The 40737-nt window shown below is 44.5% G+C and carries 38 protein-coding genes; 10 read left to right on the forward strand and 28 right to left on the reverse strand.

The annotated features are described in order from the left end of the window. From ilvC to K8S13_RS09580, 16 genes are all read right to left on the reverse strand, one after another. Positions 1 to 1324: ketol-acid reductoisomerase (gene ilvC, locus K8S13_RS09505; RefSeq protein WP_291462207.1), on the reverse strand; the 1324-nt coding region annotated here is incomplete at its 3' end. Between the two features lie 295 nt (positions 1325 to 1619). After that, the gene (locus tag K8S13_RS09510) at positions 1620 to 2333 is read right to left on the reverse strand and encodes an HAD-IA family hydrolase (RefSeq protein WP_291462208.1); all 714 of its coding nucleotides are present in this window, start codon (positions 2331 to 2333) and stop codon (positions 1620 to 1622) included. 71 nt (positions 2334 to 2404) lie between these two features. Then, complete coding sequence (locus K8S13_RS09515) at positions 2405 to 4471, reverse strand: sigma-54-dependent Fis family transcriptional regulator (RefSeq protein WP_291462209.1); 2067 nt, start codon at positions 4469 to 4471, stop codon at positions 2405 to 2407. Positions 4472 to 4706: 235 nt separating this feature from the next. After that, a complete protein-coding gene (locus K8S13_RS09520) occupies positions 4707 to 5462 on the reverse strand; it encodes a hypothetical protein (protein ID WP_291462210.1) in 756 nt (251 codons plus the stop codon). Then, on the reverse strand, positions 5459 to 6508 hold the full coding sequence (locus K8S13_RS09525) for a lipoate--protein ligase (protein ID WP_291462211.1): 1050 nt from the start codon (positions 6506 to 6508) through the stop codon (positions 5459 to 5461). The genes K8S13_RS09520 and K8S13_RS09525 overlap by 4 nt, the downstream gene beginning before the upstream one ends. Positions 6509 to 6530: 22 nt before the next feature. Next, complete coding sequence (locus tag K8S13_RS09530; RefSeq protein WP_291462212.1) at positions 6531 to 7739, reverse strand: (Fe-S)-binding protein; 1209 nt, start codon at positions 7737 to 7739, stop codon at positions 6531 to 6533. A gap of 2 nt (positions 7740 to 7741) precedes the next feature. Next, positions 7742 to 8164, reverse strand: a complete 423-nt coding sequence (gene gcvH / locus K8S13_RS09535) for a glycine cleavage system protein GcvH (RefSeq protein WP_291462213.1) — start codon at positions 8162 to 8164, stop codon at positions 7742 to 7744. 36 nt (positions 8165 to 8200) lie between these two features. Then, positions 8201 to 9520, reverse strand: a complete 1320-nt coding sequence (locus tag K8S13_RS09540) for a respiratory nitrate reductase subunit gamma (protein ID WP_291462214.1) — start codon at positions 9518 to 9520, stop codon at positions 8201 to 8203. After that, entirely contained in the window at positions 9520 to 9822 is a 303-nt protein-coding gene (locus K8S13_RS09545; protein WP_291462215.1) for a DUF6506 family protein, read from the reverse strand. Before K8S13_RS09545 ends, K8S13_RS09540 begins: the two co-directional genes overlap by 1 nt. A gap of 45 nt (positions 9823 to 9867) precedes the next feature. Continuing rightward, a complete protein-coding gene (locus K8S13_RS09550; RefSeq protein WP_291462216.1) occupies positions 9868 to 10935 on the reverse strand; it encodes an NAD(+)/NADH kinase in 1068 nt (355 codons plus the stop codon). 35 nt (positions 10936 to 10970) lie between these two features. Next, on the reverse strand, positions 10971 to 11945 hold the full coding sequence (locus tag K8S13_RS09555) for an alpha-ketoacid dehydrogenase subunit beta (protein ID WP_291462217.1): 975 nt from the start codon (positions 11943 to 11945) through the stop codon (positions 10971 to 10973). Between the two features lie 92 nt (positions 11946 to 12037). Further along, the gene (locus K8S13_RS09560) at positions 12038 to 12997 is read right to left on the reverse strand and encodes a thiamine pyrophosphate-dependent dehydrogenase E1 component subunit alpha (RefSeq protein ID WP_291462218.1); all 960 of its coding nucleotides are present in this window, start codon (positions 12995 to 12997) and stop codon (positions 12038 to 12040) included. Positions 12998 to 13121: 124 nt separating this feature from the next. Beyond that, positions 13122 to 13481: a Lin0512 family protein gene (locus K8S13_RS09565; RefSeq protein ID WP_291462219.1), complete on the reverse strand. Its 360-nt coding sequence runs from the start codon at positions 13479 to 13481 to the stop codon at positions 13122 to 13124. Continuing rightward, positions 13481 to 15019, reverse strand: coding sequence for a lipoyl synthase (gene lipA, locus K8S13_RS09570; RefSeq protein ID WP_291462220.1), 1539 nt, complete (start codon positions 15017 to 15019; stop codon positions 13481 to 13483). The genes K8S13_RS09565 and lipA overlap by 1 nt, the downstream gene beginning before the upstream one ends. A gap of 22 nt (positions 15020 to 15041) precedes the next feature. Then, positions 15042 to 16412: a dihydrolipoyl dehydrogenase gene (lpdA, locus tag K8S13_RS09575; RefSeq protein ID WP_291462221.1), complete on the reverse strand. Its 1371-nt coding sequence runs from the start codon at positions 16410 to 16412 to the stop codon at positions 15042 to 15044. Positions 16413 to 16452: 40 nt separating this feature from the next. After that, entirely contained in the window at positions 16453 to 17784 is a 1332-nt protein-coding gene (locus tag K8S13_RS09580) for a dihydrolipoamide acetyltransferase family protein (protein ID WP_291462222.1), read from the reverse strand. Between the two features lie 506 nt (positions 17785 to 18290). Here K8S13_RS09580 and ilvY point away from each other — a divergent pair. From ilvY to K8S13_RS09595, 3 genes are read left to right on the forward strand one after another with little or no spacing between them, the layout of a single operon-like run. Continuing rightward, positions 18291 to 19166, forward strand: a complete 876-nt coding sequence (gene ilvY, locus K8S13_RS09585) for an HTH-type transcriptional activator IlvY (RefSeq protein WP_291462223.1) — start codon at positions 18291 to 18293, stop codon at positions 19164 to 19166. Further along, entirely contained in the window at positions 19163 to 21703 is a 2541-nt protein-coding gene (hrpB, locus tag K8S13_RS09590) for an ATP-dependent helicase HrpB (RefSeq protein WP_291462224.1), read from the forward strand. Before ilvY ends, hrpB begins: the two co-directional genes overlap by 4 nt. A 3-nt stretch (positions 21704 to 21706) precedes the next feature. Further along, complete coding sequence (locus tag K8S13_RS09595) at positions 21707 to 22243, forward strand: NUDIX hydrolase (RefSeq protein ID WP_291462225.1); 537 nt, start codon at positions 21707 to 21709, stop codon at positions 22241 to 22243. Here the strand turns inward: K8S13_RS09595 and K8S13_RS09600 are convergent, their stop codons facing one another. Then, a complete protein-coding gene (locus K8S13_RS09600; protein ID WP_291462226.1) occupies positions 22244 to 22468 on the reverse strand; it encodes a DUF350 domain-containing protein in 225 nt (74 codons plus the stop codon). After that, positions 22468 to 23055, reverse strand: coding sequence for a transglycosylase SLT domain-containing protein (locus tag K8S13_RS09605; protein WP_291462227.1), 588 nt, complete (start codon positions 23053 to 23055; stop codon positions 22468 to 22470). The genes K8S13_RS09600 and K8S13_RS09605 overlap by 1 nt, the downstream gene beginning before the upstream one ends. 230 nt (positions 23056 to 23285) lie before the next feature. On the opposite strand from K8S13_RS09605, the gene K8S13_RS09610 reads away from it, so the two are divergent. The 5 genes from K8S13_RS09610 to K8S13_RS09630 all read left to right on the forward strand — a co-directional run bounded on the left by K8S13_RS09610 (position 23286) and on the right by K8S13_RS09630 (position 28186). Next, the gene (locus tag K8S13_RS09610; protein WP_291462228.1) at positions 23286 to 23822 is read left to right on the forward strand and encodes a multiheme c-type cytochrome; all 537 of its coding nucleotides are present in this window, start codon (positions 23286 to 23288) and stop codon (positions 23820 to 23822) included. Next, a complete protein-coding gene (locus K8S13_RS09615; protein ID WP_291462229.1) occupies positions 23819 to 24619 on the forward strand; it encodes a 4Fe-4S dicluster domain-containing protein in 801 nt (266 codons plus the stop codon). The genes K8S13_RS09610 and K8S13_RS09615 overlap by 4 nt, the downstream gene beginning before the upstream one ends. Beyond that, entirely contained in the window at positions 24619 to 25809 is a 1191-nt protein-coding gene (nrfD, locus tag K8S13_RS09620; protein WP_291462230.1) for an NrfD/PsrC family molybdoenzyme membrane anchor subunit, read from the forward strand. Before K8S13_RS09615 ends, nrfD begins: the two co-directional genes overlap by 1 nt. A gap of 116 nt (positions 25810 to 25925) precedes the next feature. Next, positions 25926 to 27515: a multiheme c-type cytochrome gene (locus K8S13_RS09625; protein WP_291462231.1), complete on the forward strand. Its 1590-nt coding sequence runs from the start codon at positions 25926 to 25928 to the stop codon at positions 27513 to 27515. Positions 27516 to 27598: 83 nt separating this feature from the next. Next, entirely contained in the window at positions 27599 to 28186 is a 588-nt protein-coding gene (locus K8S13_RS09630) for a hypothetical protein (RefSeq protein ID WP_291462232.1), read from the forward strand. Positions 28187 to 28219: 33 nt separating this feature from the next. Here K8S13_RS09630 and K8S13_RS09635 read toward each other — a convergent pair whose 3' ends face one another. From K8S13_RS09635 to K8S13_RS09670, 8 genes are all read right to left on the reverse strand, one after another. Beyond that, on the reverse strand, positions 28220 to 29377 hold the full coding sequence (locus tag K8S13_RS09635; RefSeq protein WP_291462233.1) for a M20 family metallopeptidase: 1158 nt from the start codon (positions 29375 to 29377) through the stop codon (positions 28220 to 28222). 28 nt (positions 29378 to 29405) lie between these two features. Next, on the reverse strand, positions 29406 to 31277 hold the full coding sequence (locus K8S13_RS09640; protein WP_291462234.1) for an SLC13 family permease: 1872 nt from the start codon (positions 31275 to 31277) through the stop codon (positions 29406 to 29408). A 126-nt stretch (positions 31278 to 31403) separates the two neighbouring features. After that, positions 31404 to 32576, reverse strand: coding sequence for a M20 aminoacylase family protein (locus K8S13_RS09645; protein WP_291462235.1), 1173 nt, complete (start codon positions 32574 to 32576; stop codon positions 31404 to 31406). A 62-nt stretch (positions 32577 to 32638) separates the two neighbouring features. Continuing rightward, positions 32639 to 33742, reverse strand: a complete 1104-nt coding sequence (locus K8S13_RS09650) for a mandelate racemase/muconate lactonizing enzyme family protein (RefSeq protein WP_291462236.1) — start codon at positions 33740 to 33742, stop codon at positions 32639 to 32641. Between the two features lie 133 nt (positions 33743 to 33875). Continuing rightward, complete coding sequence (locus tag K8S13_RS09655) at positions 33876 to 34634, reverse strand: amino acid ABC transporter ATP-binding protein (RefSeq protein ID WP_291462237.1); 759 nt, start codon at positions 34632 to 34634, stop codon at positions 33876 to 33878. 36 nt (positions 34635 to 34670) lie between these two features. Then, positions 34671 to 35351, reverse strand: coding sequence for an ABC transporter permease subunit (locus K8S13_RS09660; RefSeq protein WP_291462238.1), 681 nt, complete (start codon positions 35349 to 35351; stop codon positions 34671 to 34673). 4 nt (positions 35352 to 35355) lie between these two features. Beyond that, the gene (locus tag K8S13_RS09665; protein WP_291462239.1) at positions 35356 to 36069 is read right to left on the reverse strand and encodes an ABC transporter permease subunit; all 714 of its coding nucleotides are present in this window, start codon (positions 36067 to 36069) and stop codon (positions 35356 to 35358) included. A 135-nt stretch (positions 36070 to 36204) separates the two neighbouring features. Next, a complete protein-coding gene (locus K8S13_RS09670) occupies positions 36205 to 37002 on the reverse strand; it encodes a transporter substrate-binding domain-containing protein (RefSeq protein WP_291462240.1) in 798 nt (265 codons plus the stop codon). A gap of 181 nt (positions 37003 to 37183) precedes the next feature. Between K8S13_RS09670 and K8S13_RS09675 the strand changes: the two genes are divergently transcribed. Both K8S13_RS09675 and glyA read left to right on the forward strand, forming a co-directional pair. Continuing rightward, a complete protein-coding gene (locus tag K8S13_RS09675) occupies positions 37184 to 38095 on the forward strand; it encodes a LysR family transcriptional regulator (RefSeq protein ID WP_291462241.1) in 912 nt (303 codons plus the stop codon). Between the two features lie 82 nt (positions 38096 to 38177). Then, positions 38178 to 39416 carry a serine hydroxymethyltransferase gene (gene glyA, locus K8S13_RS09680; RefSeq protein WP_291462242.1) on the forward strand — a complete coding sequence of 413 codons (1239 nt, stop codon included), beginning with the start codon at positions 38178 to 38180 and terminating at the stop codon, positions 39414 to 39416. A 32-nt stretch (positions 39417 to 39448) separates the two neighbouring features. Here glyA and pyrE read toward each other — a convergent pair whose 3' ends face one another. After that, the gene (pyrE, locus tag K8S13_RS09685) at positions 39449 to 40117 is read right to left on the reverse strand and encodes an orotate phosphoribosyltransferase (protein ID WP_291462243.1); all 669 of its coding nucleotides are present in this window, start codon (positions 40115 to 40117) and stop codon (positions 39449 to 39451) included. A gap of 59 nt (positions 40118 to 40176) precedes the next feature. After that, the coding region (locus K8S13_RS09690; RefSeq protein WP_291462244.1) for a dihydroorotate dehydrogenase electron transfer subunit at positions 40177 to 40737 on the reverse strand (561 nt) is incomplete at its 5' end.

Genomic DNA, 40737 nt, shown 5'->3' on the forward strand with positions numbered 1-40737 from the left:
AAGCATCGAGCTTTTTCATGAAACCTGTGAGCAGTGGAATGGCTTTGTGGTTAAAAAGATAACATCCGTATTCGGCTGTATCCGAGATAACCACATTCATTTCATACAGTTTTTTCCTCGCAACAAGATTGGCGATCAGGGGAAGTTCATGAAGTGATTCATAGTAAGCAGATTCTTCACCAATGCCGGTTGAGACCATGGTATCAAAGGCAAGTTCCACCCCTGCTTTTACAAAGGCAACCATGAGAATTCCATTGTCAAAATATTTTTGTTCCGGGATGTCCTGATCGGTTGAGGTCGATTGTTCAAAAGCGGTTTGGGCGGTTTCCTCTCTCCACTTGAGCAGGTCGGCATCATCATTTGCCCAGTCTTCCATCATGGTCTCTGAGAATTTTCCCGACATAATGTCATCCATGTGCTGGTGAAACATAGGTTCAAGAATAATTTTTAATTCTTCACAAAGTTCATGGGCAAGAATTTTTGCCGGGTTATCAAGCCGGTCCATCATATGGGTGACACCGCCATGTTTTAATGCTTCAGTAATTGTTTCCCATCCATATTGAACCAGTTTTGAAGCATATTGAGAGTCAACGCCTTGTTCAATCATTTTGTCATAACACAGGAGTGATCCTGTCTGGAGAACACCGCAGAGAATAGTCTGTTCTCCCATAAGATCAGATTTTACTTCAGCCACAAAAGAGGAATGAAGCACCCCTGCACGGTTTCCACCAGTGCCTGCGGCATAGGCTTTAGCAAGTTTCATTCCCTCTCCTCTTGGATCATTTTCCTTGTGAACGGCAATGAGTGTCGGCACTCCGAATCCCCGCTTGTATTCTTCCCGGACTTCTGTACCAGGAGATTTCGGTGCCACCATGATGACGGTAATATCCTTTCTGATCTGCATGCCTTCTTCCACAATATTGAATCCATGGGAGTAAGAAAGACACGCATCCTGTTTCATCAGCGGCATGACGGATTCAATCACATTGCTGTGCTGTTTGTCCGGGGTCAGGTTGATTAAAAGATCTGCTTTGGGGATCAATCCTTCATAGGTTCCCACATAAAATCCGTTTTCCGTGGCATTTTTCCAGGATTGTCGTTTTTCTTCAATGGCAGCATCCCTTAAGGTATAGGAGACATCCAAGCCGCTGTCACGCAAATTTAATCCCTGGTTAAATCCCTGGGCACCGCACCCGATAATAACAATTTTTTTGCCTTTTAAGGCCTCAACGCCGTTGAATTCAGATGAATCCACAAAACGGCACTGGGACAGCTCTTCCAGTTGTCTTCTCAGCGACAGGGTATTAAAATAATTCTGGCCCATGATATTCTCCTCAGTAATAAGGTTTAAGTATTTTATAAATTTAATATATTGTATTAATGAACTATATTTATTGTTGCGTCAAATGAATCATTTGCAATATAATATTTCAAATATTGAAACAAAACCTGTTGTTTTAATGTTGCAGGTCTTTATGTGAACGTAGAGATAGGCCTTTTGAGATGGTTAAAGTTATAGATTAGCGAATGGAACAATGCTACTTTTTATTTGGTATAAGAAAATAAATCCAAATCCACACTTGAACTTTCATGATAATAAGTATGCAAAAAATGATTTTCTATTTTGTAGTAAAAAATGAAAAAAGAGCACCCGGCTGTTTCCAGGAATGAAGCACTGGCCCATGCCAATTGGTTATCAATGATTTTGGATCATATAACATTCCGGTCATACCGATAGATTCCGGTGCTTTAACATCTCCATTGATGGAGTCGCCAATCATAAGGGCATTTTTCGGCAGCACGTTTGTTCTTTGACAAGAAATATCATATATCTTTGTATTTGGTTTTTCAAAGCCCGCCTCATACGAAATAGTCAGGGTATCAAAAAGTGAGTGCAGGTTGAACGCCTTTAATAGTGCTGGTAGCCGACTGTCCCAATTTGAAACAAGCCCCAGATGAATGCCCATTTTTTTTAATGTATTTATCGTGTCGGTAAATCCATTGGCAAGTGTATAAAATTCTGCTTCGCCAAAGCGTGTGTATATATGATGAAAGAGTTTTTCAAAATCATCTGCCGGTATATTCTCAGGCAATACATTACGAACAAATTGTTTCCAGTCTTTGATAAGCATGTCATTGGTACATTGGAAATTTCGGGCGCTTTTTATGTGGATATGTTTTTCCCATGCCGCTGGTATCCGCTCATTGATAGTTTTAGATGAAAAAATATATCCTTTTTCTTTTGCAAGCCGGGCATAATTTTTCCCCACAGATTCACAAGGCGAAATAAACGTATGCCCTGCATCAAAAAAAACCGCTGTTATTTTTTTCATAAATTACATACTTCATACTTTATTTCTTATGACAAAAACCAACTATCTTATATTGTAAGTGCATGGCGTTATTATTTAATGCCATACTTTTTCATTTTGTCATAAAGAGTGTTACGTCCGATACCCAAAGCTTTAGCAGCCCTAGTAATGTTGCCGTTATAAAATAAAAGCGCCTTTATAATATTATCCTTTTCCAGGGTACGTAAGGTCAGGATTTTATCTTCATCAAACCGCGGCTTTTCAAACTGTTTTTTCCTCAAATGGGCGGGAAGATATTTTACAGCAAGTGTGTCACCTGTCATAAAATTTATTGCACTCTCTAACGCATTGACCAATTCCCGCACGTTTCCGGGCCAATGGTAATTCTCAAGCCGATTTAAAGCATCAGGTTCTATCTGTTTGATTTTTCGACCCAATTTCCGGGATATTTTATCAACCCAGTACCGCGTTAACAGTCCGATATCTCCTTCTCTAATTTTTAAAGACGGGAGTGTAATGCTGATGACGTTCAGCCTGTAGTAAAGATCTTCTCTAAAGCGTCCTCTGGTTACCTCTTCGAAAAGGCTCTTATTGGTAGCGGCAATAATGCGGACATTAAGTGGTATGGGTTTTTTACCCCCCACAGGTATGATCACCTTTTCTTCCAGTACCCGTAACAGATTTATTTGCATTTTCAATGGCATTTCACCGATTTCGTCCAGGAACAGGGTTCCACCATTAGCCGCTTCAAACTTGCCCATACAACCGCCCCGCCTGGCACCGGTGAAGGCCCCGTCAGCATAACCAAAAAGTTCGCTCTGTATCAATTCTTTGGGGATGGCCCCGCAATTGACGGGCACAAACGGGCCACTGCGGCAGTCACCGGCACCATGGATCGCCTTGGCAAAAAGCTCTTTACCCGTACCGCTTTCACCCAGGACAAGAACTGTGGACGGTCCCGGAGCAACCTTTTTGGCTTTTTCTATGGCCTGACAAATGACTTTGCTTTTGCCAATAATATCCGCAAACCGAAATTGGGCAATCGTATCCTCTGGTTTGTGATTTAAAAAATAGGACCGATTTGTGCCCGATAGGGTTAAAACAAAACCCTGATCAGCCTTTTTTTCCGGAAAAACCGGATTAGCCGTTGCTATACAGGCTTTTTGTCTACCAGGTATTTTGAGCCTTACTTCTTCTTTGACCATGCCGGCCGACCTGGTTTTAAAAAAGTTCTGTAGCCGGCCATTATGATCAACAGATGCAGTTAAAGTTTGCCCCACCACTTCTTTGGGATGGAGACGGAAGGTTTTGGCCGCCACCTTATTGATGCCTGTAATTATACCTTGAGCATTTACTGCAATAATCCCGTCGGAAACAGAATTCAGCACGGCTTCCAGATATTTATTCGTATCGTATATCTGGGTGTATGATTCGTCCAGAAGGATGCGGTCTTCAATGGCATGGGCTGCAGAGACAACCAATCCCAGTTGATGGGAAATCGACAGTTCCCGAGGACCTGATATGTCTAGAAATCCGATAATTTTTCCATTCTGTTTTCTGATAGGCGCAGCAGAGCAGGTCCATAGGTGGTGACTTTCACAATAATGTTCCGGTCCTGTAATCTGGACGGGATGCTTTAGGGCAAGCGCGGTTCCGATGGCATTTGTACCGACAAATTCTTCTCCCCAATTAGCACCGGGTCCGAATTTTAATTTATCCGCCTGCCTCAACTCTTTTAACGCTCCCGCGGTTCTAAGGATATATCCTTCCATATCTATTAAAACAATTACAAATCCTGACCCTCGAACATAATGCTGGAGTGTATCCATGATCGGTTTAGCCAGTACAATAATTTTTTCAGATCTGCCCTTCACTTCTCGTGGGGAAAGAAATTTTTCACATACGCCTTGAAAGGTGTCAACTTCCGCTTTCCGGCTTCGGAGCCAGGATTGCTCGATTTTTTTATTGAAGCCAGGATCATTAACCTGTCCGGATTTCAAAAAAGCAATCCAAGTCTTCTTTTCCGTTTTGGAAAGCACTTGCCAGGTGTTGCCATACCACTTGGGACTGAAAATGGACTTGATGATTGCATCCGAACCTGTTTTCAGGCCATTTTCCACAAAGCAGAACTGATTATGTTTGCGTATCAGACTATACATCTTTTTCTCCTTTGCCTTCCAGCCACCCTGCAATTTACATCATTAGGATCGGACTGATTGCAATATTTTGAAGAAATTCCATGTTCAGATACCAGCACACTATTCAATATATTTATCTTTATTTAGAATACTTTACAAGTATTTTCAACGCCTCATTTTCATTAATTCACCTTATGTAGGCATATTTCTTTAAAAAATCAAAATGCTTCAATGGTGTTCCATGGTGACTAATCCTTTATTTAATTAATAGCATTGAATTACTAAGCCCATCGTCATAGGATTCTACCATCAAATAACGGTTCGGCTCCAGACCAGTGCAAATGACTGCCCCAGGACAGGGGGCTACAAGTTTTTTTGGATGGCGAGCGCCCACGATATCAAATAACTCGACACAGCAGGAACAAAGATGAGCACTGCAATCAATGGAATAAGGAATTTGAGCACCGTTGTCATCCTCAGTATATAACAGGGGTCGCATAAAATTGCTATGATTGGCCGTCTGCGATAGAAAGAGGGTGTTGAATTCATCCAAATTTGATCCGAGTCGTTTTGCCCACTTCAAATAGATTCGTTTTTCTGGTGAAGAAATTTGGGACCATTCTTCAGGAAGCCTTTTCTTGAAAGCTGAATCTGCTACAAGTGCCATTTTTTCTTGTTTACTTGCCAGACGTGGAGGATAAAAATTGCTTTCAGTGATAACCGCTTGCAACCGAATTTCAGAATCAAGGAGCTGAAAATTGCTCACCAGGAGAAACATATTTTTTTTCTCCGACTGTCGATACCAGCTGCCCTGACGGTTGCAGGTACCGTTCCATGCAGCGGGTGGAACTCCAGCTACCGGCAAACCGGGCTTTAGGGCGAGTCCGGGAAGCCGAGGCACCAGTGCCACCTCCCGCTCAGTCTTGGACAACATATTACAGGTATCATGAAACTGACTTTCAGTTAACCAATATACATATTTTTTGTAGCCTGAAACCACTTTTGATATCATTTTTTAATAATCGTCATCCAGTCTTCTATTGTAACTCCAGGAATTTGATTCATAGAGTCATCATAAACCGCCATAATGATTTTCCGGATATCTTCCAAAGCAGCCCCTTCAAGATGTTTTTCCATATCCTGGACAAGTGTGTGCGGAAAACAAAAAAAATCGCCTGTTATATTTATATTGGTCAGTTTACCTTCCCTGATTTGAAAATTGGTTTTGATCAAGCCCCCGGCAGCTTTGTGCATACGCTGCACCATTTCAAGACCTGCACGCACTTTCACAACACGACCGGTCAGCTGTTTGGCTTTACGGTAAAGCCATCTGTCATTAAGCATGGTTGTCTTCAATTCTTGAATCTTATCAATAAGTACCGCATCCATCCGTCCGGTTGTAAACGGGCCCAGAATTTTTTCAAATTCTTTGCTCATCAGATCATTAAGCGTTGTTTCATCCCAGCGGTTCAGGCTCTCTTGCCCCAATTCTCTGCCGATGGTGCTCAGGTTTTCCTCTATACTCTTTTTAACTTTATCACGAAATTTTTCATCTGGAATTTTTAAAACTCTGGACATGGTTTCATAATCAAAATCCAGTATCAGATTCCCCACAAATACGATGCTGTCCCCTATTTCGCCGGCACCGGTTCCTGAAATTTTGCGCTGCCTAACCACTAGGTCATTGACTGGCTTGAAGGTAGCTGGAACTCCGATCCTGTGGTGAACGTTTATAATGGGCTGTAAAAATTTACGGTAAAAAGCATCAATTTGCTTTGGCGCATGAGGAGAATTTCTATGGAGAATCAGCTGAAAAAACAACTGGTTGCCGTCAAGAAAAACGGCTCCCCCCCCCACCTCGCGCCGAAATACCGGAATATGGTTCTGTCGGCAATACTCCAGATCAACCTCCTGGGTCACATCCTGGTGAAACCCAATGCAGACATAAGGACTGGCAGGTGACAGTAGACACAGGGCTTCCTTTCCGCATAAGGCCAACGCATGGTAAATCAACTGGGATTCTTTCCAGGACACTTTGCCAAGATTGTACAATTTCATTTTAACTCCTTTTAAAATTTACTTAACCGCTATCGGGGCAACCTCTACCGGCAAGCGCCTTTTGTACCAATTGGGTAATATCCATAACGTCAATGCCCACCTTATTTCTTCTGGCATAAGTTGTCATATTGCGCACACATTGCTGGCAGGCCGTAACAACTGCCTGAGCCCCGGTTTTCAGTGCCTCGTCGATTTTAGCCTCTGCAATATCCGACGAAAGTCCCGCGTCGATCATCTCCAGATTGCCTCCGCCACCGCAACATAGACAGTTCTCACGGTTGTGGGCCAGCTCCACAAGTTTAACTCCCGGGATGGAGCGGATAACCTGTCGGGGAGCTTCGTATTCTCCGCTTCCGCGGCCTAAATCACAGGGGTCATGATAGGTCACTGTCAGGGATAGATCATTAAACAAAAGTTGCCCTGATACTATCAATTCGTTTACAAATTGAGTAACGTGGTAAAGCTTAAATTCTTTAGGGTAATACTCATGCCACATCTGATAACAGGAGGGACAGGAAAAGATCACCTTTTGGGCTCCTTTTGCCCGCACCGCCTCAAGATTGTGCTTAATTAAATCCTCAGCCTGATCTCTGAGTCCGGCGCCTAACAGGGGAAACCCGCAGCACCATTCATTTTCTCCCAGCAGGGTGAAATCCACCCTGGCTGCATCAAGAATTTCCACCAGTGCCATGGGAATGGCCTGAGCCATGGGAAAATAGGCTGAAACACAGCCGGTAAAGTAAACCACATCTGCCTGATCTTTGATATAACCATGTTCCGGGACATTGGGCATATCCTCCACCCATTCGGCACGCTCCTCGTTGTCCTCATCAAAAACGTTATGACTTTCAGCCAGATTTTCAGCGATCATATCCACTTTCTGCGGATAGGCATGGCAGTGAACCAGATCCTGGCGCAGGGACAACCATAGATCTTTCAGCAGGATACCCGACGGACATACCTGCTGGCACCTGCCGCAAAGGGTGCAGCGAAATACCGTATCACTGAACTGCTTTAACTGCTCTTTAGTCGGTACTTGTCTGCCGAAAAATCTTCGCAAAAGTCCTGTACGAGACCGCATAATCCTGCGCAGCTCACCAAGGCGATACACACCTGACAACCGCCCATCCTCTGCTGCCAAAACCGCAGGGCACACATCAGTGCACAGGCTGCAGCCGGTGCAGGCATCCATCTGAAGAATTTCCATGATGCTGTAATCTGTCTGAGCCATTTTCAGTCTTCTTTATATTTTTCGATATCGGCTAAAAGCCATTTTTCAATTGCTTCGGCACCATGGATCAAATTCTCCACCTCACTCATATCGGCTGGTTTTATCTTATACATCCAACCCGTTTCATAACAATCCTGATTAATAAGCGCAGGATCGGCTTCGAGGGCTTTATTCCCTTCAATCAACTCACCATTGATCGGCGCATAGACCTTACCCAGCCATTTGCCGGATTCCACCTGGGCAAATTTTTTACCGGCTTTGAGTTTTTTTCCTGCAAAGGGAATTTTTACAAAGACAACATCACCAGCCATCTTTTGAGCAAAATCATCCATACCCATGATCAGTATGTCTCCTTCTATACGCACCCAGTAGTGATTTTTCTCATAGTACAAATCTTCGGGCATTTGATAACCTTGAATTTCCATATTGGTCTCCTTTCATAATGGCAAGCGGTTTAAATTTCATTTTTGAAAATAGTCTTTTTCCCGGGAGCGGGCATTGATGATCAGGACTATGGGGGCTGTGATAATATGAGCCATGCGCGTAAAAGGGATCAGGGCCATAAAAATGCCTGTCAGGGTTGCATGAGCATACCATATATAGCCGTATATATCTGTTAACCCGGTCATGCCTTTAAACAGCATGCTGATGCCGTAGCCCAGAAATGCCCATCCCGCCCCGTCGGGCCATCCGGTCATGGCAATACGCAGCCCTTCCAGAATAAATCCCACCAGAACAATAAGACTTATCATTACCGGCAACCCCCATCCCGGTTCGGGCAGCGAAGCAATTGTTCCGCCCGGATCATTTCTCTTGCGGCCAATGGCAGCTACCAAACCTATAAAGATCATCAGACCGGTTATATCAAAAAATAAGGCTCGCATGGTATGATTCTTATCCATCATGGCTATGGTTACGGATCCATCAGGCAGAAATATCGAAAGTATGAGTGCTACCAGGCCAAAACCGAAACGGGAAAAAAACGGGAAAAAAATTAGAGAATGGATGATCCAGCGAGCCGGAGACTGTAGGAAAAGTCGTTTCAGTAAAAACACCTCTACAAAAATTGTTTTCAGCAGTCGGAAAAATTTATTGGAAAAAAGGGCACTGGATCTGAATCGGGTTTTAACTTTGATTTTTTCGCCTTTGCAAAGTTCTTTCTTATCTATTGATCCCGAAAACCAGACAGTACCGAGTCCGACCAGGCCCACAAGAAATATAAATAAGGAGACAAGGGTGGTTTTGTCGCCCACTGAGAAGGTGGCAACATGGCAGGGCATGCAAAGGATACTTTTGGCAGGCAGCATCATGGATGATGCGCCTAATACATTCCCCTGAAAATGGCAGTTTCCACAGCGCTCATTATTTTTGGACTGTATTGCCTGATGGAGCGGCAATGCCATGCCGGATCGGAACATACCACTGAAAATGATACGTTCCGATTCAGGATCTATCGTTGGAACGCCCTCTTTTATATGGCAGGCCTTGCAGGTAACCCGGCTGTGTGCATCATGAAGCATTTTTTCATCATGAGGCTCATGGCATTGGTTGCAGTCAACCTGTGCGACCTGTTCATGGTCTTCCTCAGCCGCCTGGGCATGACATTCCAGACATGAAATATCCCTGTGGACAGAGGCTGCATGGTCTACCGCCATTTCTTCATGGCATTCCAAACAAAGAGCATTGGTGTAACCGGCTACCGCATCCGAACCATTTACAAATTCAGGTGAGAGTACAATTAAAACTGCCAGAATCCATGCGGGAATAACAAAAATTTTCATTAAAACAACTCGTCACCACTTTTCCCGTTAAGGCCGGGATGACCGTCAAAACGAACCACACCCACAGCAGCTTTCCCAGCCACAGCCTCTGCAATACGTGCCGTACCCTTGTTACCAAACCCACCACACAATTCAATGGCTTCTATTCCTTCTTCAACCAATTGTATGGCAAGTGCTTCAGCCTCCTTATAGTTGCCGGCCGCAACCGCAGTCAATTCCACTTGCGGTGTCACAACTGTCTGTCGATCTTTATCAGGATTAACCTCTGGTGCCAAAAAAATAAACGCTGCCTTTAAAGCCATTTTCGTATCCTTTCATTAGTTTGTTTTTAGGTTAATTGTGCATATTTATGCTGCCGGTGCAAAAATTTTCTTTTTCATTGCAACTGCCATTGTCCGACTGACATCCACGACCATGGGACCGTCCGCTGAAAGTCGTATCGCCGCCTTTTGCTTCCTTTTGATTTCCACCTCCCGTTCCCCATCCAACGCCACCACACAAGGAGTAAAGGCAATATCCATTTCTTCACCAGCCGTCATTAATTGCATGTTTTCGATCAATACCTCTTCAATAATTCCGGGTGCTATGGGCGCGGTGACTGACCGTCCATTTTTGCCTAATTCCAGAGCCATACTGAAAGGCTCGTCCGGAGCAATGGAACGGAGCATCCCGCCGATGGAGGAAAAACCGATGTTTGCCGGACTGGCACGATTTAAAAAAATTTGTCTAATTTTATCCATTTTCCATATAGCCCGGGACCCGATAAATACATCCGTAGTGACCACGGCATCTACCAGTGCGATATCGACAACTTTGTTTTCAATGATAACCTCCAGGCGGGTGGATTGAAAGGTTCCCTCCTTCCGGGAGACTTTTCCGGTGCCGATCAGGCCGGCCGCAAGCCCTGCCACTGTTCCTTCAATCATATAGGGAAATACGTTGTTTGTGCCGGTTGACAGGGGCAAAATCGGAACCTGATCCGCTCCCTTGGCCACCACCCGGTTGGTGCCGTCACCGCCCAGGGTGACAATGCAGCCGGCCCCTTGCTGGGCCAACAGCTGGGCCGCCTTGATGGAATCACGTTGGTCCGCCTTGGTGTTGAATTGCAGCCTTTCAGCTGACAGGTTGACTTGCAAGCCGTCCAGGGCTCGCTCCACAATCCCGTGATAATCCGGCATATAAGCAATTTGGTGGATACCGGCAGTTTGCAGGCCCAGGAGGACGCGGCGTACAATGCGAATTTTTTCCTGATTATCGAACACACTGCTGTAGGCGACAAGCCGACGGATATCCTTTCCTGAGGCCGGATTGGCTATGATACCGATCAATGACATATTTAAACCTTTCTTGTCGGCATTAAAAGATTGTCCATCTTTCAACGCCATTTTTAAACTCAGTAACTGTATCTTGCCCAAGATACTATCCGGGCAAGACACTCTTATACTACAATTTAAGCCATCACTTTTTTAACAGCATCAATCAGCTGCTGCTCGCTCGGTATATAGGCTTTCTCTAACGGTGGAGAAAAAGGAACCGGACAAAAAGGTGCCGCCACTCGTAAAATCGGTGCATCCAGGTAATCAAAGCCGTCTTCAGCCACTTGGGCAGCTATTTCAGCCCCTGATCCGGCAAATTTCACCTCTTCGTGCATAATTATCAGCCGGTGTGTCTTTTTAACCGATGCAATAATTGTCTCTCCATCCAGTGGATATAGCGTACGCGGGTCTACCACTTCCAGGCTGATTCCGTCGGTTGCAAGCTTCTCAGCTGCACCCAATGCAGTATGTACCATATTGGCGGTTGCCACAACCGTAACGTCTTTACCTTCCCGCTTAATATCGGCCTGGCCAAGGGGGATAGTGTAATCGCCCTCAGGAACCTCCCCTTCCATGGCATAAAGCATTTTATGTTCCAGGAAAACCACTGGATTGTCATCACGGATCGCTTCGATCAAAAGCCCTTTGGCATCATAAGGTGTGCTGGGCATGGCCACCTTTAGTCCCGGAAGGTGCATGAATAAAGCTTCCAGGCATTGAGAGTGCTGGGCTGCAGCCCCGATTCCTGCGCCGCATGAGGCGCGCATGACCATGGGAATTTTGGCTTTGCCACCAAACATATATTTCATCTTTCCGGCCTGATTATAAAGCTGGTCCAGGGCCACACCGATAAAATCGATAAACATCATTTCAATTACCGGCCGAAGACCAGTGCTTGCCGCTCCCACCGCTGTCCCGACAATGGCACTTTCGGTAATAGGGGTATCTTTCACCCGCTTTTCACCAAACTGGTCGAGAAGGCCGGCCGTTACGCCAAAACACCCGCCAAAAACCCCCACATCCTCACCAGCGACATAAATATTGGGATCACGTTCCATTTCGACAACATGGGCATCTCTTATTGCTTCTGCAAAAGTCATATTAGGCATTTTTTAATCCTCCTTTTGGATTTCTATCTTTGGCTAAAACTTAAAACGTACACTATATAAGGGTATTTACTTGAAAAAATAGCCCTTACTGCCTAAGTATACACATCTTCTAATAGTTCGGATATATCGGGAAACGGGCTTTCTTCGGCAAATTGTTCGGCTGCGATCAGATCATTTTGAAGCCCCTTTTTAATCTCCTCAATTTTGCTCCCGGTCAGCAGTTCCATCTCCAACAGTTTTTGTTCCAGCCGCGGAATCGGGTCTTTTTCTTTCCACTCCTCAAGTTCCGCATCCTCTCGATAGGCACAGGGATCGCCTTCAAAGTGCCCCCGGTGACGATAGGTTTTACATTCAATCAGAGATGGCCCCCTGCCCTGGCGTGCACGGTCGATACCCTCAGCGGCTGCTTCACAGACGGCAACAACATCATTTCCGTCCACAACCACACCGGGTATATCGTATCCCGCTGCGCGGTCAGCCACGTTGGGAACGCACATAGAATTAATCGTGCAGGAAGAGATGCCGTACATATTGTTTTCATTGATAAACACCACCGGAAGCTTCCAGCATGCGGCCAGGTTCATGGCCTCATGAGTGGTTCCCTGGTTGGATGCACCATCACCGAAAAAACAGACCGCTACATTGCCATTGTCCAGGTATTGGCAAGCCAGCGCAGCTCCGGAAGCCAAAGGCGGACCTCCGCCCACAATACCGTTGGCTCCCATAATGCCAAGATCACGATCGGCAATATGCATTGAGCCGCCTTTTCCCTTGCAGTAACCGGTTTTTTTACCGAACAGCTCGGCCATCATCTTCTTGATGTCGCCGCCTTTGGCAATGAGATGACCGTGGCCACGGTGGGTGCTGGTGATATAATCCTTGTCGGTCAAATTCTCGCACACACCGGTGGCAACAGCCTCTTCACCCACATACAGGTGAACAAAACCGGGAATTTTACCATCGGCAAAAAGCTCGGCAACCCGATTTTCAAAGGTTCGAATCTTGACCATGGTGGTGTACATTTTAATTAATTGTTCATTGGTCAGGTCCATTGGTTTCCTCCTTGATTTTTTTAAAATTGATAAACAGCTTCATAAAATACCGTTAAATTTATTGTGTTGGCTATATATCCCTCCTTTCCATGGAGCAGTGATAAATTCCATCCAGGAATCAGGCTCAGAAAATGGAAACCGTCACTGCTGCATTGACCACAACGATTTGATCACAATTTGGTGCAAAATTGGGCACACACAACCCCTCCACAACCATGCCGCCCGCCACCGAGCGCGCAGTTTTTAGTCCGATGGGTGCAATGTCCTTGACCTGCTCCAAATCCACTTCATCCGGTCTTGGAGAGGCCACGATAATATCCACCTGTACAGCCTCAAGATCATCCATGCCCATAATTTCTACTAATCCACACAGACAACTTCTTGAAATGGCATCCTTCACAGCCCGGCATGCGGCCTTGGTGACGTCTTCTCCGTGCAGATCAGCCCCTGTTCCGATTTCAACAATAAAACGTTTTGATTTCATCAGCCTACCTTTCTAAGCGAATTGTTATGGAACACAGTCCCGCCTGCACCCATCATTTCACCGGCACGATAGGAACTTCTTACCAGCGGTCCTGCGGCCACGGATGTAAACCCCATGGTTCCGGCAGTTTCGGCCCACATCTCAAATTCTTCCGGCAAAACATACCGCTTCATCGCCACATGATCTTTGGACGGGGCCAGATACTGCCCTATAGTGAGCAGCATACAACCGGCATATTTTAAATCCATAAGGGTTTTTTTGATCTCATCTTTGGTTTCACCAAGGCCCAGCATAAGGCCTGATTTAACTAAAAGCCCCCGGGAGAAAGCATATGATAAAACCCCAAGTGAGCGTCGGTATTCAGCCTCGGGTCGAACCCCGGCATACAGCCGGGGCACGGTTTCAATATTATGGTTGAACACATCGGGCCGTGCTGCACATACCACGTCCATGGACGGAATATTCCCCTTAAAATCCGGCACTAATATTTCTACAGATACGCCGGGACAATGCTGCCGGATCAGACGGATGGTCATGGCAAACTGCCCGGCCCCACCGTCGGGTAAATCATCCCGGGTCACAGAGGTGACCACGGCATGGGTTAACCCCAATTCCTTTACAGCCATGGCGACCCGTTTGGGTTCCCCGTCATCTAAAGAATGGGGTGCACCCTTGTCCACGGCACAAAATCGGCATCTGCGGGTGCAGCTTGTTCCCAGGATCATGAAGGTGGCAGTGCCCTGGTGAAAGCATTCCTCCTGGTTAGGGCAATGGGCACTCTGGCAGACAGTGGCCAGGTTCAGACGCTTCAGCTGCTTTTCCATGCGATCCACAGCTTCAAGGTCAGCTGTCGGTTTAACCAGCCATTGGGGCCGTCTGCCAGGTCTGGCTTTTGCTTTTTCACCGGGGGTATAACCCAGTTGAGTGCAAAAATGGCCAACAAAGGTCTTTTTTACACTGGATATGTCTACCGGACCATCTATTTCATGATCCATGGAAGTTATTTTTTCTTCTTTCTGACCGCAGGGAACAATCAGGTCGAACCATCCGGGATCTGTACAGACATTCAAGGCGATCCCATGGCAGGTGACATGCTCGCGCACCGACAGACCTACACTGGCGATCTTGGCTCCCTTTACCCACAGGCCGGGTTTCCCCTTTTTAAATTCAGGAACCAGCTGGTAGTCCTGCAGCACTTTGGCAACAGTATCGAGCAATCGTTTCAAAAAAGCGTGAATATCTTTATCTCTGACCTTAACAATAGGATAAACCACTAATTGCCCCGGTCCATGAAACGTTGCCCTGCCACCCCTGTCCACCTTATGCAGGGAAATGTCCTTTTGGTCCAGGACCTCTTTTGCAACACGAAGATCCTTCAGGCTTCCGCTGCGGCCGATGGTCACAACTGGTGGGTGTTCAACCAGGATTAAGCGATCCAACGTCCGGCCTTTTATCCGTTCGGCAACCAGTTGGTGCTGACGGATAAGGGCCTGGGCGTAGTCAAGCATTCCCCAATCAATGATTTGAATTTCTTTCAATCTATGATTCTCCATCAAAGTATCAGCTCCTGGGCAGATATAATGCCCAATCTCCGGCGTCCCGGGCAGCATCGACCACGGCTTCTGAAAAAGTAGGATGGACTCTGATGCTGCGGGCCAGTTCCTGAACAGTGGCTTCCAGTTGCATGGCCATTACTGCCTCACCAATGATTTCTGTGGCATTGGAACCCACGATATGCACTCCTAAAATTTCACCATACCGGGTATCGAAAACAATTTTTACAGCACCGTCTACTTGATTGCGGACCATAGCCAGCCCATTGATGGCATACGGGAAAACACCGGTTTCCACATCATACCCTTTTTTTTCCGCCTCTTCTTCCGAAAGTCCTACAGCGCCCATCTCAGGCTGTGTCCACAGGCATCTGGGAATCAGATGAAAGGAATAACAATTATTTTCTACCATTGCATTTTCAGCTGCAAAAACAGCCATGGACGAAGCCGCGTGACTGAGCATCCAGCCGCCGGTTGCATCACCAATGGCAAAAATTCCTTTAACCGAGGTCTCAAGCCTGTCATTTACCCGGATGCCATTGTCTTTATTCAACTCGACACCTATCTTTTCCAAACCCAGGTTTTTGGTATTGGGCACCCTTTTGGAAACCAGGACTTTTTCCACGGTAACACTATCCTCTTTTGTGCCGGAAAGTTTGCAGACAGTCCCTGCCTTGGTTGTTTCAACGGACTCAACAGATGTCCGGGGCATGATTTGAACTCCATTTTCCCTTAATGCCTGTGCAATTCTCTGGCTTGTGTCTGAATCTTCTTTGGGTAAAATCCTTGCCGGTTCAGCCGCCATGATGACTTTGCACCCGAATGCATTGAGTAAAAAGGCCATCTCGACTTCAATGTAACCAAAGCCGCAAACCAGTATGGACTCGGGCACTGCTGTCATTTCCAACACGTCGTCGGTGGTCATGGCGGCTGTATCTAACCCTGGTATCTTCTGAGTACCCAGGGAACTGCCCGTGGCTACAATAATTTTTTTGGTTTCAATGGTACGGCCATCCACATCCACTTCCTGCGGGCTTTTTATAACAGCACGTCCTTTAATAACCTCAACACCGTTGTTTTGTAAAAGAGCTTCCATACCCATGCGGATCTCAGCCGAAACACCGCTTTTTCTTTCCCCAAGCATCTTAAAATCAATTCCTTTAACACAGGCATTGATACCGAACGTCTTCCCTGTCTCAACCTGGTCAAGAAACTTCCCGGCCTTCAGCCATACTTTGCTGGGAATGCATCCTCGGTTAACACAAGTGCCGCCGGTTTCAGCACATTCAGCCAATACAACACCAGCTCCTAACTGGGCAGCACGGATTGCGGCTGCATAACCGCCTGATCCGCCACCGATAACCATTACATCGTTCATTATTACTCCTTGTTGGAATTAATGGGTTTAATTTTGGCTGTCAGGCCATGATCAGCATGGGCTGCTCAAGATAGCGGGCCAGGTCTCTTAAAAACATCATGGCCGGTGCACCATCGACAATTCTGTGATCAAAGGTCAGACTGAGTGTCATCATGTGCCGGATGGTGATCTCACCGTTAAACACACTGGGTTTTTCCATCACGCGGCCAACACCTAGAATTCCGGTCTCCGGCGGATTGAGCACCGGTGTAAATCCGTCCATGTCGAGCATGCTGACATTGCTGATAGTAAAGGTGCCGTCGGTTACATCTTCCACACTCAAAGCACTTTCCCGAGCCTTTCTGGCCAGTTGTCTCACCTCCCTGGCGATTTGCAACAAAGTTTTCTTTTCAGCGTTGCGCAGTTTAGGAACAATGAGCCCCTCTGAAAGTGCAACGGCAATACCCAGATGAACACTATCATGGATCAGGATTTCTTCACCGACCAGGGTGGAATTCATTATAGGGTGGCGCATCAATGCACGGGCTGTTGCCATAAGAATGATGTCATTGTAAGAAACTTTTACAGAATCATCTTTTTTATATTCCGCCTTTATTAGATCCTTGAACCGCACCATTTCGGTGACATCCACCTCAGTAAAAGTGGTGAGCTGGGCCGCGTTTTGCAGACTGGCATGCATATTGTCTGCAATAGCTTTGCGTATTCCTTCAAAAGGGATCACCTTAACCTGAGAAGTATCCGGCTGGTCTGTATTCTTTAACCCCGCAAGGAATTGCTCTACATCTTCGCGGGTGATTTTTCCATTTTCCCCTGTCCCAGTAATTTTAGACAGATTAAGCCCTTCCTGTTTTACAATTTCAGCGGCCAGGGGAGTTATTCTGGGTGGAGGCGGCCCTTGTTCGTGGAATTTCTGTACATCTGCTTCTTTTACCTTTCCATCACGACCTGTGCCCGGTACCAATGTAAGATCTACACCCAATTCTTTTGCCACGCGGCGGGCTGAGGGTGTCGACAATATGCGTTTTTCTTTCTTTGGTTCTGTTTCAGGTTCAGGGGACTGGGAGTTTCCTGAATCTACATCCATCTCAACCACTTCACCTGCCTGAATACCCTCAATACGCTCCGGATGTTCTCCTTTTTCGGCTATAACCGCCAGGATAGTCCCAATAGGTACTGTCGAACCAACGGGCACCACAATCTGAAACAAAATTCCGCTTCCCGGTGATTTGATCTTGTTAGTAATTTTTTCGGTCTCAACTTCAAAGAGATCTTCTTCTTTCTCAACTGAGTCCCCTTCGTTTTTACACCATTTGGAGATTTTACCCACTTTCATTGTCATGCCCAGTTTCGGCATGGTTGCATTAACAGTCAATTTGCAGCCCTCCTTTCAATTGCATCGAATAAAAAAAATGTGAACAACGAATATACAATTTAAAAGCAAGCGGTGTGCCACCCTGAGAAACAAGGTGTTTTCGGTAATCGTATTTCCTGTGATATTCTTTTGATTTCAGATTGTTACGACAAAATATTTTCTGAAATATTCAATTACAGGGATATGAAAAATGAAAAGTACTGGGTCTAAAAGAAAAGTTTAAGTGTTCGGACTTCGAACATTATTAATATCCAATGCAATTTAACGGCAAGGCAAGCAAGTTTCCAACATTGCCATGTTTTCGAACACTGTTAGCTTAACGAACAGTTTTATTGATAAAAATTTTATACAAATAAAGATTGAAAACTATATAAAATTGAATTTATCGATCGTTGCATGCCATATCTGTAATGGTTCAGTTTTTTGATAATTTCTATCTATCCGAATTATTGCATAATTTGAAATATGGTGTTAAGCATTAAGATATATTTAAATACAGGTGAGTGATGGATCTTCGCAATTTAAAACTTTTCAGACACCTTGCAGGGACCTTGCATTTTGCAAGAACCAGTAAGGCCTGTTATGTCACACCGTCGGCATTGACACGGGTGATCCAGCGGATTGAAACGGAACTGGGTGAAAAGCTCTTTGTCCGGGATAACCGATCCGTGGAGCTGACCCCGGCAGGGATTGCGTTTAAAAAATATGCTGATGATGTTTTACAGCGGTGGGACCGGCTCCATGATGAGCTGTCTTCTGATGAGGTCCTGCAAGGGGAGTTGTCCATCTATTGTTCTGTCACAGCAGCCTACGGCATCCTTCCTGATATCATGGCAAAGTATCGAAAGGCACATCCTGGTGTGCGGATACACCTTGAAACCGGTGATGCTGCTAAAGCCCTGATCAAGCTTTCAAACCAGGATGCGGACATGGTCATTGCCGCCCTGCCGGATGTTTTGTCCAAAGATCTTGTCTTTCAAACCATATCCCAGACACCGCTAGTTTTTATCGCACCGCTGCAATATCCCGAGATCATTATACAAACATCAGACGGGATTGACTGGGAACAGACCCCATTGATCATCCCGGATCACGGATTGAGCAGGGATCGTATCGACCAGTGGTTTGCAAAGGAAAATTTTATTCCAGAAATTTATTCCCAGGTGGCCGGTAATGAGGCCATCATTGTAATGGTCAGCCTTGGCTGTGGTATTGGACTTGTTCCCGGAATGGTGCTGGAAAAAAGTCCTTTTTTTAACCGGGTAAAGATTCTGGATAAAGCTCCGGAACTGCCACCCTTTGTCATCGGCCTTTGTACCCGGAAAAAGAATCTTGCCAACCCCAGGGTCAAGGCATTATGGAGTATTGTCGGTGACGAATGACCCAGATCCTTCCAATTCAAAAGCATGTTCCCGATATTATAAAAGCTCTTGAAACCGCAAGGTGTGCTGTGATTCAGGCCCCGCCAGGAGCCGGTAAAACCACTCGTGTTCCTCTGGCCCTTCTGGATGAACCCTGGCTTGCGAATAAAAAAATTATTCTGCTTGAGCCAAGACGGCTGGCGGCCATGTCCTGTGCTGCCCATATGGCAGATCTTTTGAAAGAGAGAGTAGGGCAGACCATTGGGTATCAGATCCGGTTGGACAGGAAGATTGGTCCGGATACCCGCATAGAAGTGATAACCGAGGGGATTTTCACTCGAAGAATCCAGAATGATCCATCTCTGGAAGATATTGGGCTGGTGATATTTGATGAATTCCATGAGCGGCATATTCACAGTGATCTCGGGCTTGCCCTCTGCCTGGAGACTTTTGAAGCATTGCGTGATGATTTGTGCATTCTTGTCATGTCTGCCACAATGGATGTTACGGCTGTATCAAATCTCATGGGTAATGCACCGGTTATTGTTTCAAAGGGAAAAAGTTTTCCTGTGGAAACGATTCATGTTTCTTCTTCAGGCAGGCAAAGCAGGCCTGTCTCCATTGAAACTGCCTGTACTTCGGTTATAAAGCGTGCCCTGTTGGAAACCAGCGGGGATATGTTGATTTTTTTACCGGGTGTAAAGGAAATTAAAACCTTATATTCAATTCTTGAAAAAGACCTTGATCCCGCCACTCATGTTTTCCCTTTATATGGGAATCTCTCCCAGAAAGATCAGGCCCGTGCCTTTCGCCCCTCAAACCCAAGTGAGAGAAAAATTGTGATTGCCACTTCCATTGCAGAGACCTCCATCACCATTGAAGGGGTGAGCGTTGTGATTGATGCGGGTCTCATGCGGGTTCCAAGGTTTTTTCCTCAAACAGGGATGAGCCGTCTTGAAACTCTTCGGGTTTCAAAAGCCTCTGCTGACCAGAGAAGAGGGCGGTCAGGCCGGACAAAACCGGGGAAGTGTTATCGGTTATGGTCTGAATATGATCATCAATCACTGAAAGCCTATACAAAACCTGAAATTTTAAGTATTGATCTGACCGGGGTTGCTTTGGAACTGGCGGCCTGGGGGGTATCAGATCCCAGGCAATTAAAATGGCTGGACCCACCGGAAGAAAAATCCTTTGAACAGGCAAAAGATCTTCTTAAAACTCTGGGTGCTCTTGATGGACAGGGACAGATTACCTCTTATGGTAAAAAAATGTCATCTGCCGGCCTGCATCCCAGACTTGCCCATATGATCATCAAAGCCAGTGAAAAAGGCCATGGCTTTTTAGCCTGCAGGATTGCAGCTTTTCTTAATGAGCGCGATTTTATCGTGTTTGATCACAAAGCACTTGATCCTGATATTCGGCTTCGTCTTGAGATTATTGACACATTTACAAGTAAGAAAAAAATATGGCAAAAGGAATTCAAGATAAATAAAGGAATCATTCACAGGATTATAGAATCGGAAAAAAAGACAGCAAGATATTTTGGCATAAAGCCGACAAAGACAGATATTGAAAAAGCGGGTGCTCTGCTGGCCCATGCATATCCTGACCGGATTGCAAAAAAAAGGAACGACAGGAACAATACATTTTTAATGGCATCGGGAAAGGGAGCATTTTTTACAGGAATCAACAGTGTCGCTTTAAACGACTATATTGTGGCGGTGCATCTTGACGGGAATCTGCAAAATGCAAAAATATTTTTGGCCGTGCCCTATTCAAAACAGGATTTGGAGATAGATTTTTGTGACCGCCTTAAATCTGTCCACACTGTTTTCTGGGATAAAAAAACCAATGGCGTCCGGGCAAAAAAAGAAATCCTCTTTGAAAAGCTTGTGATTCATCATCAGTCCATATCAGATATTGATCCGGACATGGCCTGCGATATCCTGATCAGGGAAATCCAAAGAAGAGGACTGGCCACACTTCCCTGGACCAAAAGGCTGAAGAGTCTGAAAGAACGAACCGTTTTTCTTAAAAACACCGGTAGATTTCCGGATTTGCCGGATCTTTCAGACAAGACCCTTGAAGAGCATATGGTCATTTGGCTGAAACCTTTTTTGACGGGTGTGTTTTCTTTAAAACAGCTTGAAAGGATGGATCTTAAATCAGCTTTTCTATCAACGTTGACCTGGAAAGAGCAGCAGATCATAGAGAGAAATGCACCCACCCATATTAAAGTTCCCAGCGGGTCTAAAAGGCCATTAAAGTACAGCAATGAAAACGGGCTTTTTGAGTCACCAGTCCTTGAAGTCCGGCTCCAGGAAATGTTCGGTCTGACCGTGACTCCGAAAATTGCAGGTCTAAGTATTCCGGTTACACTGCATCTTCTGTCACCGGCCGGACGGCCGGTTCAGATAACAAAGGATCTTGAAAATTTCTGGAAGAACACCTATAAAGATGTAAAAAAAGATCTGATGGGCCGGTATCCGAAACATTTCTGGCCCGATGATCCCCTTGGCGCTAAACCAACAAACCGGGTAAAACCAAAGGAGATATAAATAATGATGGACATTAAATTCTGCACTGCCTGCGGCTCTCAAACAGAACAAAAAATCCCTCCCGATGATGATCATGTCCGGTTCGTATGTACACACTGCGGCCTGGTTCATTATAGCAATCCCAAAGTGGTAGTGGGATGTATTCCTGAATTAAACGGACAGGTTTTGTTGTGTAAAAGAAATATTGAACCACAAAAAGGCAAATGGACCCTGCCGGCAGGATATCTTGAAAATGGAGAGTCGGTTCAGGACGGCGCCCTTCGTGAAACCAGGGAAGAAACAATGGCGGATGTTCAAATCATTGAACCCTACCGCCTTTTTAATATTGTTTTTGTTGATCAGATTTATTTCATGTTCAGGGCAAATCTTACATCTGATAAATTCGGTCCCACAAATGAAAGTATAGATGTCCGGCTGTTTGATGAAAAAGATATCCCCTGGGATGACATTGCCTTTAAAGTCATCAAACAAACCCTTGAGCATTATTTTAAGGACAGAAAAAAGGCAAAGTTTCCGTTTAAAATTTTTGATCTTCGCTGATTAATTCAGCCCCATACCCATTACAAGACCAACTGCAATACCAAGCCCGATAAATATGGAGCCTACAACAATTCCAATTGCAATATTATTGTCTGACAACTGCTTTGAAGTATCAAAGGGTGTCACTTTATCAAATAGTTTAAATCCTAAAAGCATAAAGATAAGTGTAAGGATTACACCAAAAATTGCATATAAAAAATTTGCCGCTATTATTCCGGGTTCCATTATTTCAGCACTCCCTTTACCTTATTTATTTTATTCACATATCCAATAGTTTCTTTGCTGTGCCTGCCGGTTACTTTAATAAGATTTTCTTCAATGGATAGCCATATGTTTGGATCCAGCCCATTATTTTTTGCGATTTTCTGCGCTTTAAGAATATTTCCTTTTCCTGCATTGTATGAACCAAACATGAATGCAATTCTATCAATAAAAGGCCTTTTTGCCTTCCATAATTTCCAGATAGACCGGTCATAATAAATACCGGCTGCAATATTCCATTTTGGCTGTTTCGCACTGCCTTTTATTGAAGGATTTTTATATTTAATTTCCTCAAATGTTTTTGGCATTATCTGCATGATGCCTTTTGCGCCTACATGGGATTTTGCATCAGGATTCAGGTTGGATTCTGCAATGGCCTGGGATTTAAAGTATCTCCAGTCAAATCCGGGCCCAAAACAATGTTTCGCATATTTTTTAAAATATGAATCATATTTGGTTACTCTATTGTAACGTTTATACCCAAACGAAGATATTGGACAACATAAGAGGAATATTAAAAAACTGATTAAATATTTTGAAAAATGATGCATAAAAAATACTACCACATAAAGAAAAGATTCAAAAGAGGTTGCCAAAATTTTTAAAAAAACCTTGCCTATAGTATTTTTGTAATGATATTGTTGCAATTGTTACAGAAACGTTTCTTGATGTATTATTCAAAGTTTGAGTATAAAAATATAATGTAATACGACTGAAGTCTCAAAGCACATGGCTGTTAACAACTATTAAGGAACTGTATGAAAAATTACAGGAGGTCGTTGTGAATTTAAGCTATCGTATGCGTCTTTTGATAGTGCTGTTAAGCATTGGCGTGCTGGCCGGGGGCGGACTTTTATTTAAACAATTATTGCTTCCTGATTCTTTTGGTGTTTACGGCTATTACAGGGCGGATACCATCAAAGAAGCAGCCCTTATTCCCATCCGGCATGGAACCAACGCATCTTGTTTAAAATGTCATGCCTATGAAGCAAAGTTTCATAAAAAGGGTCGGCATCAGACCATATCCTGTGAATTTTGTCATGGCACTTATGCAGATCATATAGCGGATGGCAAAAAGATTGGAACACTGCCTGTTAAAAAGGAAAAGGAGATTACCACCCTTTGTCTGAGATGCCATAATACAGAGATTAAGGCAAGACATGAAGAAGTGATCAAAACCGTTGCCATGCCGGATCATCTCAAGGATCAGAATGTTAAAATTACCCATAATTGCAATCAATGCCATTATGTTCACGCACCTTTGAAATATATTATCCGGGCAAAACAGATAACAGGATTGATGGAGGCAGGATCATGAAAATTTTAAATCCCTCCCCTGAAATGGATCGACGGTCGTTTGTTAAAAAAGTATTAAACGGAACCATTGCCGGGTCTTTGTTTCTGGCCTGGCCCATGGGGGGAGGCAGCCTTGAAACCCCTGAAGAGATTCCGGGAATCAAGGGCAAAGAGTATGATATCCTTAACCAGGAATTTGCCTTTATCGTGGATATTACCCGGTGTATCGGCTGCGGGTCCTGCTGCGTTGCAGACAAACGGGAGTACAATGTCCCCGACGGCAATTACCGAACCTGGGTTGAACGGTATGTCAAGGGATTCAGTGACAAGCTTTATGTGGACAGCCCCCATGGCGGGCTGGACGGATACCAGCACCCCAGGACAGATATTGATGAGGAAATAAGGGACACTTTTTTTGTACCCAAGCTTTGTAATATGTGCAAGGAAGCTCCCTGTGTGCAGGTGTGCCCGGTGGGAGCCACTTTTATATCACCTGACGGATTTGTTCTTGTGGATGAAAAACGATGTGTGGGGTGTGCTTATTGCATTCAGGCCTGTCCCTATTCCGTCCGGTTTTTAAATCCCGTTACAAAGACTGCGGAAAAATGCACCTGGTGTTACCACAGGGTCAGAAAAGGTTTGTTACCGATCTGTGTTGAGGTCTGTCCCACAGGTGCCAGGAAATTTGGCTCCATGAAGGATAAAACTTCTGAAGTCTATAAAATTTTGAAAGGTCCCGGTGTTTTGACGGTTCTTAAAAAGGAAATGGGTACCTTTCCCGCACTCTACTACAAAGGCGCCAGAAGGGAGGTGGTCTGATGGATGCAGTGCATAGCCCGGCAGCCATGTTAATTTCCAATTTTGTCTTTCCCAATGACCTTCATGTCCATTGGAGTATGATGATCGTCCTTTATCCGTATATCACAGGCCTTGTGGACGGTGCATTTATCATTGCGGCCCTTTATTATCTTTTTGATGTTAAAAGCCTGCGCCCTGTTGCACGGTTTTCTCTTTTGTTTGCCCTGGCTTTTCTGGCCATTGCCACCCTGCCGCTTTTACTCCATTTAGGAAGGCCTGAACGAAATTTTAACATGCTCTTAACCCCCAGTCCCAGTTCAGCCATGGCAGGATTTGGATATATCTATGCTGTGTCCATGGGAGTCGTTGTCTTTATTATTTTGTTTGTGTACCGGGAAGATCTTGTGGAATTAAGAGCTACCTCAAAAGGCTGGCTGCAGCTTTTGTACCGGGCGTTGACCTTTGACAGTATTGATCTTTCAGAAGATGCCCGTAAACTTGACAAAAAGATCATCCGGTTTCTGGTGGGTATCGGCATTCCCGTTGCAGTCGTCCTTCACGGATATGTAGGCTTTATTTTCGGCGGCGTTAAAGCCAATCCCACATGGTCAACACCGTTGATGCCGGTGATTTTTTTATTTTCTGCCTGTGTTTCCGGAATATCGGCCATTATCCTGGCCTACATTGTTATCCGCAAAGCAAAAGGGCGATCCATTGATTATGACTGTATTAAAACATGCATTAATACGCTGACCCTCTTTTTTATTCTGGCCTTTACCTTTGAGATGCTGGAAGTGTTTTCCCATTCGTATTTAAAATCCGGGTATCACCATATGGTGGAAGGACTGTTAAACGGTCCCCTGGCAAGCTCATTCTGGTTATGGCAGGTCAAGATATGTTCTGTGATTCCCTTGTTTGTTTTAGGTGTAATGGGTCTGTTTAAAGTAAAAGATTTTATATATAATTTTATGGCAGCCGCAGTTTCTGCAATTCTGCTGCTGCAGGTATTGATCATGCGATGGAACGTTGTGATCGGCGGCCAACTCATGAGCAAAAGTGCAAGAGGCTATACCGAGTTTCATCCCGAATGGTTTGACAAGGAGGGGATACTTGCCGTGATTATCGTCATGTCCATTCCGTTTATCATTCTTTTTGTATTGAGTAAGATTTTTCCATTTTGGACAGCAGACAATGAGACAAATGTAAAATAAATTTTAACAAAAATTTAAGATCAACTCATGAAAGGAGGTGGTGCAGGCAAGTGGTGAGGCGGTGCAAAACGTTTATAGTTTTTGCATTTTAATTTAAATTTTGGGAGGGATTTAATATGACTGTTTTAAGGTCATTACTAATTTTTATGATTGTATCTGTTTTTACAGCAGGGGCTGCTTTTGCATTGACTGAAGCGTCTTTTGATGTAAAAAATATGAAAAATATCGAAATAAACAAAAAATGCATCACCTGTCATTTAAAGGAAAACAAGTCCCTGGTTCGCCAGTGGGAAAGATCAGCCCACGCAGCTGCCAAAGAAGGCCAGGTAGGGTGCTATACCTGTCATGCGGCAAATAAGGGTGATGAAATGGGTTATGAACATGAAGGTGCTTTTATCAAGGCTGTCCTTACCCCCAATGACTGTGCAAAGTGCCATGAGCCCGAGGCAAAGGGAATGGCTGTATCGCATCATGCCACTGCCGGTGAAATTATGGCATCCCTTGATAATATGCTGGCAGAGGTAATCGGTGGTATGCCAAGCAACAAAGCGAATATGGCCAGCGGCTGCTGGCAGTGCCATGGATCTATTGTGTCGCTGAAGCGCGATAAGGATGGAAAATCCATGCGGTCCAAAACCGATGCACCCCAGATGGATCACAATACCTATCCAAACTCCGGTATTGGCCGAATTAATCCGGATGGTACCAAGGGTGTCTGCAATGCCTGTCATACCAAGCATTCTTTTTCCGCATCCAGAGCAAGGCAACCTGAAAACTGCGGCAAATGTCATTTAGGACCGGATCATCCACAAAAAGAGATCTATGAAGAGTCCAAACATGGTATTGCCTATTATGCTGCGGATAAGGGCAATTCCCCTAATGGCATGAATATCATGAAAGACGGTTCCTGGGTATTGGGGGATGATTACCATACCGCACCGGTCTGTTCCACCTGCCACATGGGCTCATTTGTCAAGCTCAATGGTGCAGTTGCCAAAAATACTCATAATGTGGGTGACAGGCTTTCATGGAATTTGAGAGCCCCTGTTTCTGCGAAATTGAACCGGGCGACATTTACAGATGGGACAGTAGCAGATATTACTGGCGATATTGCTCCCCGCCCCGGTCAGACAGCCAAAACAAAAACCTATATTCGGGAAGGTGACAGACTCAAGAAAGTGATTGCTGAAAAGAGCATCAAGAGTGTTGTCTCCTGGCAGGAGAGGCGTGCCACTATGCAGGGAGTCTGCAAATCCTGTCATGGTGTCAACCATGTCAGAAATTTTTATGAGCAGCTGGATGATGTGGTGAAGCTGTATAATGATAAGTTTGGTAAACCAGGTGGAAAACTGGTTAAAATGCTGAAAAAGGATGGAATCTGGGAAAATTCAGGCTTCCAGCATAAAATCGGTTATACATGGTTTGAAATCTGGCATCATGAAGGTCGAAGGGCCAGGATGGCGGCTGCCATGCAGGCCCCGGATTACACCCATTGGCACGGCCTGTATGAAATTTCCAGGAATTTTTACCATGAATTTCTGCCGGAAGTTCAGGAACTGGCCGACCATGCCGGTAAGGGTGAAAAATACCGTAAATACATAACGGAACTTCTGGCCCAACCTGAGCATATATGGAAAGCAACCGGCGGCAGTGCGGAAACCATGAAGTTAATTGAAGAAGAAAACAGATTAAGATATAATCAGTAACAAGGGTTTATTTCCGGCAGGGTGGCATGATGTGCTGTCCTGCCGGGATTTTTTTGGCCCTATAGTAAAAGAAATGGGAAAAAATGCAGAAAAAAGTGATGGGTAGAATTTGTGTGACGGTGCTGTTCCTGCTTTCAAGCCTGGCCCAGGCCAATGAACTGAACAGCCTGTTTGGCCAGGTTGAAAAGTTAAAAATAGAACGGCAGGGATATGTTTTAGGGGCGGCCTTGAATCAGGAGCAGATGAAGACTGCTGCATCCAATCCAATTGATGCAAATTTTTCGGATACATTTAAGTTCAAGGATAAAAATCTGAATATTGTGGCACAGAAAACCAGTAATCGGGTTCTTATTATCTATGAACAATTTGAAGATGCAACGCAGAAAGAAATTCAGGAGCTCATCGGTGATCTGTATATGAATTTTGATGATCCAACGGTTCTCGCCCACGATAAAGTGGTCTACTGGGCCTATACAAAAAAAGGAATTATAACATCCATGGAATTTGATGCAGCGAGACAGGACAGGAAAAAGCTGGATATCCTTGCAACAGTGAAATTTGTCAGTGACATCAATATTATGGAAAAGGCAAAAGAGTCTGAACCCGCCACAGGCCAGGTCTATTATATCATCAGTTCAGATCCGATTCTAAAACTTTTCAAAGATACGTAACCAGATATAATTGATACGGTTTTGTCGTCTTAATTAGTTTTTTTCGCCAATGGCTTTACAGACCTGGGACACAAGAAGCACCATATTATCAATACTGTCAAGTTCGGCATATTCATCCGCCCTGTGGGCATTGGCCCCCACAATACCCATCCCGTCTATGGTGGGGGTACCGGTCGCAGAGGTGTAATTGCCATCGGAACATCCGCCTGTTGAAATCGCTTCCATGAGCAAGCCGATTTCTTGCCCTGTTGATCGAATCAGTTCCCAAAGCTTGCGGGTCCCATCTCCCGGTTCCATGGGCGGTCTGTTGATACGGCCCTGAACTATGATTTTTGAGCCTTTTAAGCAGGAACGGTCCTGTATGGTTTTAAAGAAGGTTTCAACTCGTTCTTTTTCTTCAAGTTTTAAAATTCGTACATCCACAGAGGCTTCAGCCCTATTGGGGATGATATTGACTTTATCTCCGCCTGTGATAACCGTTACCTGGGCAGACGTTTCCATATCATTTTGATTTAGTTTGTTTATCTCAACAATTTGGTGGGCAAGTTCGACTACAGCATTGATTCCTTTTTCCGGATCAGCCCCGGCATGGGCCTCCTGGCCTTTTACAATCACATGAAACCAGCCCCCGCCTTTTCGTTGAAGAACAAACCTATATCCCGGCCGGCAGGGTTCAAAGACAAAGGTTCGCAGGCTTTTTTCAGCCGTTGACATGATCCAGTCCTTAGAGGCATTAGAGCCGGTTTCCTCATCACCGTTAAAGGCAACACAGACGGAGAGTGAATCAAGAATGCCTTCATGCTTAAGGGTTTCAAGAACATGCAGCACCACAAGCAAACCGCCTTTCATATCGCAGACACCCGGGCCGAAGGCCTTGTTTCCTTTGATTGAAAAAGGGCGTTTTTCAACTTCCCCAGTGGGGAATACCGTATCCATGTGCCCCAGAAACATGACATCAAATTTTTTTTTTGGGGGCTTTTTTTCCGGCCTGTGTTCTGCATAGAGGCATGGAACCTTGTCCTTACCTAAAAATAAAATTTTGGTATCAAGCCCAATATTGCTGAATCTTTTTTCAAAAAACCGGGCGATTTTTTTAATTCCGTCTTTATTGTCACTGCTGCTGTCAATATTAACAATGGTTTGAAAGTCAGTTAAGAATTGTTGGTGGCGGGTTCCAATATAGTGTTTCATATTTAATTCAGTCTTTATTAAAGGGGGTTTAGGCGGAGATACCATAGAAAAAATACAGAATGGTCATGACCACGGCAATGAATAAAAAAGTCATTCCGGTACCGGCCCTGACATAATCAATTACCTTATAGCCGCCCGGCCTCATGATCAGCGCATTAACCTGATGCGTCGGAAGCATAAATGTGTTTGATGCGGCTATGGCAACCAGCAATGCTGCCATTCTTGGATCGGCATTGCATTGAACGGCCATGTTCATGGCCAAAGGAATCATGAGGACAGTGGCACCAACATTAGAGGTCACCAGGGTAAAAAAGGATGTTAAAAAACCAATGAGTAAAAACAGAATAAGAGGCGTAAGTGCCCCCTGCAGGAGATTGGCAATGGATGTGGACAAATAGAGTGCCGCACCTGTTTTTTCAAAGGCCAGACCCAGGGGTATCAAGCCCGCCAATAAAAAAACCGTCATCCAGTCAACACCCTGATATGCCTCGTCAATGGTTAGAACCCTGGTGAGAATCATACTGACAGCACCTGCCAGTAATGCTATGGACAATTGGACTTTTAACCCCAGCGCCAGAACAAGGGCCAGAACCAGGCAGCTAATAGCGAACCCTGCTTTTTCCGGGTGCATGATTTCGCCTTGGATATGCTCGGTAAAGGCAAAGTCTTTTTTCCGCTGTAATAAATGAAATTTTTCCCATTGGCCAAAAAGGAGGAACGCATCCCCGGGTTGAATTTTTGTTTCAGAGATATCTTCCAAAAAAACTTTATCCCTTCTGAATAAGGCCAAAGGGTTGACCTGGAATATTTTTCTGAAATAAGCCTGGTGCAGTGTTTTTCCGACCAGTACAGACCGGGGCCGTACAATGGCCTCTGTGATTCCGGCGTTGTCAGGGGATAATACTTCATTTAATGTATTGAGTTCAGGACAAAGTTCCCATCCCATATTTTGAGCAAGATTTTTTATATGTTTAGCATTACTGATGACACCGACAATATCTCCGGGTTCAATAATATCTGCCCGGGCAGGAACGGTCACTCTGATTCTACCGTCTCGTTTTCCCTGTTTACAAATACAAATAACAGTTGAATGGTATAAAGGCCGGAGTTTTAATTCATCCAGCCGTTTTGTTTCAAAACTTAAGGGAACATTCAGTTCATAGGCATTGTGGATTTCTTCACCATAAGTGCATTCAAGATCATGGTTCAAAAGACAGGTAGGGTCTGCAGTTGATTTTACCTTTGGTAATATGAATTTTCTAAAAAGAATGAAATATAGAATCGCAGATATAACAAGGGCAATACCGATAGGGGTTACGCTGAAAAGACCAAAGGGTTCAAAAGGCTTGTCTCCCAGGATGGCCTGGTTGTTTGACCACCAGGATGCCATCAGATCATTTAACAGTATTAACGGGCTTGAACCCACAAGGGTAATACATCCGCCAATAACAGCACAAAATCCCATGGGAATCAGTATCCTTGAAATGGGCACATTCAATTGCCGGCAGATCCTGTTGGTTGCCGGCAAAAACAGGGCCGCTGCACCAATATTCTGCATAAAACTGGAGATAAACGCCACGGTCCCGGCTATCAGGGACATGATTCGGACTTCACTTTTTCCGGCATATTTTATGATATGCCGGGCAAAAATATTCATGACACCTGTTTTATCAAGGCCTTCCCCAATAATGATAACGGCAATGATAGAGACAACAGCATTGGAACTTAAGCCACTGATGGCCTGGGAGCCTGTTATCACACCGGATAAGGGCAGAAGTACCATCATTAGAAGTCCAACCATATCAACTCTTACAATTTCAAAAACAAATAATATGGTTACAAAAATCAAAAACCCGAATACAATCATCATATCCGAGGTCATTTCAATGGATGGTATCATTTTTTCCTTTTAGTTAATTTTCAAGCCTGTTTATTATATATGTATGCAAGATTACAATAATAGTCAAGAATCTTGCTGTAGCAAACAGAGTGATTGCATGTAGATTTAAAAATATTTCAAGCTGAATTACCTGGCCGGTGAAAGATAGGCCTCAGTGAGCCGTATCCAGAAACCAGCGCCCGTGGACAGGATGTCGTCGTTAAAATCATAGCCCGGGTGATGCAGGGGCCTGACATCCGGAGTTGATTGTGTTCCAATGAAAAACAAACATCCCGGACAGGCCTGGAGCATATAGGTAAAATCTTCACTGCCCATAATGGGCTGATCAAGGTCTACAACATTTTTTGCACCGGCAAATTGCACTGCCACCTTGCGCACGAAATCAGTTTCAGTCGTGTGATTGATGGTTGCATCATAACTGCGCTGATAGTCCACTGAGGCGGTCATACCATAGCTTTCGGATTGGCATTTCGAGATTTCCACAATCCGTTTCTGGAGGTAATCGCGGGTTTTCGGATCAAAGGAACGGATGCCGACAACCAGTTCAACTTCACTGGGAATAATGTTACTGGCCGAACCGCCGTGAAAGGAGCCCACCGTGATCACCGCAGGCTCAAACGGTTGAATATTACGCGATACAATGGTTTGCAGCGCCATGACAATACCTGCTCCGGCGACGATCGGGTCTGCAGTGTTTTCTGGAATGGCGCCGTGGCCGCCACGGCCGTGAACTGTAATCCGTGCCTCGTCGATAGCAGCCATGATCGGTCCGTTGCGAAGGGCGAACTGACCCAGTGGTAACTCGGGTGAATTGTGCAGTGCAAAAACGGCATCACATGGGAATAGTTTGAACAGCCCCTCTTCAATCATCATTTTTGCTCCGCCGAAGTTTTCCTCGGCCGGTTGAAATATTAAATTGACAGAACCGTCAAACTTGCGCCTTTTCGCAATGGATGCCGCTGCTCCAAGCAGCATGGCCATGTGCCCGTCGTGGCCGCAGGCGTGCATTCTACCTGGATTCCTGGAGGCATATGGCAGGCCTGTCTGCTCAGTGACCGGCAACCCATCCATATCAGCACGAATTCCGATGGCACGGTTTGTCCTGCCGTTTCGCAGCGTGCCGACAACACCGGTTTTGGCCATCCCGCGATGCACTTGGTATCCCAGAGCATTGAGATGATCCGCTATAAATTCAGACGTACGCGTTTCCTCCAGGCCGAGTTCGGGATACTGGTGGAGCCTTTTGCGTATGGCCTTCATTTCAGGTAGGTCGTTCTTCATCTTTTCTAAACCATCCATAATAGATCCTCCAGTCAATATTTTTCCAAGGGAACCTATACGTCCCGTGTCGGGATTGTATTCTATCGTTCTAACAGTTTATCAATATCAGGCTTCAGTGAGATACCTAATCCGTTGTTTTGCGGCAATTCCCACGTCCAACTTTTCGGCATTATTGAATAGATGTCATTTTCTATAACATCTTCGGCTAAAAGCGTTGGAAAGAGGCATTCACTGGCATGTGAAATGCATCTGGTAGAAATGGCAAAATGTATGCTGGCAGCCGTACCAATCCCTGTCTCGAACATGCTGCCTAAATGACAAAGCAACCCAGCCGATTCTGCGATTGCGGAGATTTTCTTGCCTCCGGTCAGCCCTGTTTTCAGGATTTTGATATTAACTGCACCTACTGCTTGATACTTTATAAGCGTCATTAAGTCGTTGGGTGTGTAAACACCTTCGTCAATCAGGATGGGCGTATCCAATTTGGCGCATAATTTTTGATAACCGCCAATGTCCCAGGTCGGAAGAGGTTGCTCAATAAAAGCAAGGTCGTATTTTTCCATTTTTTGGAAAACAGGCAGATATTCGGTCAAGTTGCACCCCTGGTTTCCGTCAACAAAAAGTTGAGGATCAGGACCAATGATGTGACGAATTTCCTGCACTCGCTGCAAATCGGCTTGCGGGTCTTTTCCTATTTTTATTTTGATATCTTTGCACCCCTGTTGTACCAAGTCATGCGCCTCACGAACCATACGTTCCGTATCACTGATGCCAACAAAGCCTCCAAGTCGAACTTCATCACGAAATTTTCCGCCAAGCAGTTGATAAACAGGGAGACCAAGTGTTTTGGCATTGAGGTCATAGAGTGCAATGTCAATTGCTGCTTTTGCTATTGGATGACCGGGAGTAGCTATTTCCATGCTGGTTTCGATGGCTTCAATATCCAATGAATCCTTACCGATAATGGCCTTGGATAGATATTTTCGGATGATATGGATCATTGTGTCTACATCTTCATAGCCAAAGGGAATTGCAGTAACACCGTCAGCGAGACCAAATGTACCATCTTCACCCAAAAGCTTTAGGATGAGGAAGGCTTCACCTGTAAAGGTAGCGCTGGAAATGCCATAACTGTGTTTAAAGTCGATGAATTTTTTTGCAAGAAAAATATCTGTAATTTTCATGTAAGCTCCAATGTAAGTATTTTATCTCATCTGCTGCCGGAACATAGGTCAGGTATAGCCTTGTTGTATATTCAGAGTTTCCTTTATTTTTATTGTTCACTCGTGGCTTTAAAGTCTTTTCCAGGCATGCCGGTTATAGAATCTGTTTAAGGAAGGCTTTTGTCCTTATATTTTGAGGGTTTGTAAAAAACTCGACCGGATTATTTTGTTCTACAATTTGACCCTGATCCATAAAAACAACCCGATCTGCCACCTCTTTTGCAAATCCCATTTCATGTGTCACACAAATCATCGTCATTCCCTCTCCTGCTAAACCGACCATAATATCCAGAACCTCTTTGACCATTTCCGGGTCAAGAGAAGAGGTTGGTTCATCAAAGAGCATGACATCCGGTTTCATGCATAACGATCGCGCTATTGCCACACGTTGCTGTTGACCGCCGGACAATTGGCCTGGATATTTACTTGCCTGTTCCGGAATATTAACCTTTTCAAGAAAATGCAGTGCGGCTTCAATTGCTTTATCTTTGGGCAGATTCAGACCCTGAATCGGACCCAGGGTACAATTCTCAAGAATTGTTAAATGGGGAAACAGGTTAAAACTTTGAAAAACCATTCCAACACCACGGCGGATTTTTTCAATAATCTTACGGTCATCAGTCAACTCGACACCATTAACAATAATTGATCCCCTCTGGTATTTTTCCAAAGCATTTATACAGCGGATCAGTGTTGATTTTCCAGAGCCCGATGGTCCCGCAATCACAATACGCTCACCCTTTTCAACATCCAGATCAATGTCTTTTAATACATGCAAATCGCCGTACCATTTGTCCAAAGCACAGATAGAAATAACGATCTCTTTTGGAATCTTTTGGTCAGAATATTCCATCAAGCTTCTCCAATTTATTTTTCATGCTCATCACCTTTAGTGTGTCGTAAGCCATACGTTCCGTTTCTCCAGTTTTCTTAAAATTGCCTCAGCAATGAGGACAATGATGAGATAATTGGCCGCAGCTATGTAGTAAACAGAGAGATCGAGCGTCTCACTGAAGAGATATCGAGCCTGCCCCATTATATCGGTCACTGCAATGACGCTGACAAGGGCTGAAGCCTTGAGCAAAAGCACAAATTCATTTCCTAGTGCCGGCAACATTCTTGCAGTGGCAATAGGAATATGAATAAACCGATAAATCTGAAGTCTTGATAGACTTACTGAGGCACCGGCTTCTTCAAGACTTTTGGGAATTGCCTCCAGTGCCCCACGGACTATTTCAGCCTGATAGGCTATTGTATTGAGAATAAGAGCCAACAGACCACAGTAATATGCCTCCCGGAAAAACCACCAGAGACCAATTTGCTGTAGCTCCTTATAGAATTGGCCTACTCCATAATAGAGTAAGAATATTTGAACGAGTAGTGGGGTGCCTCGGATGATATATACATAACCATAGGTAATCTTAAACATCCATGTTCCGGTTTGGCTCCGGGCCAGACCAACAGGAATGGCAATGAAAAAGCCGACTGCAAAGCTAAGGACTGTTAGAGAAAGAGTGTTGAAAAAACCTGCACCCCAGATATCCCAATTTTCTATCAAATGACCTACCATGTTATCATCCCACAACAATATTTTTATTTAACCGTCTTTCCATCAGCATCTGACCCTTACCGGAAAGTAAGGCAAGCACAACGTAGACCATTGCCAGCACTGAATAAAAAAAGAAAGGTTCTTTGGTTGTAGCGATCGCCATATTTGTGTAACGCATTATGTCACTCAGTGCTATTATTGAAACCAAAGAGGTGTCTTTTAAAAGAATAAGCCACAGGTTGCCAAAAGCCGGCAACATGTGTTGCCACATCTGCGGAAGAATAATATAGAAAAAGGCTTTTCTTCGTGGCAGACTGACCGAATAAGCGGCTTCCATTTGACCTTTGCCGACAGCATTATATGCTGCTCGAACCACTTCACTTCCCAATGCACTGAAAACAAGGGTCAGGGCAATCATTCCGGCCACAAATGGACTGATACTAACGGAAAATCCTGGCAGAAAGGCTGATGTGAAGGAATTAAAAACAGCCTGTAATTGGTAGTAGATAATGATGAGCGTCAGAATTTCCGGTAAGCTGCGAAATACTGTAGTGTAGGTCAGAGCGGTCGTGCGAAAGAACTTATTTGGCGTTTCCTTTGCCCAGGCAACCAAAAACGAGAACAGCAGTGCAAAGGGAAGGGTGGCAAACGCCAGTGCCAGCGTGACTCCGAGGCCTTTAAGCAACTCATCACCCCATCCCTTGTCACCAAAAGACAATAACGATAGAAGTTCAAACATATTGCACAGCTCCCTATTGGAATTGTTCATCTGAAAGTTTCGGTCAAGGATCAGTACTATCCATACAGAAGCGCAGAACTTTCATTTTTGGTTGTGGCTGGTCAGTTTAGTTTAGACCAGCCATACCACTTCACATTATTTACCACCGAATAATACTGAGGTTTTTATCGGTGGTGTCATTATATCGAAGGAGAAGTATTGCTCCCGAATCTTGGTGTATGTACCATCGGCGACAATTTCATCGATGGCTTTATTGAGTTTGTCAAGCAACTCGGTATCGCTTTTACGAACCGCAATGCCGGTTCCCTGACTTTCATCATTTATAAAGGTTTTTCCAACGAATTCACAGCAGTTACTCTTCCCTTTTTTCAACCAATCACCCAGTACGAATTGGCTGGCAAGAACGGCATCAACCCTTCCGGTTTCAAGGTCGAGAAGCGCATCATCCAGTTTTGGATACCGTTTCACTTTAGAATCTGTATAAAAGTCAGCAAGTATCTTGACCTCCTGCGTACCAGACTGAGTGCCAATCGTCATGCCTTTTAAATCTTTGGGCATTGCGTCTTTAAGCTTGAGATCCTTACGTGCAACGAATTTGACTGCATTAAAATAGTATGGCTTTGAGAAGCTGACAACTTTGCTGCGCTTTTGGGTAATGGCCATTGATGCGATAATGGTGTCAAACTTGTTTGAATTGAGTGCAGGGATGATTCCGTCCCAATCCGTTGTCACCCATTCACACTTAACCTTCATATGCTCACAAAGTGCATTCCCGATGTCGATGTCAAAACCCTTTACAGTACTCGCACTGTCGAAATAGTTGAACGGTGGATAGTAACCCTCTGTTCCCATTCGGACAACACCATCCTCTGCCAGAGCACCTGTGGATATTACAGCTGCTAAGATAAATACGCCAATAATTTTCTTAATCATAGTTTCCTCCTGTCATTTTTTAAAATTCATCCTTAACTTAGAAAAACGGATAATTATTCATTCTATAAATTGACATTAGAGATAAAGCAAATTAATATTATAAATTTACAGTATAAATAATATTTATACTGTAAAATACCCGATCACCCAAAGCTGTGAGATTAGTTATTTTGGAGAAACTATGGATAAATTTGCTCGCAATCTTGATTGGAATCTTCTCTATACCTTTATGGTCATAGTTCAAGAGGAAGGAATAGTTACTGCTGCAGAACGCTTGCTTGTGACACAACCCGCTGTCAGTCTTGCTTTAAAACGCCTGGAAGAAACTGTTGGAATCCGACTCATTGATCGTGGGTCGGGGAAGTTGGCAATGACACCTGCAGGCGAAGCCTTGTACCCTGAAGCGTGTAGACTTTATGCTGCCATTTCACGACTACCTGTTACCTTTAATAAAGCGCCTCAATCGGTTTCGGGTAAAATTTCCATCTCTACACTCAGTCAGGTTATTTCTAGTGATTTTGACACTACGTTGTCAAATTTTTTCAAGAATCATCCAAAGGTCGAGCTTTCGATTTCAGTTAAGACTGTTGTTGAAATTGTTCGAGAATTGGAACTCGGGCAGATCACTCTTGGTTTATGTAGTGGTATTATTCCGGATATACTAACCAAGCGATGGTTGTTGAAGGAAGAGTTTGGTTTATTCTGTGGCAAACCGCATTCTCTGTTCGGTAAGAGCAATCTAACACTCGATGATTTGCGAGAAGAACCTTTTGTCGGTTTCATCGCAGATATATTAGGCGGTAAGCACATGAGTGATGTGACGGCTCTGCGTGCAAAAGCCTCGATTGGTCAATTTGTACGAGGTCGGTCCTGCAATGTATCTGAGTTACGTCGAATGATAGAGATTGGATTGGGTATCGGCTTTCTGCCACTCCACCTGGCTGCTCCTTACGTACAATCTGGAAGTCTGTGGAGGTTGCCGCCTTATGATGAAGTTCCAAACGATGATATCTATTTGATTTACAATCCCGCAATTAATTTTAGCCCTGCGGAACGTATTTTTCTTGCCCAGTTATTTGAGACAAATTTATAGTGTTTGAAAAAAGAATTCATGATATTGTAATGGGTAAATATCATAGCTATTTTTAATGCTTATGCATGAACAGGATTACCATATGTTATATTTATCCAAGGATGACCCGGATCTGACCAAACTTGTCACCAATGAAGAAAATCGGCTTGAAACCACATTAAACCTAATTGCTGCTGAGAATCATTCCCCTCAATCAATTCTGGAGGTCATGGGGTCAGTGTTTAATACAAAAACCATTGAAGGATATCCGGGTAAACGGTTTTATTCCGGCTGTATCCATGTGGACAAGGTCGAAAATCTGGCTATTAACAGGGGTAAATCACTTTTTGGGGCTGAATATATCAATGTCCAGCCCCACAGCGGCACATCCGCAAATTTGGCAGTCTATTTCAGCGTGCTGAAAAAGGGAGACCGGGTCCTTGCCATGAGCCTGCCCCATGGTGGTCACCTTTCCCATGGGCATCAGGCCTCCATTACCAGTAAATGTTTTGATTTCAGTCATTATAAGGTAAATTTGGGAACTGAAATGATTGATTATGATCAGGTTCGGGAAATGGCTTATTTTGTGAAACCCAAAATGATTGTTGCCGGTGCCAGCTCATATCCAAGGCTGATTGATTATGAAAAAATGTCTCAAATCGCAAGAGAAGTATCTGCTTTTTTTCTAGTAGATATGGCCCATCTGGCCGGTCTTGTGGCAGCAAAAGTAATCCCGAGCCCGGTACCCCATTGTGATTTTGTCACATTCACCTGCTACAAAACCATGATGGGGGGCAGAGGCGGGGTAATCCTGTGTAAAGAAATTTTTGGAAAAAAAGTAGATAAAGCCGTGTTCCCGGGATGTCAAGGAACCAGTGCCGTGAACCTTATCGCTGCAAAGGCTTTGATTTTCAAGCTTGCCATGGAAGAAAAATTTGTTTCTATCCAGAAAAAAACCATTCAAAACGCCAAAATTATGGCCGGAGCCTTGATGGAAAAAGGGTATCATGTTATCAGCGGTGGGACGGATAATCACCAGGTGTTAATTGATCTGACATCCAAGGGTATTTCAGGTAAATCTGCAGAGGAGTGTTTAGAGTCGGCAGGAATTATCCTGAATCGGAATGTGGTACCGCAAGATGCGGACAACCCCGGTAAGGTCAGTGGAATCAGGCTGGGAAGTGGCGCAGTCTCAGCCAGAGGAATGGGAGAACCCCAGATGCACAAAATTATTGAGCTGATGGATATGGCAATGACGAACCCGACAGAAAAGGCGGTAATAAAGGATGTCAAAGACTCGGTATTAAAGCTGTGCCGGGCATTTCCTGTCAACAGATCCTGAATAGTATTTTTTCAACAAGACCCTGCAAATTTTCAGCCTGCGCCATATTCTTTAAGATAGGCATTAATTTTTGCAAGCATGGGATCATCAAGAATTATTTTTCCATTTATTTCTTTATTGTGCAGGAATTTTTTTATATCTGTGATGGTGACAATGGACTGAATGGGAATGCAAAGGGTCTCTTCAACTTCCTTTAATGCATTCTTATCGGTTTTGCCTTTCTCCTGGCGGTTTACACTGATGATAATACCGCTGACCTTTGGATGGTTACAGGACTTAAGAATTTCAAGGGATTCCCTGATGGCTTTGCCGGAAGTAATAACATCATCCACTAAAATCAGCCGGGTTTCGGATGTTAGAGGCATGCCCACCACAAGGCTCTTGTCAGCATAGGTTTTGGCTTCTTTCCGATTGAACACATATCCTTTATCCATGCCCATGTCAGAAAGCGCCATGGCTGCACAAATACATAAGGGGATCCCTTTGTAGGCAGGGCCATATATTCCGTCGAAGTCGCCGGAGAAATGTTCCTGTATGGCTTTGGCATAAAAGGTGCCAAGTTTCTTGATTTTAAGGCCGGTGTCAAACATGCCGGTATTGATAAAGTAAGGGGCAATCCTGCCGCTTTTTAATTCAAATTCGCCAAATTTTAAGGCATTGCATTTAATTAAAAATTCAATGAATTCTTCTTTATATGTCATTTAAAAATCCTTTAACCTGAAGGTCACACGTAACCTGAAGGTCACACGTAAAATAATTTTTATTTGCAACGCCAGGAAAAATACTGGGAAAGATCAACATCTTTGCCGGATTTTAACAGGGCTTTTGTATTAAAGTCTTTCATATCACGAAGTGCGGAAGAATCAAAGACCGGCCCGTCCCTGCAGACTACCTGTTTGCCGCAGACACAGGCACCGCAAACCCCGAACCCGCATCTCATGTATCGTTCCAGAGAAACCTGGCAGGGGATATGGTGGGCCTCACAAGTTTTGAAAACAGTGTACATCATAATTTCAGGACCGCAGGTATAGACCATGTCAAAGTGTTTGCCTGCAGCAATTTCAGTTTCCAGGAGTTCGGTTACAAATCCTTTGCGGCCGAAACTCCCGTCATCCGTACAAAATAGTCTTTCTATGTCAAACCGGCCCGGAAAGAGGATATATTCTTTGGATCTTGCCCCGTGGATAAAGGTTGTATTTCTATCAAGTTTTTCCACCAGTGTGGCCAGAGGTGCCATGCCGCAACCGCCGGCGATAACTGCAACAGCACTGTCGGATTTAATATCAAACCCGCTTCCAAAAGGCCCCCGGATTCCAATCAG

It is taken from the genome of Desulfobacula sp., from assembly GCF_021107415.1.

What these genes read in the sequence shown, in the direction of transcription:
- K8S13_RS09525 (WP_291462211.1), bottom strand. Translation starts at nt 6,508, where the DNA reads ATGAAATTGTACAATCTTGGCAAAGTGTCCTGGAAAGAATCCCAGTTG.
- K8S13_RS09635 (WP_291462233.1), bottom strand. Translation starts at nt 29,377, where the DNA reads ATGAAACACTATATTGGAACCCGCCACCAACAATTCTTAACTGACTTT.
- K8S13_RS09510 (WP_291462208.1), bottom strand. Translation starts at nt 2,333, where the DNA reads ATGAAAAAAATAACAGCGGTTTTTTTTGATGCAGGGCATACGTTTATT.
- K8S13_RS09625 (WP_291462231.1), top strand. Translation starts at nt 25,926, where the DNA reads ATGACTGTTTTAAGGTCATTACTAATTTTTATGATTGTATCTGTTTTT.
- K8S13_RS09630 (WP_291462232.1), top strand. Translation starts at nt 27,599, where the DNA reads ATGCAGAAAAAAGTGATGGGTAGAATTTGTGTGACGGTGCTGTTCCTG.
- K8S13_RS09540 (WP_291462214.1), bottom strand. Translation starts at nt 9,520, where the DNA reads ATGAAAATTTTTGTTATTCCCGCATGGATTCTGGCAGTTTTAATTGTA.
- K8S13_RS09565 (WP_291462219.1), bottom strand. Translation starts at nt 13,481, where the DNA reads ATGAAATCAAAACGTTTTATTGTTGAAATCGGAACAGGGGCTGATCTG.
- K8S13_RS09640 (WP_291462234.1), bottom strand. Translation starts at nt 31,277, where the DNA reads ATGATACCATCCATTGAAATGACCTCGGATATGATGATTGTATTCGGG.
- K8S13_RS09555 (WP_291462217.1), bottom strand. Translation starts at nt 11,945, where the DNA reads ATGCCTAATATGACTTTTGCAGAAGCAATAAGAGATGCCCATGTTGTC.
- K8S13_RS09515 (WP_291462209.1), bottom strand. Translation starts at nt 4,471, where the DNA reads ATGTATAGTCTGATACGCAAACATAATCAGTTCTGCTTTGTGGAAAAT.
- K8S13_RS09660 (WP_291462238.1), bottom strand. Translation starts at nt 35,351, where the DNA reads ATGGTAGGTCATTTGATAGAAAATTGGGATATCTGGGGTGCAGGTTTT.
- K8S13_RS09560 (WP_291462218.1), bottom strand. Translation starts at nt 12,997, where the DNA reads ATGGACCTGACCAATGAACAATTAATTAAAATGTACACCACCATGGTC.
- pyrE (WP_291462243.1), bottom strand. Translation starts at nt 40,117, where the DNA reads ATGACATATAAAGAAGAATTCATTGAATTTTTAATTAAATGCAATGCC.
- ilvY (WP_291462223.1), top strand. Translation starts at nt 18,291, where the DNA reads ATGGATCTTCGCAATTTAAAACTTTTCAGACACCTTGCAGGGACCTTG.
- K8S13_RS09655 (WP_291462237.1), bottom strand. Translation starts at nt 34,634, where the DNA reads ATGGAATATTCTGACCAAAAGATTCCAAAAGAGATCGTTATTTCTATC.
- K8S13_RS09650 (WP_291462236.1), bottom strand. Translation starts at nt 33,742, where the DNA reads ATGAAAATTACAGATATTTTTCTTGCAAAAAAATTCATCGACTTTAAA.
- K8S13_RS09645 (WP_291462235.1), bottom strand. Translation starts at nt 32,576, where the DNA reads ATGGATGGTTTAGAAAAGATGAAGAACGACCTACCTGAAATGAAGGCC.
- K8S13_RS09520 (WP_291462210.1), bottom strand. Translation starts at nt 5,462, where the DNA reads ATGATATCAAAAGTGGTTTCAGGCTACAAAAAATATGTATATTGGTTA.
- hrpB (WP_291462224.1), top strand. Translation starts at nt 19,163, where the DNA reads ATGACCCAGATCCTTCCAATTCAAAAGCATGTTCCCGATATTATAAAA.
- nrfD (WP_291462230.1), top strand. Translation starts at nt 24,619, where the DNA reads ATGGATGCAGTGCATAGCCCGGCAGCCATGTTAATTTCCAATTTTGTC.
- K8S13_RS09545 (WP_291462215.1), bottom strand. Translation starts at nt 9,822, where the DNA reads ATGGCTTTAAAGGCAGCGTTTATTTTTTTGGCACCAGAGGTTAATCCT.
- K8S13_RS09530 (WP_291462212.1), bottom strand. Translation starts at nt 7,739, where the DNA reads ATGGCTCAGACAGATTACAGCATCATGGAAATTCTTCAGATGGATGCC.
- lpdA (WP_291462221.1), bottom strand. Translation starts at nt 16,412, where the DNA reads ATGAACGATGTAATGGTTATCGGTGGCGGATCAGGCGGTTATGCAGCC.
- K8S13_RS09670 (WP_291462240.1), bottom strand. Translation starts at nt 37,002, where the DNA reads ATGATTAAGAAAATTATTGGCGTATTTATCTTAGCAGCTGTAATATCC.
- glyA (WP_291462242.1), top strand. Translation starts at nt 38,178, where the DNA reads ATGTTATATTTATCCAAGGATGACCCGGATCTGACCAAACTTGTCACC.
- gcvH (WP_291462213.1), bottom strand. Translation starts at nt 8,164, where the DNA reads ATGGAAATTCAAGGTTATCAAATGCCCGAAGATTTGTACTATGAGAAA.
- K8S13_RS09600 (WP_291462226.1), bottom strand. Translation starts at nt 22,468, where the DNA reads ATGGAACCCGGAATAATAGCGGCAAATTTTTTATATGCAATTTTTGGT.
- K8S13_RS09605 (WP_291462227.1), bottom strand. Translation starts at nt 23,055, where the DNA reads ATGCATCATTTTTCAAAATATTTAATCAGTTTTTTAATATTCCTCTTA.
- K8S13_RS09665 (WP_291462239.1), bottom strand. Translation starts at nt 36,069, where the DNA reads ATGTTTGAACTTCTATCGTTATTGTCTTTTGGTGACAAGGGATGGGGT.
- K8S13_RS09675 (WP_291462241.1), top strand. Translation starts at nt 37,184, where the DNA reads ATGGATAAATTTGCTCGCAATCTTGATTGGAATCTTCTCTATACCTTT.
- K8S13_RS09615 (WP_291462229.1), top strand. Translation starts at nt 23,819, where the DNA reads ATGAAAATTTTAAATCCCTCCCCTGAAATGGATCGACGGTCGTTTGTT.
- K8S13_RS09595 (WP_291462225.1), top strand. Translation starts at nt 21,707, where the DNA reads ATGATGGACATTAAATTCTGCACTGCCTGCGGCTCTCAAACAGAACAA.